Genomic DNA, 53,645 nt, shown 5'->3' on the forward strand with positions numbered 1-53,645 from the left:
CCGCAGGAACGCGCCGCCCTGTGCGCAGATCACCCGCGCATGGGCGGTCATATGGCCGGTAAAGATCACCCGGGCATCGCGGCCGAGCCGCCCGGCCTCGTGCCAGTCCTGCACGAGCTTGCGCGCCATGCCGCCGTCGGCATTGGGCGTGTCGCAGACGAGGAGCGGCGCGGCCGGGTCGAAGGGCCGGTCGAGCGGCGGCGCGAGGCGGCGGGCGGCCGGGCCGAGGCTTTCGCCCTCCAGCGCGGCGGCAATGGCGGCGCGGCAACTGTCATCGAGCGACACCTCGCCGTGGCCCATCAGGTGCAGCGCCAGCTCTCCCGCCCGGCCCGACGGCGGCACCGGAAAGAGCATCTGCCGTCCTTCGGCCTGCGCCACCTCCCGGTCGAGCGCGGCGCGCCGCTCGGCCTGAGGCACGTCGTCGAGATGGTAGGAGCAGTCGATGAAGGCGGTCTCGGCGGGCGGCGGCCTGTCGAAGGCGAACCACCGGCTCTCCTCCGACCAGTCGCCCGAAAAGAACAGCCCGCCGCCAAGATCGAAGTGGAACCAGACGCCGCCCAGCGCATGGCCGTTGCGCCCGGTGGTGAGGGGGATGCCGTCGATCAGGCTGCGCCCGCGTTCCGGCAGAAGGTGCACCTCCGCCCCCGGTGGCAGGGCCCGGGCGGTCTGGGCGGTGCAGTGGATCGGCAGGCCCGCGGCAACGGCATGGGCCGCGCCGCCGATGTGGTCGATGTGGTCATGGCTGATGAACACCCGCTCCGCGCCCTCGAGCCAGGCCGGGTCAAAGGGCGAGCTGGCCTCGGGGCCGAGGCCCACGTCGAGGATCCACAGCGCATGGCCGGTCCAGAGCCGGATGCAGGCCGGGCCCTTCTCGCCCAGGCCCGAGAGCACCTCGGCCCATGCGGTGCCGATGCCCGCCACGCAGGCTGCCGCGTCACGCATCGGTGAGCGCCGGGGCCTGCACGGGCTGGGCCCCGGCATCGCGAAACGCCCAGAGGTCGCGCAGCTCGATCCCGAGGGTCTCGCCCGGCGCGGCGCGCTGTGCGGAAAAGGCCACGAGGCTCTCGCCCGCCGCATCCAGCGCAAGGCGATACCGCCCGCCGAGGTAGGTGCAGCTGCTCACGCGGGCCCGCAGCGGGGCCTCGTCGCGCAGAGTGATCGCCTCGGGGCGGATGCTCACATGGGTCGGCGCCTTTGTCGCGCTGCGCGACAGCACCTCCTGGCCCAGCACGTCGAGCCAGAGGCCATCGCGCTCCGCCCGCCCGGTGAGCCGGGCCGAGACCACCGCCCCGTCGCCCACGAAGCCCGCCACGAAACTGTCTGCCGGCTCGCGGTAGAGCACCTCGGGCGCGGCGAACTGGCGGATCCGGCCGGCCTCCATCACCGCCACCCGGTCGGCGAGGGCCAAGGCCTCGCCCTGGTCGTGGGTGACATAGAGCATGGTGGCGCTGGTGCGGCGGTGAAACATCGAGAACACCTCCTGCATCGAGGCGCGCAGGGCGAGGTCGAGGTTGGCGAGCGGCTCGTCGAGCAGCACGGCGCGGGGCTCGAACACCAGGCAGCGGGCCAGCGCCACCCTCTGCCGCTGCCCGCCCGAAAGCTGCGCGGGCATGCGGGCTGCAAAATCGGTGAGCCCGGTCAGCGCCAGCGCCTCGGCCACCCGGGCCTCGCGCTCTGCGCGGGGCACCCGCCGCACCTCCAGCGGGTAGGAAACATTGCCCGCCACGCTCTTGTGCGGCCAGAGCGCGTAGGACTGAAACACGATGCCTACCTCGCGCGCTTCGGGCGGCACGAACCGCCCCGGCCCGGCCACCAGGTCGCCACCGATCCGCACCTCGCCCGCGCTCGGCTGGTCGAAGCCGGCGGTGAGCCGCAGCAGCGTGGTCTTGCCGCAGCCCGAAGGACCGAGCAGCGCCACGAACTCGCCCGCCTCGATCTCGGCGCTGATGGCATCGAGCGCCACGGCGCCGTCAAACCGCTTTGTCAGGTTGCAAAAGCTCAGCTCTGCCACGGGATCACCCCTTTCGGAAAGCGCCGCGCCCCGGCCTGCACGCAGGCCATCAGCGCGATGATGAGAAGCACGATCGACATGGCGACAGCCGAGGCCATCACGGTTTCGCCGCTGTCTTCGAGGTTGTAGATGACCACGCCCAGCGTTTCGGTGCCCGACGACCAGAGCAGGGCCGAGACGGTCAACTCGTTGACCGCGGTGAGAAACACCAGGATCGCCCCCGCCGCCGCCGAGGGGGCGGCGAGCGGCAGCACGATATCTCGCAGCCGCCGGCCCAGCCCCGCGCCGGCCATCGCCGCCGCTTCCTCCATCGCCGGGTCGAGCTGACCGATGCTCGACTGGATCGGGCGCAGCATGATCACGAGGAACCGGGCGAGATAGGCCAGCAGGATGATCCAGATCGTGCCGTAGAGGGTGAGGTCGGTGAAGGGCAGGTTGATGAAGGCCAGGATGCAGGCGATCGACAGCACCACGCCCGGCAGCGCGTAGGGCAGTTCGACCAGCGCATCCAGCGCCCGGCTCACCCGGCTGGGGCGGCGCTCGATGAGCCAGGCCAGCGGGATGCAGAGCGCGAGCAGGATCGCCGCCGCCGCCCCGGCCAGGAAGAGCGAGTTCGCATAGGCCCGCCGCGTGACAGGCTGGCGGAAGAGCGCCTCGCCCCAGGCCTCGAAGGTCGCGGTCTGAAGGGTCAGCGGCACGCCGTAGGCCGGGATCAGCGAGGTGGCGGTGAGCGCGATCAGCGGCAGCGCGAGGATGGTGAAGATGAAGGCCCAGAGCAGTCCTTCCACCGGCCCGCGCGCCCGCCCGAGCGAGAGCGCCAGCGGCTTGCCCGACAGGCCCACGAGCCCGAAGCTGCGCCGCGCCAGCACCAGCCGTGCGAGCAGGACGCCCAGGATGGCGACGCCGCCGATCAGCAGCGCCAGCACCGCCACCTCGGGCAGCACCGAGGGCCCCATGCCCACGAGGCGCTGGTAGATCAGGGTGGGCAGCGTGTCGTAGCGGGCGGGGATGCCCAGCATCGCAGGGATGCCGAAGTTGCCCAGCGCGGTGACAAAGGCCATGGCGGCCCCGGCGATGAGCGCGGGCATGGAGAGCGGCAGCACCGTTTGCGCCCAGACCCGCACCGGCCCGGCGCCCGACATGCGCGCCGCCTCGACCAGCTCCGCCGGGATCATCCGCAGCCCGGCGCGCAGGGTAAGAAACACCAGCGAGGCGTGCTGGATGCCCAGCAGCAGGATGATGCCGCCCGGCGAGTGCAGCGGCTGCGGGCTGCCTAGCGGCGGGGCGAGGCCAAGGAGCTTGAGCAGGGTCGAGGACGGCCCGGCAAGCTGCATCCAGGCCAGCGCGGTGATCTGCGGCGGGATCATCATCGGGACCATCAGGCAGAACACCAGCGCGCCCTTGCCACGAATGTTGGTAAGCGCGACCAGAAAGGCGAAGCCCGCGCCGATCAGAACCGAAAGCACCGTTCCGCCCGCCGCCGTGACCAGCGAATGTAGGAGCGCGGTGCCGGTGGAAGGGCGGGTCAGCACGGTTGTCAGGTGCTCGGTGGTCAGCCCCTCGCCAAAGCCCACGCCCTCGAGCAGCAGCCGCGTGACCGGCCCCAGCGCGATGAGGGCGACCGGCAGCAGCAGAAGCGGCAACAGCCGGTCGAGAGACCGGCTGCCACCCGTATTTGCGCGCAGAGTGCTCACTCGGCGCCGAAGACTTCGGAGAACTTCTCTTTGTTGGCCTCGCTGTCGGCGAGCGCCTTGACCGGATCGAAGGCCATCAGCTTGATCTCGTCGCGCGCCGGAAAGCCCTCGGGGCTGGCCACGCCGTTGCGGGCGGGGATGTAGCCCATGTCGACCACCAGCTGCTGGCCGGCTTCGCTCAGCACGAAGTCGACGAAGGCCTTGGCGGCATCCTTGTCGGCGGCGCCCTGCAGGATCGCCACCGGCTCGGTCACATAGGAGACACCCTCCTCCGGAAAGACGAACTCGACCGGCGATCCTTCGGCCTTGGCGCGCAGCGCCATGAAGTCGACCAGCACGCCATAGGGCTTCTCGCCCGCGGCGACGGCCTTGAAGGTGCCGCCGTTGCCGCCCTCTGCACGCGTGTTGTTGCCGGCCAGGGCTTCGTAATACTCCCAGCCGAGGCCGTCGGTGTTGGTCAGCGTGGCCAGGTGGATCAGCGCGGCACCGGAATAGAGCGGCGAGGGCATGGCCACGAGGCCGGCCATCTCGGGCTTGGCAAGGTCGGCCCAGGAGGTCGGCACGGTCTCGGCCCCGGTGTTGTAGACGATCCCGGTGGTGATGAGCTTGGTGGAGTAGTAGTAGCCCTCGGCGCTGTAGAGCGCCGGGTCGTAGGCCTCGGCCTCGGGAGAGGCGTAGGCGGCAAGCTGACCGGCCTGCGCCATGCCCTCGAGGGTCACGGTATCGGCGATCAGCAGCACGTCGGCCTGGGGTGCGCCGGCCTCGATCTCGGCGGCGAGGCGGGTCATCAGCTGGGTCGTGCCGTCACGCACCCACTCCACCTCCACATCGGGGTGGGCGGCCATGAAGGCGTCAACCGTCTTCTGGGCGTCTTCGTTGGGCTGCGAGGTGTAGAGCGTCAGGGTTTCGGCGCTGGCGAGCGTGGGGAGGGCCAGCCCGAGCGTGGCGGCCAGAAGGAAGCGGGACATCGGGATCTCCGGTAAGTTCGTTTTCGTTCGAAAGCCGCGCTTGCTGAGTCGGCCTCCGCACCCGCTACCTAGGCGCTTCATGTGACAGTTCGGTTACGTCCCGCAAAATAACTTTCTTGCCGGAAAACCGGTGCCGTGCAATCTCTTTGCCCGCAGGCGCCCCGTGCGCAGTGGGGAGGTTCGAACGAAAATGAAGGCAAGCGAGGCCGCCCGGCGCCGCGACCGCATCGTCAACCTGCTCTCCAGCTATGGCGAGCTGTCCGCCAACGCCCTGTCCGACATGCTCGGGGTCTCGGTGCAGACCCTGCGCGCCGATCTTCGCGCGCTCGACGAGGCCCGGATCGTGCGCCGCCGCCACGGCGGGGCGAGCCTGGCCACCTCCAGCGAGAACATCGACTACCAGCCGCGGCAGGAAACGTCACGCGACGAAAAGGCGAGGATCGGCGCTGCCGTGGCCGGGATCGTGCCCAACGGCGCGACCCTCGCGCTGGGCACCGGCACCACCGTAGAGGCGGTGGCCCGCGCCCTGGTGGGCCACGAGGGGCTGACCGTGGCCACCAACAACATCCACGTCGTGCTGGCGCTGCGCATGGCGCGGCGGATCAGCGTGCTTCTGGCCGGCGGCAAGGTGCGGCTGCGCGACCTCGACTTCATCGGCGCCGAGAGCGCGGAGTTCTTTGCCGGGCTGCGCTTCGATTTCGCGGTGTTCTCTGTGGGCGGGCTGTCCGGCGATGGCCGACTGCTCGACTTCAACCTCGAAGAGGTGCGCGCCCGCAAGGCGATCACGGCGGCGGGGCGCAGGCGGGTCCTGGTCGTCGATCAGACCAAGCTCGATCGCGATATCCCCTTCGCCTGCGGCGCGCTCACCGATCTCGACACGATCGTCTGCGGCGGCCAGCTGCCCGCCGCCCTGCGCCAGAAGGTGCAAGCCGCCGGCTGCGAGCTGCTGGAGGTATGACCGGCCAGCGCGCCGACCCGGTCGCGCTGCCCTAGCGGCGCTCCTCTGCCCGGCCCATCTCCGCCGGAGTGCCGGTGATCGCCTCGCGCAGGATGGCGCGGTATTCCTCCTCGCTGAACGGGCGAGCGTTGCTGGCGTGGGAATGATCGAGCAGCGCGGCGGCGGCGATCTGCTCCACCACATCGGTGCCAAGGCCCATCTCGCCCAGGGTCGCGGGCAGGCCCAGGCGGCGGTTCAGGTCGGTCACATAGGCGGGGAGCGAGGCATCGGCGGCCAGGCCCAAAACCTCCCGCAGCACCGCGTATTTTGCGGGCGCGGCCCCCTCGCAGAAGCGCAGCACGATCGGCAGCAGCACCGCGTTCAGCGTGCCGTGGTGCAGGCTGATGGTCTTCAGCCCGCCCAGGGGGTGCGACAGGGCATGAACGGCGCCCAGGCCCTTCTGAAAGGTCAGCCCGCCGTGCAGCGCGGCGATCATCATGTCTTCCCGCGCAGCGCGGTCCGATCCGTCACGGGTCGCCCGCTCGATGCTCCGCGCGGCGCGGCGCAGCCCGTCGAGGGCAATGGCCTCGGCGGTCGGGTTGATCCTCGGGCTCAGGTAGGTCTCGATGCAGTGGGTCAGCGCGTCCATGCCCGTCGCGGCGGTCTGAAGCGGCGGCAGGCCGAGCGTCAGATCGGGGTCGCAGATCGCCACCGTCGGGATCAGCCGGGGCGAGATCAGCCCCAGCTTGCGCCCGTCGGCGAAGGAGATGATCGCCGCGCGCCCGACCTCGCTTCCGGTACCCGCCGTGGTCGGGACCGCGATGAGCGGGGGCAGCGGGTTGACGATGCGGGCCAGCCCGCCCTCGATCACGGCGTAACGGTCCAGCGGCTCGTGATGGTTGACCCGGATCGCAACGGCCTTGGCCAGGTCGATGGGAGAGCCGCCGCCCACCGCGACGAGACCGTCGCAGCCGTTGACCCGGTAGACCTCGAGCGCTTCGGCAGAGGCGGTCTCTGTCGGGTTGGCGGGGGTGCCGTCGTAGAGCGCCGGCGCCGCGATGCCCGAGGCCGCAACAGCCTTGTCGAGCAGCCCCGCCGCCACGATCCCCTTGTCGGTCACGAAGAGCGGGCGGGTCACGCCGTGGGCCTTCAGCGTCTCGCCAAGCTCGGCCAGCGCCCCCGCGCCGAACTGGATCTGGGTGAGGTAGGTGATGGTATGGGCCATGGCGGTCGTCCCCTTGTCTCGCGTGTCGCGGCGCACCCTGCCGGGGCGCGCGGGTCTCTGCAATGGCCTGCAACTCCCAGATCCATCTCATCAGCCGTGCCAAAGGCCTCCGGGCTGACCGATCCGGCACGCCGCGGCGGGCCCGCGAGGGCCACCGCCCATCGGGCGAAGATCGCCCCGAAGTTTGCGCTCCAGCAAAGTCCGGCCCGGCCGGTTCTCCTAGACTCGGGACCAACAGCTATCCGTTGCAGAAGGAGAACCGAGATGCTGACGAGACGTGCCGCACTTATGGGAGCCGCCGTGCTGGCCTCTCTCCCGATCCTGACCAAGCGGGCGCAGGCCGAGGAAATCATGGACACCTCCATGGCCGCCCCGGTCGATCTGTCGAACCTGCAGCGCATCAAGCGCAAGCTGGTCCGCCCGCCCTACGTGCATGACCACGAGCAGGAGGCCCCCGGCGAGCCGCGCATCGTCGAGTTCGAGATGCAGATCGTCGAGAAGGAGGTCGAGGTCGACAGTGGCGCCTACCTCCAGGCCATGACCTTCCACGGCTCCATCCCCGGCCCGCTGATGGTGGTGCACGAAGGCGATTACGTGGAGCTGACGCTCTACAACTCGCCCGAGAACCTGATGCAGCACAACATCGACTTCCACTCGGCCACGGGCGCCCTGGGCGGCGGTTCGCTGACCCTGATCAACCCCGGCGAAAAGACCGTGCTGCGCTGGAAGGCCACGCGCCCCGGCACCTTCGTCTACCACTGCGCCCCGGGCGGCCCGATGATCCCCTGGCACGTGGTCAGCGGCATGTCGGGCGCGATCATGGTGCTGCCGCGCGACGGGCTGAAGGATCACGAGGGCAAGCCGGTCCGCTACGACCGCGTGTTCTACATCGGCGAGAACGACTTCTACATCCCGAAGGACGAGAACGGCGACTACATGCGCTTTGCCGACGTGGGCGAGAGCTATCCCGACACGCTCGAGGTGATGAACGGGCTGATCCCGACCCATGTGGTGTTCAATGGCAAGGTCGGCGCGCTGACCGGCGACAATGCGCTGCACGCCGCGCAGGGCGAAAAGGTGCTCTTCGTCCACAGCCAGGCCAACCGCGACAGCCGCCCGCACCTGATCGGCGGCCACGGCGACCTGGTCTGGGAGACCGGCAAGTTCAACAACCCGCCGGAACGCGACCTTGAAACCTGGTTCATCCGCGGCGGCTCTGCCGGAGCGGCGCTCTACGAGTTCCTCCAGCCCGGCGTCTACGCCTACGTGAACCACAACCTGATCGAGGCCGTGAACCTCGGCGCCACGGCGCATGTGGTGGTGGATGGCGACTGGAACAACGACCTGATGGAGCAGGTCCAGGCCCCGGTCGAATACAACGCCGCCTACGAAGGCAAGACCGCGCTTCCGTAAGGCGGCCAGCCCACCAGGGAGGTGGCGGGGTGGCCGGGCAATCCGGCCACCCCCTTGGCATCGAGGATACCGATCATGCGCAAGAGCTTCATCCTCGCAGGCTGTGCCCTGGCAACCGGCGTCGCGGTGCTGGCGGCCCTGGCAATGCGCCCGCAAACCCAATCCGGCGTGGCCCTGCCCGAGACCGTGATGGTCGCGCCCGGCCAGATCGCCTTTCGCCCGCTCGGCAACTTCAGCCGCGAGGGCAAGGCCAGCACGCCGGGGGCCCTGCCGGTCGAGGTCGCCGGCTTCGAGATCATGAAATACCAGGTCTCGCGGGCCGAGTATCTTGCCTGCGTGGCCGATGGCGCCTGCGAAGACGTGGGCACCGGCGAGGGCGGCTATGCCCAGACCATGGTGAACTGGGCCGATGCCACCGCCTATGCTGCCTGGTTCTCGCGCCAGACTGGCGAGACCTGGCGGCTGCCCAGCGAGCCCGAATGGCAGCGCGCCGCCGCGGAGCGGCAGGGTGATGCCGCGCCCGACGAGGGCGAGCTGGACCCGGGCACGCGGATGCTCTCGCAATACGAGCGCGGCGTGCTGCTGCGCGGCAGTTCCAGCCCCGCACTCCGGCCACTCGGCGGCTTTGGCGAAAACAGCCTCGGCCTGGCCGACCTCGGCGGCAACGTCTGGGAATGGACCGATGGCTGCATGGCCACGGGCCGCCTGGCGGCGGACGGCAGCATAGAGGCCTCCGAGCCCTATTGCGGCGTCCGCATCGCCGGGGGGCGGCACCGCGCGGCGGTGATCGACTTCGTCCGCGATGCCAGCGTCGGCGGCTGCGCCGTCGGCCTGCCGCCGGATCACCTCGGCTTTCGCCTGGTGCGCGAAGGCTGACGCCCCGCACCGCTCCACGACCCCTATTGGAAAGTCAGCCCCATGACACCCGAGCACAAGACCGTCGCACGGCGATCGCTTCTGCTGAAAGACTGCCCGCCCGCGATTGCCGAAGAGGTCATGGCCCGCGGCACCGTCCGCCATGTCGCACGCGGTGCCACGATCCTCACCCCCGAAAGCAGGGCCGACGACGTGTTCGTCGTCCTGTCGGGCTGGGCCAAGCTCTTCCGCATAACCGCCCGCGGGGGCGAGGCGGTGATCGACGTGCTCGGCCCTTCCCGCAGCCTCGGCGAGGTGGCGGCGCTGCGGGGCGAGCGCTATCTCGTCCATGCCGAGGCGGTCACCGACTGCGCCCTCCTCAAGATCCCGGCCACGGCCTTCAACGGGCTGCTCGGCAGCTGCACCGAGATTCGCGCCGCCCTGCTGGCGAGTACGCTGCATCATCTCGAGGCGCTGGTCGGCCAGGTCGAGGCGCTCAAGGTCTGTTCCGGGGCGCAGCGGGCTGCGCAGTTCATCCTCTCGCTGGTGCCCGACACCTGTGGCCGGGCCTGCACGGTTCGGCTGCCCTACGACAAGGCCCTGATCGCCGGCCAGGTCGGGCTGTCGCCGGAGAGCCTGTCGCGCGCCTTCCGCCGGTTGCGGGCCGAAGGCGTGCGGGTGCACCGGCGCGAGGTGCGGGTTGACGATGTGCCCGCGCTTGCCGCCTATGCGGAGTTCAGAGAGGCCGCGTGGGCCTGACCGGCACCGCGCGCAGCACGAGGGCGACGAGATGACACTGGGCTACATCCTGGCGGAAACCCGCGGCGAGGCCGACCGGCTGCTCGCCGAGCTTGCAGCGCGGCTCCAGGGCGAGGGCCGCGTCGTGGCTGGCGTGGTGCAGTCCCGTGCGCCCTCGCCGGGGGCGCACCCCTGCGACATGGAGCTTGCCGTTCTGCCCGAGGGACCGGAGATCGGGATCTCCCAGCGGCTGGGTGGCGGGGCGCGCGGCTGCCGGCTGGATCCGGCCTCGCTCGAAGATGCGGCGGTTGCGGTCTCGGCCCGGCTCTCGGCCGGGGCCGAGGTGCTGATCCTCAACAAGTTCGGCGCGCACGAGGGCTCCGGCCGGGGGTTCTGCCCGGTGCTGGCCCTGGCGCTCGAGCAGGGCATCCCGGCCCTGACGGCGGTGAACCCCCGCAACCTCGAGAGCTTCCTTGCCTTCACGGGCGGGCTGGAAACGCGGCTCGAGGCCGACGCCCACGCGCTTCACGCCTGGGTCGAGGCCGCCCTAGCGCGCTGATTCGGGGTCTGCCCGGTCAGACCGTGGCGCCCTTGTGCCGGATCGCGCATCCCACCAGCCCGGCAATCACCCCCACGATGATGGACACCGCGTATTCGGTCATGGTGATCGGCACATGAGTGGAGTGCGAGCCGCCAAGGATCAACGGCGAAAGCACCCCGATGAGCCCGCCCAGCCCGGCGGCGACGAGCCAGTTGCGGGTCATCATCCCGAGCGCCGTGCCGAGGATACCGGGCAGGCCGAGGATGCTGCCGCCGATGGTGCCGAGAAGGTCGAGAATGTTGAGCATGATGTATCTCCTTTTCGGCGCTCAGTCGGCAGCCTTGCCGAGCCAGCTGCGGATCGCCGCCACATCCTGCCCGCTGGCGGTGCCGTGGCGGACCTCTCCGGCAAGCTCCTGCACCACGTGCTCGTATTCCTCCAGGTAGCCCGGTGGCAGGTCATGGGCGATGCCCTGGTGGCAGTCGATGCAGGTCATGTTCTCGTCGATCGCGCGCTGGTGGCTGTCGGCGGCGCGGGTCTCCTGGATGGTAAAATCCATGTATTCGAAGGCGTGGCAGTTGCGGCATTCGCGGCTGTCACTGGCCTTCATCTTCTTCCAGACGGCGGCGGCCATCTCCAGCCGGCGCTCCTCGTATTTCTCCGGCGTCGAGATCGTGCCGAGCACCTCGTGATACACGTCCTTCACGGCCATGATCTTGGCCTTCATCTTGTACTGCCACTCGTGCGGCACGTGGCAATCCGAGCAGATCGCCCGCACGCCGGAGTGGTTGTTGTAGTGGATCGTCTCCCGGTACTCGCCGAGGTTGGTCTCCATCGTGTGGCAGGAGGTGCAGAACTCCTCGGTATTGGTCAGCTCCAGCGACCAGTGAAAGCCGCCCCAGAACAGGATGCCGCCGATGAAGCCCGCGATCAGCAGGAAGCCGGTGCTGAGCACGCCGGAGGGGCTCCAGAACCCGGCCCAGAGGCGCCGCAGAAAGCCCCGGCGCGGGGTGGTCTCGTTGTCGGACATGTCGTGCCTCCCCTTCCCGCTCACTGCGACGCGCTGCCAAAGGTGTTGCCGATCAGCGCCGGCGCATCGGCCTGCGGCACGTGGCACTGGTTGCAGAACCACCGCGTGCCGGCCACCGTATCGAGCTGGTTGCCCTCGCGGTCGAGGTAGTGGGTCATCGACAGCGTCGGTGCCCCGCGATCCCCGGCGTTAGTCCAGTCGTGGCAGGTCAGGCACTGGTTGGTGCGCAGGTCGATCTGGTATTGATCCATCGAATGCGGAATCACCGGCGGCTGCTGGCGATAGTTGCGCACCTCGCGCCCCTCCTGCTGCTGGTAAAGCTCGGGCGCTGGTCGCTCGGCTTCCACCTCGGTGCCGCGCAGGGATTTGACCGGGCCGCTGGACTGGGCAAGCACCAGTCCCGACACCAGCATCGTCGTCGCCAGCGTGGCGATGCCCGCGAAAGCCGTCAGTTTCATGTTCACTCTCCCTTGTGGCGGATCAGGCGGCCCGTTCGACGGGCTCGTCCGGCTGTGGTTGTTTCGGCGCATCGACCGCATGGTCGAAGCGATGGGTAAAGGCGAAGACATCGACAGAGCACACGTCGATGCAGCGCCCGCAGTTGGTGCAATCCGGTGACAGGATCAGCGGCGTGTCCTCGCCCTTGCCGCGCAGGGCGGGCGAGATCACCTGGTTCTCCGGGCAGACGGCAAAGCAATCCATGCAGTCGTCGCAAGCCGTGCGTTTGCGGGCGGTGACCCGCAGCAGGCTCTTGTGGCCGACGAGGCCGTAGAAGGCGCCCACCGGGCAGAGGTGGCCGCACCAACCGCGCCGGGAGACCAGCAGGTCGAACAGGAACACCAGCGCCACCAGCGCCCAGGCAAAGCCCATCCCGAAGACGAGACCGCGATGCAGCATGGTGATCGGGTTCACCAGCTCCCAGGCGATGGTGCCGGTGAGGGCGGAGGCGGCGAGCACGGTGCCCAGCAGCCACAGCCGCGTGTGGCGCTTGGGCTGCCAGCCCTTCGGCAGGTCGAGCCGGGCGTGCAGCCAATGCGCCGCGTCCGTCACCGGGTTGATCGGGCAGACCCAGGCGCAATAGCTGCGGCCGCCGACCAGCGCATAGGCCACCAGCACGATCAGCGCACCGGCAAGTGCGGTCAGCTCGGGCCAGTGCCCGGCAACGATCCCCTGCGCCGCGACCAGCGGATCGGTCAGCGGCAGCACGCCCAGGGTGCGCGAGCCTGCCAACGTGCCGGAGACCCACCAGATCCCGAACCAGGGGCCGATCAGAAAGAGCGCGAGGAAAAACGCCTGCGACAGCCGCCGCAGGATGAGAAAGCGATGCGCCCGCCACCACCCCTTGAGGCGGATGGCCTCCTCGCCGACCGGGAGAGCGGTTGTCGCCTTCATTGCCCGGCGCCTTCCGGCAGCTTGAAGGCAGGCTCGAACCCGCCGGGCGCGGCGAGGTTGTCGGTGCCGGGGCCGGGCAGGCGGTCGGGCAGGTCGATCACCCCATCGACCAGCGGCGCGCCCTTCTGCTCCATCTCCTCCCAGCCCTTGCGATAGTGCTCGGCGGGGGCGGCACGGGCCAGCCGCACAGGCAGCACCTTGATCGCGGCCTCCTGCAGCACGCAGCTCTTTTCGCAGACCCCGCAGCCGGTGCAGTGATCGGCATGGACCGTGGGCGCGAAGATCGCGTGGTGGCCGGATCGGTCGTTGTGCGACAGCTCCAGCGTGATCGCCTCGTCGATCACCGGGCAGACCCGGTAGCACACGTCGCAGCGCAGCCCGAGGAAGTTGAGGCAGTTCTCCTGGTCCACCAGAACGGCAGTGCCCATGCGCGCCTCGTCGATGTCGGTCAGGCCCGGATCGAGCGCGCCGGTCGGGCAGGCAGCGACGCAGGGGATGTCCTCGCACATCTCGCAGGGCACCTCGCGGGCGGTGAAGAAGGGCGTGCCGGTGGCCGCCCCGTCCTCGCCCAGTTCGGCCAGCGCGAGCGTGTCATAGGGGCAGTCGCGCACGCAAAGGCCGCAGCGGATGCAGGCGGCGAGAAACTCACGCTCCGGCAGGGCGCCGGGCGGGCGCAGCGCCTCGGCCGGCAGGGCGCGGGCGTCGCGCGCCAGCCAGGCCAGCCCGCTGCCCGCCAGGGCACAGCCCGCCGCCATGCGCGCCGTGTCGGTCAGAAACCGGCGGCGCTGGGGGGACATGGGGGCTTTGGCGGCAGACATACCGTGCTTTCTTGGGGGTGAAGGGCGGCGCGCGCGGCTCGGCCGCACGCGCCCGCGCGCTGCCTCAGGCGCGTTCGACCTTGCAGGCGCATTTCTTGAAGTCCGTCTCCTTGGAGAGCGGACAGGTGGCATCGAGCGTCAGCTTGTTGATCAGCTGCCCCTCGTCGAACCACGGCACGAAGACGAGCCCCCGCGGCGGCTTGTTGCGGCCTCGCGTCTCGACCCGGCTCAGCATCTTGCCGCGCCGCGTGGAGATCTCGATCTCCTGTCCGCGGCGGAGGCCGCGCGCCTCGGCATCCTCGGGGTGCATGAAGACCACCGCGTTGGGGAAGGCGCGGTGCAGCTCGGGCACCCGCCGCGTCATCGAGCCCGAATGCCAGTGCTCCAGCACCCGGCCGGTGGAGAGCCAGAGATCGTATTCCTCGTCCGGCTCCTCGGCGGCAGGCTCGAAGGGCGAGAAGATGATCTTCGCCTTGCCGTCCTTGTGCCCGTAGAAAGACACCTCCGAGCCCTCCGGCACATAGGAGTCGTAGCCCTCGCGGAAGCGGTAGAGCGTTTCCTGCCCGTCGACCACGGGCCAGCGCAGCCCGCGCGCCTGGTGGTAGACATCGAAATCGGCGAGGTCGTGGCCATGGCCGCGCCCGAAGACGGCATATTCCTCGAACAGCCCCTTCTGGACGTAGTAGCCGAAGTGCTCGGACTCCACGTTGTCGAAGCCCTCCGCGGTTTGCTCCAGCGGGAACTTGTTCACCTCGCCGTTCTCGAACAGCACCTCGTAGAGCGTCTTGCCGGCGAGCTCGGGCTTCTTGGCCACCAGCTCCTCGCCCCAGGCCTCCTCCACGGTGAAGCGCTTGGCAAACTCCATGAGCTGCCACAGGTCGCTCTTGGCCTCGCCCGGCGCCATCACCTGCTGGCGCCAGAACTGGGTGCGGCGCTCGGCGTTTCCATAGGCGCCCTCCTTCTCCACCCACATGGCGGTGGGCAGGATCAGGTCGGCGCTCATCGCGGTGACCGTCGGATAGGGGTCGGAGACGGTGATGAAGTTCTCGGGGTTGCGGTAGCCAGGAAGGCCCTCTTCGTTGATGTTGGCCGCCGCCTGCATGTTGTTGTTGCACTGCACCCAGTAGGCGTTGAGCGTGCCGTCCTTCAGCGCCCGGTTCTGCGCCACGGCGTGCAGGCCGGGCGTGGGCGGGATGGTGCCCTCGGGCAGCTTCCAGACCTTCTCGGCATAGGCGCGGTGCTCGTCGTTTGTCACCACCATGTCGGCCGGAAGCCGATGGGCAAAGGTGCCCACCTCGCGCGCGGTGCCGCAGGCCGAGGGCTGGCCGGTGAGCGAGAAGGGCGAGTTGCCCGGCTCCGAGATCTTTCCGGTCAGCAGGTGGATGTTGTAGACCGAGCCATTGGCCCAGCTGCCCCGCGTGTGCTGGTTGAAGCCCATGGTCCAGAGGCTCATCACCTTGCGGTTCGGGTCGGCATATTGCTGGGCGAGCTTCTCGAGCTGGTGCACCGGCACGCCGGACAGCTCCGAGACATATTCGGCCGTGTAGGGCTCCACCGCCTTGGCGTATTCGTCAAAGTCGATCGGCGTCAGCTCGCCCGAGTTGGGGTTGGCCGCCGCCTCCTGGCGCGGGTGGCTGTCGCGCAGCCCGTAGCCGATGTCGGTCGCCGTCCTGGTGATGTTCACGTGCTTCTCGAGGAAGTCCCAGTTCACCGCATCGTTCTGGATGATGTAATTGGCGATGTAGTTCAGGATCGCCAGGTCGGTCTGCGGGGCAAAGACCATGCCGTTGTCGGCCAGCTCGAAGGAGCGGTGCTCGAAGGTCGAGAGCACATGCACCTCGGCGCCGGGCTTGGTCAGGCGCGTGTCGGTGAGGCGCGACCAGAGGATCGGGTGCATCTCGGCCATGTTGGAGCCCCAGAGCACGAAGGTATCGGCATGCTCGAAGTCGTCATAGCAGCCCATCGGCTCGTCGATGCCGAAGGCCCGCATGAAGCCCACCACGGCGGAGGCCATGCAGTGCCGGGCGTTGGGGTCGATGTTGTTGGAGCGCAGGCCCGCCTTCATCAGCTTGGCGGCGGCATAGCCCTCCCAGACGGTCCACTGGCCGGAGCCGAACATGCCCACCGAGGTCGGCCCCTTCTTGGCCAGCGCCTCCTTCCACTTCTGCGCCATCACGTCGAAGGCCTCGTCCCAGCTCACCGGCTCGAACTCGCCGTTCTTGTCGTAGACCCCGTTCGACTTGCGCAGCAGCGGCGTGGTCAGACGGTCGGCGCCATACATGATCTTGGAGAGGAAATAGCCCTTGATGCAGTTCAGCCCGCGGTTCACCGGGGCTTCGGGGTCGCCCTGGGTGGCCACCACGCGGCCCTCCTTGGTGCCCACCAGCACCGAGCAGCCGGTGCCGCAGAAGCGGCAGGGCGCCTTGTCCCAGCGGATATCGGCACTGCCCGGTGCCTGGGCCAGCGCCTCTCCCGGCAGGCTGAGCCCGGCGGCGGCCGCGGTGCTGGCCGCGGCGGTGGCCTTGAGGAAGGTGCGGCGGGATTCCGAGATGGTCATGCGTCAGGTCTCCGGCTGGGTGGCGGCGAGCGCGGCTCGCGGCGAGGTGTCTTCGAAGTGGTGATAGTTGAGCGTCAGCGAGATCACGCCCGGGACCTGGTGCAGCCCCATGATGGTGTCGGAGGCAAAGGCCTCGTCGGTATCCTCGACAACCACGACAAGGCGGCCATCGTCGGTCTGGGCATGAACCTCCACCCCCGGCGTGGCCTCCATCGCCGCGCGGGCGTCGGGCACGGCGTCACGGGCAACGTGAACCAGGCATCCACAGATATTCATGCGCGTATCTCCTCCACTGCGGGTTTGGGCACCTCGAAAGAGATCGCACCCGCCGGGCAAGTGGATGCGCATTCGCCGCAGCCGGTGCATTGATCCTGGTCAAGGACAGGCACCGATCTGCCGCCGGTCATCAGCCTGAAGCGGATGGCGCGGGCCTCGCAGGCATCTTCGCAGCTTCGGCAGAACACGCCGTTCAGCGAAAAGCAGCTCGCGTCGATGGTGGCGCGCCAGGGCCAGTCCGCGGGCTCGGCGGGTTTCAGGGCACCGGCCTCGCAGGCCTGCGCGCAGGCGTTGCAGAAGGTGCAGGCCCCGCGGGCAAAATCGACGACCGGCTCGCCGGACTCGTGACGGATGATGATCGCTTCGGGGCAGGCGCGTGCGCAATCGCCGCAATGGGTGCAGAGCCTCGCAAAGCCCGGCTGCGCGCCCGGCGGCCTCATCCGCACCGGCTCCGGCTGCGAAAGCCGCCCGCGCAAAAAGTTGCGTCTGCTGTGCTCGGTCGTCATGGACTACCTGGCCTTGATCGCCTGTCGACAGAGTCCGGACAGGCGAGTTGTGTCGGGACAATTCTGCTTCAAGGTGAAGATTCGGTAAATGTTGTGCCTGTTCGCAGGCTCACCTTAGGGGAGAGCCGGCGGCATGGCCTTGACTTAGGTCAAGGCGCGGCGCCTCACGATGGGTAGGGCACGACCCCGATGAGCGCTTCGTGCAGCAGGAGCGCCGCAAGCCAGAGCGCGAGGCCGAGAGCGGCGCGCAGGGCCAGTCTGCGCCCGTTCCGGCGCCGCCATTCCGGGCGGGCCAGAGGCGCGAGCGAGAGGATCGCCGTGTGCGAGAAAAAGCCTGCCGCCCGCGCGCCGAGCACGCGGCGGGCCCTTGCGTCGAAGGCCGGGATGGCGGCGAGCGCCATGAGCGAGAAACTGCCGAAGATCAGCACCATCGCCAGGTCGCCGTTCGGAAAGAGATGCGCCCCGGCCCAGAGCGCGAGGGCCAGAAAGAGCGGGTGGCGCGAGATCGCGGCAAGGCCGGGGTCCGACGGGTCGAAGGCCGCGCCCTTCCGCCCGCCGAGGGTGAAGGGCTGGCGTATCCCGAGGCCGCAGGCGACGAGAACCAGCGCCACCGGCATCGCCAGGTTCGGCACCCAGCGCGCCCAGGGCGCCTGGGCCCAGAGCTCGACGTAGGGCGCCCGGATCGCCGCCGAAACGAGCCACACAAGCAGCAGAGTCGAGAGCAGCCCGTAAAGGCCGAAATAGCCACGCCGCCCCAGGGCCGCGATCAGCCGCTCCCGCAGCCCGCCGAGGCGGGGCAGAAAGTGGCTGGCCACGAAGAGCGCCAGCGCCAGCGCGTATTCGGCCCAACCCGTCACTTGCCCTCGGCCTGCTTCATCAGCCGCAGGATATGGCAGGCAAAGGCCCATGTCGCGGGCACGCCGATCACCAGCCCGCCGGCGGCGGCGGCCCAGGGCGTGAGCGCCGGCCAGCCCAGCCAGGTGCCGATCAGCGAGGCGAAGAACAGGTTCACCCCCATCGCCCCCGCGGCAAAGGGGTAGAGCCCCGCCAGCAGCTTCCAGCCTGGCCTCATCGCCGGCTCACCAGCCATTGCACCGCCACCAGCGAGAGCACCAGCGCGACCGAGCCGATGAAGAACCAGAACTCCGCCGCATCGGTCTGCGGCTGCGGGATCGGACGCTCGAAAGCGGCGGCCATGAGCGGGGCCGGAAAGAGGGCGGCGAGGGTGAGGATGCGTTTCATGTCAGCTCTCCATGGTGAGGGTCTGGTAGATGTCGGGAAGGGCGCGGGGCAGGCGGGAGGGCTGGGGCAGGAGGGTAAAGCCGCCACGCCCGAAGATGCGGGCAAACCAGTCCTGCCCGTCCTCGTCGACGATCACCCCATGCACCGATTGCCCGAGCGCATGCGCCTCGCGCACCGCCATGCGGCTGTCTTCGATGCCGTGCTGGCCCTCGTAATGGTCGAGGTCGTTGGGCTTGCCGTCGGTCAGCACCAGCAGCAGGCGCCGCGCGGCGCCCTCCTCGGCAAGCTGGGCCGAAACATGGCGGATGGCGGCGCCCAGCCGCGTGTAATGGCCCGGCCTCAGCCCGCCGATCCGCGCCGTCACCTCGCCCGAAACCGGCTCGTCGAACCGCTTGCAGCGATGCAGGAACACCCGGTCGCGCCGCAGCGAGGAAAAGCCCCAGATGCCCAGCCGGTCGCCGGCGGTGTCGATGCCCCCGGCCAACGCCGAGAGGGCCTCGCGCGCCACCTCGATCACCGAGGTCTCGCCGATGGCGGCCTCGGTGGAGCGCGAGCAATCCATGAGGATCGCCACCGAAAGATCGCGCGCCATGGGCCGGTTGGCCTGCCACACCCGGTCGCTGCCCTCCTGGCCGCAGGCGAGATCGGTGCGCGAGGTCACCACCGCGTCGAGGTCGAGGTCGTCGCCGTCGAGCTGGCGGGGGAGCACCACGCGGCGCGGATGGAGCGGCGCGAACTGGCGCTTCACGCGGGCCACGAGCTTTGCATCGGGCGCGTAGCTTTGCGAGGGCTTTGCCTCGGCCTCCAGCACGCGGGTGTGGTCGGGCATGTAGGCGCCGTTCCGACGGTTCCATTCGGGGTAGGTGAAGGCCCCCGCCAGCCGCTCGTGGTCGGCGTCCTGCGGCGAAAGGTCGAGCGAGAGGCGCAGCCGGGTGGCGGCGCGCTTGAGGTTCTGGCTCAGCGTCAGGTGGTCCTGGTCCTCGGCGGCCTTGGCGGCATTGTCCTGGTCGTCATCGTCGACCATGCGGTTGAGATTGAGGCTCTCGGCCCAGGACATGATCGTTTCGAAGCGATGGATGATGAAACTGTCGTTCCGGTTGGCCTGGTCCCGGTCCTCGCGGCGGGCGTCCTTGCGGGTGGCCAGGGCCATCGCCGGGGCCGCCTGCTCCTGCGCCTCGGCGGGGGCTCTCCCGCCCGAGCCGCCGGCACGGAGCCTGAGCCATATCGGCACCGGCGCATAGCTGCAGTAGCCGCGCGGGGCCGGGCAGGCGAGGCACTCCTCGGCCTCGGATTGCCCGGCGAGCTGATCCAGCACCAGCTGCTCCACCCCGGCCTCGCAGCGCGGAAGGCCGCTGCGCCGGCGGGTTTCGATCAGGTGGCGACAGAGGCTCTCGTAGCTGCCCCGCAGCCCGGGACAGGCCGCATAGGCGCGATCCGAGGCGGCGGCGAGCGCGGCGATCTCGGCCCGGTCCGCGGCCAGCGGGTCGTCGGCGGGCGCGGGGATCTCCACGCAGGAGGCGAGCGCGGCGAGCCAGAGGTAGCAGGCGCGGTTCAGCGCGCGCGTCGAGAAGGCGTCGATCACCGGGGGCAGGCGCAGCCGGTCGCCGTCGAAATCGGCCACATGCGCCTGTTCGCGCGGGGTGCCGATGCGGCGCAGCCGACCCGTCCGATGGCCCGAGGTGGTGAGCGGGGCGGGCACGATCTCGACCCCCGCCCCGCCGCCCAGCGCCCGATAAAGCGTGGCCACCGAGGCGCGCATCTGCTCCAGCGTCACCGCCTCCCCGGCATCGCCGCCCGCATGGCCCCATCGCGCGGCCATGTCGTGCCAGAGGTTGCCGACGGTCTCCTCGGGCTCCATCAGGTCGAGCAGATGCATCATGGCGCTCACCCGTAGATCACGGCCGCGAGGTCGCGCAGCGCCTGTTGCGTGTCGGGCTCGTCGCTGAGCGGCGCGATGATCGCCGCCTCCAGGGCCCGGTCCACCGCCATGCCGCCGGCGATCATCGTGGCGGCATAGATCAGCAGCCGGGTCGAGACGCCCTCCTCCAGGTCCATGCCCGAAAGCGTGCGGATCTTGCCGCCGAGCCGCACCAGCGCGGTCGCCCGCGCCTCGTCGAGCCCGCTCTCGCGCATCACCACCGGCACCTCCACCTCGGGCGACGGAAAGTCGAACCCGATCGAGATGAAGCGCTGCCGCGTCGAGGGCTTCAGCTTCTTCAGCACGTTCTGGTAGCCGGGGTTGTAGCTGGCCACGAGCATGAAGCTCTTTGGCGCGGCCAGCTCCTCGCCGGTGCGGTCGATCACCAGGCGGCGGCGGTCGTCGGTGAGCGGGTGCAGCACCACCGTCACATCCTTGCGGGCCTCCACCACCTCGTCGAGGTAGCAGATGCCGCCCTCGCGCACCGCCCGCGTCAGCGGCCCGTCGACCCAGACGGTCTCGCCGCCCTTCAGCAGGTAGCGCCCGATCAGGTCGGCGGCGGAGAGGTCGTCGTGGCAGGCCACGGTGTGCAGCGGCAGGCCGAGCCGGGCGGCCATGTGCTCCACGAAGCGGGTCTTGCCGCAGCCGGTCGGCCCCTTCAGAAGAAGGGGCAAACCGTTGGTGTGGGCCGTCTCGAACACCGCGCACTCATCGGCGGCGGGCTGGTAGAACGGCAGGTCGGGGGTGGTCAGGTCACGCATGGCTCACTCTCCCGGAACGGCCACGGGGCCGGGCTTGATGATCTCGCGGCGCACCACGAGCATCGAGTAGATGAAGAGCAGAGCGCCCAGCACCACTGCCACGCCCGAGCCGAAGCGCATCATGTAGAACAGGCCAAGCTGGTCCTGCACGTCCATGTAGTAGTCGCCGACGATCCGCTGCATGTGGGTCTGGATGGTGCCGGCAAAGGTGAGCGTGAAGGTCATGAAGCACATGCCGCCCGTCATCAGCCAGAACGAGGCCATGTTGAGCACCTGGTTGTAGGGCTCGCGCCCTTTCAGGATCGGCATGGCATAGGTGAACATGGCCAGGTTGAGCGCCACATAGGCGCCGTAGAACGACAGGTGCCCGTGCGCGGCGGTGATCTGGGTGCCGTGGGTATAGAAGTTGACCCCGTGCAGCGTGTGCAGAAAGCCCCAGACGCCGGCCCCGAAGAAGGCCACGGTGGAGGCGCCCAGCGACCACAGCAGCGCCGCCTTGTTCGGGTGGTTCTTGCGCCCCTTCCAGACCATGATGAAGGCAAAGCTCATCATGGCGAAGAACGGCACCACCTCGAAGGTCGAGAAGATCGAGCCGACCCACTGCCAGTAGCCCGGCGTGCCGATCCAGTAGAAATGGTGGCCGGTGCCGAGGATGCCCGAGAAGAGCGCTGTGGCGACGATCACGTAGAGCCATTTCTCGATCACCTCGCGGTCCACCCCGGTGAGCTTGAGCATCAGGAAGCCGAGGATCGCGGCCATGACCAGCTCCCAGGTCGCCTCGACCCAGAGGTGCACGACGAACCACCAGTACATCTTGTCGAGGCTGAGGTTGTCGGGGTTGATGAAGGCGAAGACCCAGAGCAGGCACAGCAGCCAGAGGCCCATCATCAGGATGTTGGTGATCGCCGTCTTGCGCCCCGCAAGGAAGGTGAGCGAGACGTTGACGAGAAAGATGACGGCGGCCACCAGGATGCCGAACTTCACCCAGAGCGGTTGCTCCAGAAACTCCCGCCCGCCGTGGATGCCCACGAGGTAGGAGCCGACGGCACCCAGCGTGCCGACCAGCAGGATGGCGAGCTGGATGTAGGCCAGCTTGACCGAGAAGATCTCGCGCTCGCTCTCCTCCGGCACGAGGTAATAGGCCGCGCCGAAGAAGCCCAGCAGCAGCCAGACGATCAGCGCGTTGGTGTGGATCATGCGGATCACGTTGAAGGGCAGGATCTCGCTGAGCGTGTTGGGCGCAACATAGACCCACCCGGCCAGCAGCCCGCCGAGCACCTGGATGCCGAACAGTGCCATGGCGGCGACGAAATAGGCGTAAGCCACCTTTTGCGATTGGTATTTCATGGGGGTTCTCCTCTCAGAACATCAACCGGCGTCGTTCGGCGGCCAGTTCTGGGTGTCGGTCTGATCGGCCCAGCGGAGGAACTCGGCAAGCGCGCGCATCTCCTCCTCGGTGATCTCGAAGTAGGGCATCTGGCGGCGGCCCTCGATGCCCGAAGGCTGGGCCTTCATCCAGCCGTCGAGGATCTCGTAGGCCAGCTCGGCGTCGTCCAGCGCGCCCCAGCGGGTCATCACGTTGCCGAGCTCGGGGGCAAAGTAGGCGCCCTCGCCATGCAGCGTGTGACAGTTGATGCAGGAGTGACGCTCCCACACGTGCTTGCCCTGGCGCACCGCGTCGCTCAGCTCCATGCCGGCGGTCGAGGTCTGCACGATGTGGCGGTGGCTCTGCACCGTCATGGCCACGAACACGACCACGAAGAATATGGATCCCCCGTAGAACACGTTCCTGGCGCGCGATTTGGTAAGTATTTCTGACATGTCGCGTTCCGGAAGTTTTGTTTCGGATGCGAGTTTTCTAGAGGCGCGCGCCGGGCCGGATGTTGCGCAAGCGCAAAGAAGCGGGCGAAAGCCGGGTGCAGGCTGAAGGCGGAAAGGAACCGCCATGCGCCGCCCGGATTTCGACGACCCCGATCTGCCGCTCTCCGAGCTCTTCGCGGCCTGGCCCGAGATGGTGGCGGCCTTCCTCGAGCGCAAGATGCTCTGCCCCGGCTGCCCGATCGCGCCGTTTCACGCCATCACCGACGCCTGCCTGGAGTATGATCTGGACGAAGATGACTTTCGCGCCGAACTGGAGCAGCGCGCCTGCGGCCGCCTCAGGGATGCGCCTCGCTGAGCACCACAAGCGCGTGCGGATCGGTGACGGTGATGTGCTTGCGCGTCGATTCCACGATCCCGTCCTTCTGCCAGGCCGAGAGCAGCCGGCTCACCGTGTGCAGGGTCGTGCCCGTCATGTCCGAAATGTTTTGCCGGGTGATCGGAAAGGCGATCTCGATTCCCTCCGGCACCTTCCGCCCGCTCTGGGTGACCATCCGCAGCAATGCACAGGCCACCCGCTTCTCCACCGCCTGGGTCGCCATCTCCGTCAGCGTCTCCTGGATCTGGCCGAGCCGCTGGCCGAGGGTCTTGTAGGTCTCCGAGGCAAAGCCGGGGTAGCGCGCCGTGAAATCCGCCCACAGCCGCACCGGCCACGACAACGCAATACTCTCGGCCGCCGCGATGGCGGTGGCCGGGTAGGTGTCGCGATGCAGTGCGGGGGCGATGCCGAAGAGTTGGCCCGGCGAGATGTGCAGCACGATGATCTGCTCGCCCCCCGGAGTGGTCCGCACCACCCGCAGGTAGCCGTCGAGCAGCAGGTAGAAGCGGTCGGCAGCATCGCTCTCGCGGAAGATCTCGGTCCCTTCCTCGTAGCGGCGGGACACGGCGGCATCGAGGATCTCGCGAATCTGGTCACGGTCCAGTTGCGAGAACGGGGGCAGGCCGGTCAGCAGGCTTTCGTCGAGCTTGGGCACTTTCAGTCCGGGAGTTTGTTTCAGAGCAATGTTCGAGCCGCGATCCTAGTGCAGAACCGGGGCAACCGAAACAAGCGGATACGCATGAAAGGAAAGTCCGATGTTTGCCAAGATGATGCTCGCCGGTGCCCTCGCCCTCGCCGCAGGTGCAGGCTGGGCCGAAACCCACGAGGTCAAGATGCTCAACAAGGGCGAGGCCGGGGCGATGGTCTTCGAGCCGGCCTACGTGAAGGCCGCACCGGGTGACGTGGTCAAGTTCCTGCCCACCGACAAGGGCCACAACGTGGAGAGCATCGAAGGGATGCTTCCCGAGGGCGTGGAAGGCTTCAAGACCAAGAACAACGAAGAATTCGAGCTGACCGTCGAGGCCGAAGGGCTCTACGGCATCAAGTGTACCCCGCACTATGCCATGGGCATGGTCGCCTTGGTGCAGGTCGGCGAGGCCGTCAACCTCGAGGCGGCCTCGGCCGTCCAACAGAAAGGCAAGGCGAAAGGCCGGATGGCCGATCTCTTCGCCCAGGTCGAGTAATCCCAGTTTCCTTCAACTCGACCGCCGGGCGGCGCCTTGGGGTGCCGCCCGTCCCTGATTCGATCCCGGAGCGCCGTTCATGTCTCCCAGCTTCACATTTCGCGGCCCCGCGCTCTTTTCCTACGGTTTCCGGCCGTTCTTCCTGGCCGCCACGCTCTTCGCGCTCGGGGTGATCCCGCTGTGGTGGCTGGTCTGGACAGGCCGCGTCGCGCTTGCCTCGCCCCTGCACCCCACCGACTGGCACATCCACGAGATGATCTACGGCTACGGCGCGGCGGTGGTGGCGGGCTTCCTCTTTACTGCCGTCCCCAACTGGACCGGTCGCCTGCCCACCCGCGGCTGGCCGCTGGCGGGTCTGCTGGCGCTCTGGCTCGCCGGGCGGCTTGCGGTGGCCGGTGTCTTCGGCCTCGGCGCGCTGGCCACGGCCCTTGTCGACCAGGCCTTCCTGCTCGCCGTCGCCGCCATGATCGCCCGCGAGATCGTGGCCGGAAAGAACTGGCGCAACCTCAAGGTGCTGGTGCCGGTCAGCCTGCTCTGGCTCGCCAACATCGCCTATCACGCCGAGGCCGCCCTGGCCGGCACTGCCTGGCACGGTCACCGCGCCGGGATCGCCCTGCTGATCTTCCTGATCCTGCTGATCGGCGGGCGCATCGTGCCCAGCTTCACCCGCAACTGGCTGGTGCAGCGCGGTGCCACCGCCCTGCCGGTGCCCTTCTCCCGGTTCGACGGCCTCTCCCTCGCCGGCGGCGCGCTCGCCCTGGTCAGCTGGGTCGCCGCCCCCGAAAGCCTGGCCACGGCAGTCCTCTGCGGCCTGGCGGCGCTGCTGCACCTGGGGCGCCTGGCCCGCTGGCGCGGCCATGCGACCTGGCGCTCGCCGCTGCTGCTGATGCTGCACTTGGCCTATCTCTTCGTGCCCCTCGGGCTTGCCGCGGCCTCGGCTGCCGCCCTGGCGCTGACCACCGAGGCCACCGCGACTCACCTCCTCGGCATCGGCGCCATCGGCGGCATGACGGTGGCGGTGATGATGCGCGCCACCATGGGCCACACCGGGCGCCCGCTCGTCGCCGGCCCGCTCCTGACCGCGGCCTTCGGCCTGACGCTGCTCGCCAGCCTGCTGCGTGCGGCCTCCGACCTGATGCCCGGCGGCCCCGCGCTTTCGGCCCTGCTCTGGACGGCAGCCTTCGCGCTGCTGGCTCTCCGGCTCGGCCCGGCGCTGTCCCTCCCCAAGACCGCCCGTCGCCACCCCTCGTCACTGGCACCGAAAGGCTGATCCGGGCGTCACGCCCGCCGCAACAGACGCCGCACCGCAGGCAGCTTTCCGTTGTCCGAGGTCATGTGATCGCCGACGATCTCCCGGACCTCTTGCTGCAGCCCTTAGAGTTCGAGTGGCAGCAGAAACTGGGAAAGAAGGGCAGAGCCGGGGCAACATGAGCGGCGTCGTTGTTATAGACATGGATCGCCAGCAATCCCGCTTTTCGCAGGCAGGCGCTCAGGGCCGCGTCACCACGAACTGAAACTGTCTGGTTCATTGCAGGTCAGTCCGAAGGCCATATGATCGTGCCCGGCTCCATCGGGCCAGGCTCGGTCCCGGGGGGGTGATCTGACCTCATCAGGCCTGAGATGCCACCCGCCGATGTCTTCCGGAAACGGCTTGCGCAATTGCTCGGCCAGAGGCTCAGGCGCAGCGACGTTCGAATGATCCAGGATTGCCTGTGCCACCGCGCGCAAACGCCAGACGGTGTTCATCGAGTCGGGGCCGGGCCCTTCGAAGCGGTCGATTGCGGCGGTGAGATCGTTCAGGATTGGTGCCAGTTGCTCCGGTTTCGCGTCTTGGATGTGCCCCTCTACAGCAATCCGAAAGGCGATTTCTGAACCTATGATGCCAGCCGAGCCCCAGAAGGCGTCGTCGAAGAAGGGCTTATATGCAAATCCATCCCTGACTGCCGGCCTCCACCCATCCGCGCCCTTCTCCAGCAGGTAGAGAAGCCCTTCGAGATTATCCAGGCCCGCAGCGCGCTGAAGCAGCGTTTGGCTTGTTCCCGGTCTCTGGGCGTGCAGGTCGCCGCCGTTTTCGACATAGAGCCGCAGCCATGGCATTCCCTTGCTGAAATCGGGGAATGGCACCATCCGGGAGCCACTCAACTCGGCCAATGCGTTGTAGGCCATGAGGTGATCGGCGACATTCACATCGGCCCCCGCCTCGACAACGGCCTTGCCCGCCTCCTGCCGGTCAAAGGCGAAGGCGTCCAGGAGCAGGTTGCGCCGAACCTGCATGCCGGCGGGAGCATCCTTCGTGGCCAGCTCTTTCGGCACCGTGGTGTCGTAGAAGGCAGATAGCTCCTCCGGCGTAACCCGGCTCAGCGCATCGGCCGGAAGCGGGGTGCCGTTGAAAACCGCGACAGCCAGCGCGCGCATGTCTTCGGAGGCCTCAGCATAGCCGGACATCGCAAGCTCGGTGCGGTCGGTTTCAGCCACGGGCGAAGCCTCCTCCCGCTGCGGCTGCGTTTCGGTCGACGGCGCTGGCGCCGGGGGTTCCTGCTGAACGCGCCATAGAAAGCCAAGACCGGCGGCCACGACAATCGAGGTGAGCAAGATTACCCAGGTCCAACGCATGTTCTGGCCGCTCCCTCAATTGATCCTGCAAAAGGGAAACGCTGCAACTGAAAGATGATCGGGTGCCGCTGGCCGCTCGGCTGCGCCTCCTGGTCGCCCGAACCGCTCTCGCCCGTGTCCCGCCCGGCCCAGCGCAGACCGCCGGCCCGGAACCTCGCGGGATGGGGGCATGACGTGCCCGGAGCCGCGACCATGTAGATCAGAGGCAGATTTGCGTCACCAATAGTTGGTGGCGCCGAGACGCACAGGGATCGAGATTCTTTGGGTTTCCTAGGACTTCCTCGGGATCCGCCGATCAGCGGCACTCCAGCCTTTCCTCCTCGGCAGGCGCACTTGTTCATGATCGACCGTTACGTCGCAACTCGAACTCGTGCACCCGACTGCTGCCCCGTAGCATCACCTCACTCCTGCGCGCTCCTGAGCACCGCGTCACAGGCCCGGCGCAGGCACTGTCGCAACCACCGATGCCCCAGGTCTCCGTTCATCCGCGGATGCCAGAGCATCGAGACGGTGAAGCCGGGGAGCGGGAACGGTAGCTCGAAGCTCGTCATGTCCCGGCGCAGTCCGAGCGTGTGGCGCGCCGGGACCGTGGCGACGAGGTCGGTGGCGCGGGCCAGCGCCAGGGCCGTCGCGAAGCCGCCGGCCACCGCACGCACACGCCGGACGATCCCGGCCTCGCTCGCGGCACCATCGATCTCATCGCTGTGGAGCCCCCGACGCTCGACCTGGATGTGCGCCGCCGCAGCGTAGATCTTGGTCGGATCACCAACTTGCGCCAAGGGGTGACCCGCGCGCACCACGCCAATCCAGCGGTCGTCGAAGAGCGGGAAGGCGCGCAACTCGGGGGCCGTTCCGGCATCGATCACTCCGGTCTCGAGGTCAACGGTGCCGTCGCGCAGCGGCGCGCTGTCCTTGTCCTCCTTCAGGGTGAAGGCCAGCGTCACCCCCGGCGCCTCCGCGCCGATGATCTCCAGCAGCGCCGGCCCGAAGCTCTCGGCAAAGCCCTCGGAGCAGCGCAGGGTGAAGCGCCGCGTCAACCGGGAGAGATCGAGCCTGGCCGCCGGTCGCAACACCTCCTGGGCGCCATCGACCAGCTCGCCCACCCTCTCGCGCAGCTCCATCGCGCGCGGGGTCGCCACAAGGCCCCGGCCGGCGCGCACCAGCAGCGGGTCTCCGGTGACCTCCCGCAGCCGCGCCAGCGCGCGGCTCATCGCGGAGGGGCTCAGACCGAGGCGCCGCGCAGCGCCGGCCACGCTGCCTTCCGCCAGCAGTGCATCGAGCGTGATCAGCAGGTTCAGGTCCGGCATCGCATCCTCCCCCGGAGACATGGCGTCTGACGCAACGATAGAGTGCAAATGCTGCGCCTTCCGAATTCCACCTGCAAGCGCCAGATAGCGGCCTGGTCACACAACTGGAGTTCCTTCCATGCCTGCCCGTTTCGCCCCGGCCCTCTTCGGGCTGATCCTCTCCGGAATGATGTCGCTCATCGTCTCCGGCATCGCCACCCTCCGGGCCGCGCCCCTCGACGGCATCCTCTCGGCCTGGCTCGGGGCCTGGCTCATCTCCTGGGCCATCGCCTTCCCGGTGGTCCTTGTCGTTGCGCCCCTCCCGCGCCGCCTGGACGGCCTGCTCGTCGCCGCCCCTGCGACGCAGCGCTGAGGAGAGCGCGATGCAGCTGATCGTGAGGCATCCCCTTGTCGCGCTGTCCCTCGCCACGCTGCTACCAGCGCTGGGGACCAGCATTGCCAACGTGGCGCTCCCCGACATGGCGCGCGCCTTCGCCGCGCCGCTGGTCGAGGTGCAGTGGGTCGTCGTCGGCTACCTTGTCGCCGTGACGAGCCTGGTCGTCACCGCCGGTCGGCTGGGCGATCTCTACGGCCGCAGGCGCGTGCTGCTCGCCGGCACCGCGCTCTTCGGCCTCGCCTCGGCAGGCGGCATGCTGGCCACCGGGCTGTGGAGCCTCGTGGCCCTGCGCACGCTGCAGGGTGTAGGAGCGGCCGCGATGATGGCCCTGACGCTCGCCATGGCCGGTGATCTCATCCCGAAGGCGCGCAGCGGCCGGGCCTTCGGCCTCCTGGCCACGGTCTCGGCGGTCGGAACGGCCCTTGGCCCATCCCTGGGCGGTGTCCTGGTGGAGGCCTGGGGCTGGCGGGCGGTCTTTGCCGCCATGGCGCTGGCGGCCGGCTTCGCCTTCGCGGTCCTGATGGCTGTGCTGCCGGGAGATCGCACCGGGAGCGTATCCCGGCCGCGGCTCGATCTGCCCGGTATCGTGCTGCTCTCTTCAGGCCTTGCCCTCGCAGCCTTTGCCGCCTCGCGCCTTGGCCACGGCAACCAGGCGGTCGTGGGCGGGCTCGGCCTTCCGGCCTTTGCCCTGCTCCTGGCCTTCGTCCGTGCCGAGCAGCGCGTCACAGCGCCCCTGGTCGACCTGAGCCTGCTGACCAGCGCCAGGCTCTGGCCCGGCCTCCTTCAGATGATGCTTGTCTCCATGATCGTCATGACCACGCTCGTCGTTGGCCCGTTCTACCTGAGCCGCGGCCTTGGTCTTGATCCGGTCGCCACCGGCCTCCTGATGAGCGTGGGGCCCGGTGTGGTGGTCCTGATCGGCGTGCCCGCCGGACGGCTCGTGGATCGTTTCGGGACAGAACGTCTCGTCCTCTGGGGCCTGGTCGCCGCGACCATCGGATCGCTCGGCATGGCCGTCCTGCCGAATGCCCTCGGTGCCTCGGGCTACGCGATGAGCCTCGCCACCCTGACCGCCGGCTACGGCATCTTCCAGACGGCCAACGGCAAGGCCCTGCTCGCGGGCGCTCCGGCCGACCGGCGCGGCACGACCTCGGGCTTGCTGGCGCTGGCCCGGAACATCGGTCTGATCACCGGCGCAGCCGCGATGGGACCGGTCTATGCGCTGGGGAGCCGGGGGCTGCCCGGGATCGCCCTGGCACCGGGCGCAGGCAGCGGCCTCATGCTCGTTTTCTGCGTCGCCGCTGCGGCCGGCTTTGTGGCGCTGGCACTCTCTTTGATCGTCCGTCGGCACTCTGCCGTGACAGGTTGACCCGGAAGAACGAATCCTTGGGCTCGCCACTCACCAGTGGGTGGCGAGCGGACAGGGGCCATTTCATTCGCCCCCGTCCAGCGGCCGAGCCAGCGATGCTCGACGCATCTTGCGGTTGGGGCTGACCCCCGCATTGGTCCACCAGAGCTATCGGGGGAGACGCCAAGAAAAGCCCTGGGCGATCAAGCTGACGACGGAGTCCATGGTGGGAGAGATCTGCCGGCGGGCAGGCGGATCCCCGCACATTGATCTTGTTAAGGGGCGAGACCAAGTAGAGAATGCGAACTGCGCGCAGTAAGAGTTCTCTTTTGTCATTCCTGTAGCACCCCGCGGGTGCCCTTGCCGCTAGTGTTGAGCCACGCGCGCAATGGTTTCGGACTGGGAATGAAGGAATACCGAAGTGAACCCCTCCCGACGATTGACTTCGACAGCCAGCTCAGTGTCTTCGCCCACGATCAAAGCTCGCGGTGGCTTGCACTCGGCGAAGTGGTTGACCGGGTTCGGCATGCCCAGCGGCGCCTCACTTCTTGCCGTTTATATGGGCTACTTGCTGGCGGCCGCCTTCGGGCGCTGGATGATGGTGATCCCGGATATCCCGATCACCATCTGGCCGCCGAACGGGGTGATCCTGGCGATGTTGCTGACGCGACCTTACCACACTTGGGTCTGGTGGATTACGGTGGCGGTCGCGGGCGAACTGACCGCAAACCTTATCTGGTTCCAGAATCCGTTGCACTGGGCGCTCGGCTACGTGGTCGCGAATGTGGCCTCAATCCTGACGGCAGCAATGCCTCTGGCATTTCTGTTTCGCGGCCCCCTACGGCGCTTTGAACAGCTGCCTCAGGTCCTCGCCTTCCTGGTTATCGGTGTTCTGGCAGCCCCGATGATCAGCGCCACGCTCGGCAGCGCTATCGACGTGTTGGTCGGAAAAAACCCCTTCCTGAAGACCTGGCCGGTATGGTGGCTGGGCGATGCAACCGGCATCCTGATCGCCGCGCCTTTGGTGATGACCGCCATCAATGCTTGGCAGGAAACAGCGCGCCCCCGCCTTGTGGACGTGGTGGAAGGCGGGGTCATCGCACTGGTCCTGCTAGGGCTAACTGCCTGGGAGCTGTCCTCTGGCGCCGCATTTGCCTTCCTTCTGCCCTTGCCGGTGCTTTGGGCAGCGCTCCGCTTCGAATTCCGAGGGGTCTGCCTGGCCGTGCTTGGCTTTGCCCTGGCCATCGGAGCCCACGCGCAAACTTTCCAAGTCGCGGAAGTCTCCGAAGCCGTCGCGGCGCTCATGCACACTCGCATGCAGACGCTGCTCCTCGTCGCCGCAAGCACGGGGTTGATCGTCGCCGCGATCATCCGACAACAGCGTCGAGCCACAAGCGACCTGGCGCGCGCCAACAGCGATCTCGAGGCGAGGGTGCTGGAGCGGACCCTCGCCATTGCAGCCGCCGAGCGCCGGTTCAAGGCCACCTTCGAGAACGCAGGTGTGGGAATCACGATCTTTGGTGGCGATGGCCGCCTCATGGAGGCAAATGACATGCTTGCCCGCATGCTCGGCTACGATCCTGAGGAGATGGAAGGGCGCTCGATCAACGACATCACCCATCCGGAAGACCGCTACCTTGTTGACGAAGCGTGGAACAGGTTGGAGACCGGAGCAGCCGATGAATACGATTTGGAGAAACGCTACATCCGCAAGGATGGCAGCGTGGTCTGGGGGCACACGACAGTAAGTTGCGTCCGCGACACTGACGGCAAGATAGATTATCTCATCAAGATCATCCAGGACATCACCCTGCGCAAGCAATCCGAAGAGGCGCGCAGGATACTTGCCCGCGAAGTCCATCATCGCAGCAAGAACTTGCTGACGATCGTCCAGATCATCGCTCGGCAAATGGCAGTTCGGTCATCGCCGCAGGAATTCGTCAAGAGCTTCGGAGACCGTCTGCAAGCCTTGGCCGCGAACCAGGATCTCCTGATCAAGAGTGCCTGGCAGCCGGCTGACTTGGCCGATCTGGTCAAGAGTCAGGTGCATCATTTCGGCGAAGTCGGTAACCGGGTCCTGCTTACTGGCCCAAGGGTTTCGGTTCCGCCATCTGCGGCCCAACCCATCGGCATGGCGCTGCACGAACTCGCTACGAATGCGACCAAATACGGCGCTCTCAGCAATGATGCCGGCCTCGTGGAAATCAGCTGGGGCTTCGATGAAGACACCTTCCGCATGTCTTGGCGCGAGAAAGGCGGCCCGGCTGTAACGCAGCCTGAGTCGTTCGGATTTGGCACCACGGTGCTCGACAGGATGGCTGCCTCATCGCTATCGGGCGAGGTCTCCATCGAATACCCTCCCACTGGAGTGACTTGGCACCTTACCTGCCCGATCTCGGCTCTGAGGGTCGACGATGGTGACGACGCTTCGAATTGATTGTGCTGGAGTTGGCGATGAGTTTCCTGCCCGGCATGGGTCTGCAGATGGAGGTCTTCTCCGGCGGCCAGCCGACCGCGGGAAACGGCCCGCGCGTCGGGTCGGTCAGGCACGATCACGGCAACGCGGCCGACGTGTTCTTCCGGCAAAACGGCCAACGCCTCGATTGGGCCAACCCGCAGCACGTCCCGATCTTCCAAGACGTCGTGCGGCAGGCGAAGGCGGCAGGCCTGACCGGCTTCGGGGCCGGGCCGGGCTACATGCAGCCGGGCTCCATGCACATCGGCTACGGGACGCCCGCCGTCTGGGGCGCGGGCGGCAGAGGGGCCAATGCACCCGATTGGCTGCGGGAGGCCTACGGCATGGCGCCGACGGGCCCGGGGCTCTCCTTCGGCCCGAACGTGCCATCGCCCGCCACGGGGCTCGGATCTCCGCTGGCCGACATGTTCAGCCCGGAGATGATGAGCATGGGCGTTCCGGTCGTGATGGCCGAGGCGCGCGAGACGCCCGGAGAGCGGCTCCGGAAGCAGGCCGAGACGAGGGCCGAGGAAGATCGCAAGCGGCGTGAGGCCCTCTTCGGCGGCGGGCTGTTCGGCTAACGGCCGGCCCGGTTCCGGATCACGGCCACGAGGGCGAAGATCGCCGCGCCGCCTGCTGCACCGCCAACCAGTTGCCCGGCGAAGTTTGCCCCGGCCTCCGGGTCGGCCTGCAGACCAGCCACCACAGGCCCGATCGCGGCGCCGATCAGCGCCAGGTTCGTCACGTTCCAATCAGCCATTGTCGTCCTCCAGGTGAGTCGGCCCGAGCGTAGCGCAAGCCGGGCTGCGCGCAATGAGTGCGCAAAATAGTGCCCAAAATCCTGTATGTCGCCCGATCCGGGGTTTGTCCGGAGAGGCGTTTTGGCTATGTTTTACTGGGGTTTTATCTGGTCGGAGTGAGAGGATTCGAACCTCCGACCCCTGCCTCCCGAAGACAGTGCTCTACCAGGCTGAGCTACACTCCGACCGTGGCGGGGGCTCTAGCGCGCCGCGCCTGCCATTGCAAGCCCCTCAGTGCTCTCCACCGGGTTTGCGGCTCAGGCGGGCCAGGAGCGACACGCGCGGCGTGGTGCCGGTCTCGGCCCGCGAGCGGTTCTGAAGCACCGGGTGCACCAGCGACCGGCCCCCGAAGCTCTCGCGCAGCACGATGTAGATGCCGCTGGCAATGATGATCCCGGCGCCGATCCAGGTCACCTGGTCCACGTGCTCGCCAAAGAAGAAGCTGCCGTAGACGGCCGCCCAGATCATCTGGCTGTATTGCATCGGCGCCACGATGGCCGCATCGCCCGCCTTGTAGGCCAGGATCGAGCAGAGCCCGCCGCCGAAGGCCAGCAGCGCCATCAGCCCGACAAGACCAAGCTCCTCCAGTTCCAGCGGCACGTAGACGAAGGGCAGGGCGCAGGCCATCACCGCGAAGTTGGCCATCATCGGGTAGAGCAGCAGCACCGCCGAGCGCTCGTCCTGACCGATCTTGCGCACGATGATCGACACCAGCGAGCCGGTGCAGGCCCCCACCAGCGCCGCGAGATGGCCGAACTCCAGGTCCGACTGGCCGGGCCGCAGCACCACGATCACGCCCACCAGCCCCACGACCACCGCGCCCCAGCGGTGCATCCCCACCGTCTCGCCCAGGATCGGGATCGAGAGCACGGTGATGATGAGCGGCATGGCGAAGATGATCGCATAGACCTGTGCCATCGGCAGCGACGCGAAGGCGTAGAAGATGCACAGCCCGGTCACCACCGCCGAGCCGGTGCGCAGCGCCGTCCACCACGGGTGCCTGGGAATCAGGTTGCCGCGCGTGGTGTCGCGCATCAGCATCAGCATGACGAGCGGAAAGCTCAGCAGCACCGAGAAGAAGATGATCTGGAAGGTGGTGAAACTCGCGCCAAGCGTCTTTACCACCACGTCATGCGCCGAGAACAGTGCGAAGGCGAGGAGCGCCAGAAGGGCGCCCTTGATGTTGTTGGATCTCTGCATGGGTCTCGTGACGCGCCGGGGCTTGGGTCCTTGCTACCACGCTGCGCCGCAACGTCAATCCGGGCAGGTGTCGTGGGCCGCGCGGCTGTCTGCGGGGGCCTGCGCGCGCTCGGTCATGCCGTAGTCGCGCAGCACCTCGGCCACCCGGAGCCGGTAGTCGGCAAAGACCCCGCCCCGCCCGGCCGCCTGCTGTGCCCGGTGGCCGGGCCGGTTGCGCCAGGCCTGCACCGCCGCCTCGTCCTCGAAGAACGACAGCGAGAGCATCTTGCCCGGCGTCGTCAGGCTCTCGAACCGTTCGACCGAGATGAACCCCGGATGCCCCTCCAGGCTCTCCCGCAGCTTGGCCGCGCGGGCCAGGTATTCGTCCCGCCGGCCCTCGGCGGGCTCCACCTCGAAAATGACAGCGATCATGCGTCCCTCCCTGATGCCAGCCTGAAGAATGCCCGATCTTCCCGCCGGATAAACCGCCTTTCCTGCGCGAAGGCGTAGTTTTCGCGGCCCAGCGGGTCTTCGGCGAGCCGGGCGCGATAGGCCTCGTAGGCCGCCAGCGAGGGCATGGAGTAAACCCCGTAGGCCAGCGTGGCCGAGCCCTCGTGCGGCGCGAAATAGCCGATCAGCTCGGCCCCGCAGCGCGGGATGCAGGCACCCCAGGTGCGGGCGTAGTGCTCAAAGTCCGCGCGCTGGGTCGGCTCGATCTCGTAACGGATGAAACAGGTGATCATGTCAGGGCTCCTTTCGGACCCCTGCCTAACCTTCCGCGCGGCGGCGATGCTTCGGCCCGCGCCAAAGCGTCGCCGCTTGACCGGCCCCCGCGCCGGGCCCACCCTGCCGGCATGAAGGAAGGCCCCGACATCACCCGCATCGCCGCCCTCATCGGCGACCCGGCGCGCGCCAACATGCTCACGGCCCTGCTGTCCGGCAAGGCGCTGACGGCCAGCGAACTCGCGGGCGAGGCGGGCATCACCGCGCCCACCGCCTCGGGCCACCTGGCCAGGCTGGAGGAAGCCGGGCTGCTCTGGCGGCGCAGGCAGGGGCGGCACCACTACTTCACCCTCGCCGGCGCGGAGGTGGCCGAGGCGCTGGAGGCGCTGGCCGGTCTCGCCGCGGCACGCGGCCACCTGCGCACCCGCACCGGCCCGCGCGACGACGCGCTGCGCGAGGCACGGGTCTGCTACGACCACCTCGCCGGCCAGGCCGGGATCCGCATCTTCGACAGCCTCGCAGGCCGGGGCGCACTCACGGTCGACCGCGAGGCGATCACCCTCACCGGGGCAGGTGCGGCGCATGTCGAGGCTCTGGGCATCGACCTCGCCCCGCTCCGGGCCGGGCGCCGCCCGCTCTGCCGCGCCTGCCTCGACTGGTCCGAGCGGCGCAGCCACCTCGCAGGAAGCCTCGGCGCGGCGATCCTGACCCACAGCCTCGCGCAGGGCTGGGCCACGCGCGCGCCCGGCAGCCGCGTGGTGCGCTTCACTCCGCGCGGAGCGGCGGCCTTCGCCCAGGCCTTCCCCCTCTGACGCGACCCGCCGCCGCGGAACCATCCGAGCCCCTGCGCGGTTATCCCGGTAACACGAACGTAACCCCCAAGGAGGGAACAATGGGACTGGGCCTCATCCTCTCGATCATCGTCGGCGGCCTCGCCGGCTGGATCGCCAGCATGATCATGAAGGCCGATACCGGCCTCGTGACCAACATCGTGCTCGGCATCGTCGGCGCCCTGGTGCTGAACCTGCTGCTGCAACTGCTCGGCATCTACGCCGCCGAACGGGTCGTGCCGCAGCTCATCGTCGGCATCGCCGGGGCCTGCCTGCTGATCTTCGGCTTCCGCGCCATCGCCCGCAAGAGCTGAGCGCCATACGGAATGGGCTCAACCGGGCTTCTTCGGGCGTTCCGCGATCGGTGCGCCCGCGGCCTTCCAGCCCGAGAAGCCGTCGCTGATATGGCTCACGCCCTCCAGCCCCATCTCCATGGCTACCTGCGCCGAAAGCGCCGAGCGCCAGCCCGAGGCGCAGTAGAAGACAAAGCGCCCCCCGGTCTGGAACTGCGGCTTGGCATAGGGGCTCTCCGGGTCGATCCAGAATTCCAGCATCCCGCGCGGACAGTGGAAGGCGCCGGGGATCATCCCCTCGCGGTCCAGCTCGCGCGGGTCGCGCAGGTCCACGAAGGTCACCCCCTCCTGCCCGTGCAGCGCCTGCATCTCGGCCGCGGGCGCGTGTTCCACCCGCGCGTTGGCCTCCGCCACCATGTCCTTCACCCGCTTCATCGCCTGCCCTCCTCCTTGACTTCGCCGCCGTGCCGGAACACCTAGCCTTGTCAGGAGGATATGCCATGCCCGGGCCCAAGGAAAAGAAGCCGCAGTCGGTGTATACGCTGCTCGTGGAAGTGGGCCGCAAGGCCGGGGATGGCCTGCCCGACGGGGCCAGGGGCGCGGCGCTGATGTGCTATGCCGCCGGCGTCGACGAGGCCGAGGCGGTGCGCGAGACCGTGGCGATCCTCAAGCAGGCCGACCTCGCCCCCCTCGATGTCACGGGCTACGGCACGCTGGAGGAGCGCGAGGAGCAGGGCCACGAGATCGAGGAGGAGGAGCGCGTGCTGATGGCGCGCGCGCTCGCCGAGAACGCCGTGATCGTCGCCCAGATGACCCCCTTCTTCGAGGAACCCTCCCACGAGGGGGGGCGGGCCTGATGGCCGACAGGCTGATCCAGGTGATCGGCACGGTTGAGCAGATCGACACCGTTGCAGGCTGTCTCGAGGATCTCCCCCCCGACCAGTGGTGGCGGCTGCCCTATGACGAGGACGAGGGCCGGCAGACCCTCTATGTCGCGCTCTTCAAGGCCGACGCGCAGGAGGTGATGGATGCCATCAGCGAGGGGCTCGAAGGGCAGGAGGGCTGGCGGCTGTTCTCCCTGCCCACCGAGGCCAGCCTGCCCGAACTCGACGACGAGGAAGAGGAGAACCGCCGCGCCCAGAAGGAGACCGTGAACGCGCGGGAGGAGATCTACCGCGAGGTCCGGCAGGGCACGGCGCTGACACCGGACTACCTGGTGATGACCGGGCTGGCCGCGCTGGTGGCGGCCATCGGGCTGAGCCAGGGCCAGGTGGCGGTGGTGATCGGGGCGATGGTGATCGCGCCCCTGCTCGGGCCGATCATGGCCTTCGCCTTCGGCACCGCGCTGGGCAATTTCTCGCTGCTCGGCGTGGCCACACGGGCGCTGGGCGCCGGGCTGGGCGTGGCCGTGGTGGTCGGCGTGGCGCTCGGGCTGGTGATGCCCGGCTCCTATCCGGATACCTCTATGATGGATTTCTCCGGCGCGCTCTCGCTGCGCACCGTGGCGCTGCCCCTGGCGGGGGGCGCGGCGGCGGCGCTGATGCTCTCGGGCGGGCAGACCACCGGCCTGGTGGGCGTCATGGTCGCCGCCGCGCTGCTGCCGCCGCTCGCCGCCTTCGGGCTGCTGCTGGGCGCGGGCGACATTCCCAACGCGCTGAAGGCGCTGGCCACCGTGGTCACCAACATCGTCGCCATCAACCTCGCCGCGCAGGTGGTGTTTCTGGCCAAGGGCATCCGCCCGCGCCGCTGGGAAGGCTCCGATCACCGCACTTCGGTGCGGGTCGCCCTCGGCGCCTCCGCCGGCCTCGTCGCGCTGATGGCGCTGGCGCTCTGGCTCGCCGGCCACGGCTACGTGCCCGGGCTCTGAACGCCCCGCCTTCGCGCTTGAAATCGCAGCATTACCCCAGGCTCGCCCCATTTGTGCCCCGCTTTCGCTTCTAGATTGAACGCGATTGAAGTGAGGGCCTGTGCACCGATGAAAGAGTCGATTGCCGCGATAAGATGGGTGGTCAACGCGCTGCTGGTGGTTGCCATGCTGGGCGCCGGCTGGCTCAGCTACAAGTTCTTCACCGAGCCCGGCTACCTGGCCGAACTGGCGTTGGGCGAGGGGGCAGGCACATCCTTCACCCCGCGCAGCCCCGGCCTCGAGCCCGCCCCGACGGACGCGGTCGTGACCTCGCGGCTGCCGCAGGCCAGCGGCCTGCCCCAGGCGGGCGGCACCTCCGACACGCAGACCCGTCTGTCGAACGGCACCCCCGCCGGCGCCACGACCAGCGCCGACAGCTATACCCCGCGCACCACGGCCACCGGCAACGTGCGCACGGTGACCCGCGAGAAAAAGGAGGCGCCCCCGGCCTATCAGCCGCCGCTGGCGCAAAGAAAGGTGATCCGGGTCGGCGATTGAGCCGCGACCGGGCCGGAACGAGAGAGAGCAAAGGGAAGGCCGCGGCATGGTGCCCGGCCCGACACGAGGATGAGCAGGCGGGCAATGGCCCGGTTGAACGGAAAGGCAGGCAACAGATGGCAGCTGTTCGGATAATCCTGATCGTGATCGTTCTCGCCGTGATGGGCGGGATCGGCTTCATGCAGTACGGCGCGATGAGCTCCTTCAACGGGTCGGCCGACCCGGCGGGCGAGAACTACGCATCGAACGACACATACGAGCCCGAGGCCTCGCGCTCCAGCGCGTCGAGCGGCTACACCGCCGGCAACCTCATCAAGTCCACCAAGACCACCAGCCGCGTGGGGGGCGACAAGACCATCACCATCCAGCGCAAGAAGCCCGGCCTCTGGACGCGGATCCGCATGTGGTTCGGCTACGTGCCCGAAGATGCCCACCGCCGCGACTTCGCCCGGCTGAAGGCCCAGCGCGAGCGCGAGGCCGCCTACAGCTCCGGCATCAACCAGGCGACGGGCCGCAAGGAAAGTACCGCCAGCGTGCGCGAAAGCTCCTCCGGCGCCAGCAAGAAGGCCGCGCCCAACAAGTCGGTCGCCAGCGCGCTCAGCGGCGACTGAGCCGCCCGCCCGCACAAGACCAAGAGGGGCGTCCCGCCGGGGCGCCCTTTTCGCAGGGCGTCACCGGCCAAGGGAAGGAAAGGCCGCCAGCACCCGGCTCCGCGCCGCCTCGCAGGCCTCGCGCGCGTGCCCTTCGGCCAGCACGAACTCGGCACCGTCGGGCAGCAGCAGCACCGCGCGAAAACAGGCATCGCCATCGTTGTCGGTCCCTTCCTGCACCTCGGGCAGGGTCAGCTCGGTGGCCTCGTACGCCTGCCGCCTGCGCCGATGCGGGTAGCGCCAGGTGAGCCGCAGGCGGCCGTCCGCCGTGACGGCGGCAAAAAAGCAGGGCGCGTTGGCCGAATAGGCCACCATGCAAAGCCCCGCGAGCCAGAACAGGCCCAGCAGGGCGCGAAACAGCTCCGGCGGGTAGCCCTCGGGCGATCCGTCGCGGACCGTCACCCATGTCGCCATGCACAGCATGCCGACCCAGACCGCCAAAAAGACCCAGAGAACCGCCGGCGTGCGATTGGCCACGAGCGGTGTGGCCCGCGGCACCCCCGGCCCGCCGGTCACGCCGCCCGCAGCGCCTCGGCCGCCCAGAGCCGCGCCTCGTAGCCCGAGAGCATCCGCCGCGCCGCCGGCCCGTAGCCCGCGCCGGTCTCCGGATCGAGCTCGGGGAAGAGCGTGCAGATCTCCTCCACGATCTCCGCCTCGAAACTGTGCTGCATCTGCCCGCCGGGCAGAAAGCTCTCGGTTGGCAGCCCCTCCGACCAGATCACCTGGTGCCGGTCGAACAGCAGGTGCACGTATTCCACCGCGCCGCCCTCCAGCCGCGTCACCGAGCTGCCGTTGACCAGCTCCTTGGCGGCCACCAGCACCTCGCCGTCCCCGAACATCAGTTCGGCCAGCGGGTCGCGGATCATCAGCCGATGCAGCGGCGAGATGGTCAGCGCCCGGTGCGGCCCGAAGGTCCCGGCCCGAATGTGGATCGGCGCCATCACGCCCTGCGCGGGCACCTCGCGGCGGCCGATCCAGCGCAGCGGCTGGGGGCCCTCGTCCACCGTCAGCACCATGTCGCCCGGCTGCAGGCGCTCCACCGGCACCTCGCCCTCCGGCGTGGCGATCATCGTGCCCGCCACGAAGCAGGGCACCTGGTCGAGCTTGATGAAGCCGGTGTCGGTGTGGCCCTGCCCGTCGCTGATCTTGTAGGTGAAGTTCACCTCTTCGTCGTCGCCATCGGTCTGCACCGTCAGCGTGCCGTCGGCATTGAGCGTGATGATCTGCCCGGTCTTCAGGGTCACGCTCTGGCCCGCCGTCACCGCCACCCCGTTGATATGGGTCACGGTCATCGTGGCGCCGCTCGACGAGATGTCATTGTCGAGCACGTCGATCGTCTTGGTGAAGTTCGTGCCCATGGTGACGCTATCGGTCATCGCCACCAGGTCGGTCTGAATCGAGTCCCCCGCGATCAGCACGTTGGAATCGTAGTTGCTGTCCGAGGTGTCGGCGATCCCGATGCGGATGGTGTTCTGCACCCCGGCATTCACCGGCATGGTCAGGGTCATCGTGATCGTGAACCCGTCCATCTCGGTGTTGTAGTCGTCATCGGTGTTGTCGACGTAGAGGTTGGAGTTGTCGGCGTCGTTGACGTTGGTCACCGCCGTGTTGCCGGTGCCCACCTCCAGCTCCACGTACTGCCCGTTCACCCAGACGGCAAAGACGTCGTTGTAGATCGAGTTGGCGTATTCGGGGTACTCGTCGGAGGCAAAGACGAACTGCATGGTCATCACGTCCCCGTCGGGAACGAAGGTGATGTCCATGTAGCTGGCATCGTAGGTGGAGTTGCCCGCCACCGCGTTGAACTGCGCGTTGTTGTTGGCCCCGCCGGTGTTGGTCGAGGTGTTGGTGCTCTGGTTCGCCTGGCCCGAGGAGTTGGTGAAGTCGCTCGCCCGCCCGGTCGAGAGGATCACGCCGCTGTCGCCCGGCACCACGCCCGGCGAGGTGCTGTCGCCGCCCGAGTAGATCCCCGAGGAGTAGCTCGACCCCGAGTAGCTGGCGGTGACCACCTGCACGCTGTCGCCGAAGATGGCGTTGGCCATCTGGATGGCCGAGGCGTTGGTGTTGATCGAGAGTTCTGATGCCGCAACCATGCTCTGTCCTCGACAGACCCTCGGCATGGCAAGACGGCACGGCACGGGGCCGGTCCGTCGGGGGTGGCGGGTGCGAGGTTTTCCTCGTCTGTCCTGCCGCTGCTCTTCGCCCTGCCTCGGGTCGATTTTTCGTTTTGCCGAAAAATGCCATCCTTTCGGCGGGTTGTCAGCACATTTGCGACCGGCGCCCCCGGGCTGTGGGGGCGGTGCAACAGGGCGGCGGCTGGTGCGCGCGCGGCAGAGCGGGTAATCCGGGGCAAAAGGAGTGCCCGCCATGACAGATCCCGTCGAGCTCACCCGCGCCCTCGTGCGCTGCCCCTCCGTCACCCCGGAGGAGGGCGGCGCGCTGGTCCTGCTGGAAGAGCGGCTGTCTGCGGCGGGCTTTGCCTGCACCCGGGTGGACCGGGGCGGCATCTCCAATCTCTTCGCCCGCTGGGGCCGGGCGGGCAACGGCCCCGCCTTCGGCTTCAACGGCCATACCGACGTGGTGCCGGTGGGCGACGAGGCCGCCTGGACCCATCCGCCCTTCGGCGCCGAGGAGGAGGACGGCTGGCTCTACGGGCGCGGCGCCACCGACATGAAATCGGGCGTCGCCGCCTTTGTCGCCGCCGCCATCGACTTCGTGACCGAAACGCCTCCCGAGGGCTCCGTGGTGCTCGCCATCACCGGCGACGAGGAGGCCGACGCGCTCGACGGCACCACCGCCCTGCTCGACTGGATGGCGGAGAACGGCGAGCGCATGGATGTCTGCATCGTCGGCGAGCCAACCTCGCTCGAGCAGATGGGCGACATGATGAAGATCGGGCGGCGCGGCTCGATGACCGCCCATTTCACCCTGCGCGGCAAGCAGGGCCACTCGGCCTATCCGCACCGCGCCATCAACCCGGTGTCTGCCATCGCCCGCCTCTGCGACCGGCTGGCCTCCCGCCAGCTCGACCTCGGCACCGAGCATTTCGACGCCTCCACCCTGGCGCTCACCACCATCGACGTGGGCAACGCCGCCACCAACGTGATCCCGGCGCTGGCCCGCTGCACCGCCAACATCCGCTTCAACGACGAGCACAGCGGCGAGAGCCTCACCGAATGGCTGAAGGCCGAGGGCGACAAGGTGGCCGAGGAGTTCGGCGTCGAGGTGGGCCTGACCGTCAAGGTGAGCGGCGAGGCCTTCCTCACGCCCCCCGGCCCGCTCTCCGAGCTGATCAGCGGCGCGGTGCAGGCGGTCACGGGCCGCACGCCCGAACCCTCCACCACCGGCGGCACCTCCGACGCCCGCTTCGTGAAGTCGCATTGCCCGGTCGTCGAGTTCGGCCTCGTCGGCCACCGCATGCACCAGGTCGACGAGCGTGTCCGGGTCGAGCAGATCGGCGAGTTGAAGGCGATCTACACCCGAATGCTGGAGGAGTACTTCGCCAGGGCGTGACCCACATTCCCACAAATGTTGTTTTGTGGGCCCGCCCAGGCTACACTCGCGCCATGCCCAGACTCTCGATCGACATCACCGCCGAAGAGCACCGCAAGCTGAAGGCCATCGCCGCGCTGAACGGCCAGACCATCAAGGATTACGTGATGAGCCGAACACTTGGAGACGCACAGGATGTCGCCGGCAAGAGCGACAAGGAGGCGCTGGATGCGCTGCGGGACGTGCTGATGCCGCGGATTGAAGAGGCCCGGCGCGGTGAGTTCTCGGAACTCACGATGGAGGAGATCGCCGCCAAGGCGAAGGCTGGTCTGGAAGGCTGATGGCCGCCTATCACCTGACGGTTTCGGCGGAGGCGGATGTTGTCGGCATCTGGCAATACACCGCAGGAACCTGGAGCGAGGCGCAGGCCCAGATCTATCATGCCGAGCTGCAGACGTGCTTTTCGCGCCTCGCCGCTGGCCCGTTCCGCAGCTTTGAAGATGTCGCTCCCGGTCTGCGATCCTGTCGCGTCGGGCGGCATGTTGTCTTCTGGCTTGCTGCGGCGGGAGAGGTGCCGCAAGTCATCGCTGTCCTGCACGAGCGGATGGATATCTTCTCGCGGCTGGCTGATCGACTGAAAGCAACGAAATGACCCTCACCGTCACCCCCACCCGCGACCTCGACGCCTGCTTTGCCCTGCGCCGCGAGGTGTTCATGCGCGAGCAGGGGTTTTCCGAGGCCGAGGAGTTCGACGGCAAGGACCAGCGGGCGATCCATCTTCTCGCCAGCGAGCGCGGCGAGCCGGTGGGCACGGCGCGGGTCTTCGTGGAGGAGGGCCGGATCGGGCGCATCTGCGTGCTGCAACGCGCGCGCGGCACAGGGCTGGGCGCCGCCATCGTCCGCGCCGGCATGGACCTGCTCCGCGAGCGCGGCGCCACCCGCGCGGTGCTCGACGCGCAGGTGCGGGCAATGGGGTTCTACGAGACGCTGGGCTTCACCGCCGAGGGGCCGGAGTTCGATGACGGCGGGGTGCCGCATCGGCGGATGACATGCCCGCTGTAACGCCCGCCGGGCTGACGATCGCCGTCACCGACGATTTCGCCGCCTGCATGTCGGTGCGCATCGCGGTCTTCGTCAACGAGCAGGGCGTGCCCGCCGAGCTGGAGAACGACGAGCACGACGCGGAGGCCCTGCACCTTCTGGCCACCCGGGGCACCCGCCCTGTGGGCACGGCGCGGGTGATGCGCGAGGGCGCCACCGGCAAGATCGGGCGGGTCTGCGTGCTGCCCGAGCTTCGCGGCACCGGCCTCGGCCTCGCCCTGATGGAGGCGGCCCTCTCCGAGCTGCGAAACATGGAGGGAATCGAGCGGGTGATCCTCGGGGCGCAAACCTCGGCGCTCCCCTTCTACGCCCGGCTGGGCTTTGCCCCCTATGGCGCGCCCTTCGACTCCGTGGGCATCCCCCACGTCATGATGGCCCGCCTCCTCTGAAATCGCTGTTGCCTTCGGCTGCGCCCTGCTACCTCTTTCTCCATGGCCGAGCTCCCTACGAAATCAGACATCCTCGACTGGATCGCCGCCCACCCCGAGGCAGCCTCCAAGCGTGACATCGCCAAGGCGTTCCACATCAAGGGCGCCGCGCGGATCGACCTCAAGCGGCTGCTCCGCGAGCTGGAGGACGAGGGCCACCTCGCCAAGCGCAAGCGCAGCTACCGCGACCCCGAGAAGCTGCCGCCCGTGGGCGTGCTCACCGTGGTGGGCCCCGACAAGGACGGCGACCTGATGGCCCGTCCGATGGAGTGGCAGGGCGAGGGGCCCGAGCCCAAGGTGCTGATGATCCTGCGCTCCGCCGACGGGGCGCTGGGCGCGGGCGACCGGATCCTTGCCAAGCTGCGCGAGGTCAAGGGCGAGGAGCACCACTACGAGGGCCGACTGATCCGCAAGATCGGCACCAACCCCAAGCGCATCCTCGGGGTCTACCGCAAGAGCGCCGAGGGCGGCCGCATCCTGCCCGTCGACAAGGGCGCAGACCGCGAATGGCTGGTGATGAAGGATGCCACCGCCGGCGCAAGGGACGGCGAGCTGGTCGAGGCCGAGCAGGCCGGGCCCAAGGGCCGCATGGGCCTGCCCAAGGCCCGCGTGGTGCAGCGCCTGGGCGACCCCACCGCGCCGCGCGCCGTGTCGCTCATCGCCATCCACCAGCACGGCATCCCCGACAGCTTCGAGGATGCCACCATCGCCGAGGCCGATGCCCAGAAGCCCGCCGGACTCAAGGGCCGCGAAGACCTGCGCGAGCTGCCGCTCATCACCATCGACCCCTCCGATGCCCGCGACCACGACGACGCCTGCTTTGCCGCCCCCGACGATGACCCGCGCAACGAGGGTGGCCACGTCATCTGGGTCGCCATCGCCGATGTCGCCCATTACGTCACCCCCGGCTCCGCGCTCGACCGCGAGGCGCGCGAGCGCGGCAACTCCACCTATTTCCCCGACCGGGTCGTGCCCATGCTGCCCGACAGGCTCTCGGGCGACCTCTGCTCCCTGCACGAGGGCGTCCCCCGCGCCTGCATCGCCGTCCGGATGCGCGTCGACGCCCACGGCGAGCTGCTCGACTGGTCGTTCCACCGCGGCCTGATGAAGTCGCTGGCCTCGCTGAACTATGACGAGGTCCAGCAGGCCATGGACGGCGCGCCCAACGAGAAGGTCGCGCCGCTGATGGAGGAGGTCATCCGGCCCCTCTACGCCGCCTATGCCGCGCTGGTCAGCGCCCGCAACCGCCGCCAGCCGCTCGATCTCGACCTGCCCGAGCGCCAGATCGTCCTGGCCGAGGATGGCACCGTGCAATCGGTCCAGTTCAAGGACCGGCTCGATGCCCACCGGCTGATCGAGGAGTTCATGGTGCTGGCCAATGTCTGCGCCGGCAAGGAGCTGGTGAAGCGCACCAAGCCGCTGCTCTTCCGGGTCCACGAGGAGCCCTCGCCCGAAAAGCTCGATGCCCTGCGCGAAACCGCCCAGGCCTCCGGCCTCAGCCTCGCCAAGGGCCAGGTGCTCAAGACCGAGCACCTCAACCGCCTGCTCGCCCAGGCCGCCGGCACCGACCAGGCCGAGCTGATCAACCTCTCCACCCTGCGCTCGATGACCCAGGCCTATTACTCGCCGCAGCACATCGGCCACTTCGGGCTGGCGCTGGGCACCTATGCCCACTTCACCTCGCCGATCCGCCGCTACTCCGACCTGATCGTGCACCGCGGCCTGATCTCGGCCCACGGCTGGGGCGATGACGGGCTGACCGAGGCCGATATCGACTCGCTCGAAAACACCGCCGTCCACATCTCCGAAACCGAGCGCCGCTCGATGAACGCCGAGCGCGACACCACCGACCGCTACCTCGCCGCCTACCTCTCCGACCGGGTGGGCAACGAGTTCACCGGGCGGATTTCCGGCATCGCCCGCTTCGGGGCCTTCGTGCGGCTCGATGAAACCGGCGCCGACGGGCTGATCCCGATCCGGTCGCTGGGGCAGGAGTATTTCCACTTCGACCGCGACGCGCAGGAGCTGATGGGCGCCGATACCGGCCGGGTCATCGGCATCGGCCAGCGGGTCACGGTGCGGCTGGCCGAGGCGGTGCCCGTCACCGGCGGCCTGTTGCTCGACCTGCTCGAGCTCGAGGGCGCGGCGGTCAAGCCCGGCGCCTCGGCCAAGCGCGGCCGCCCGGTGCGGCGCGGCGAAGGCAAGGGCAAGGCCAAGGCCACCAAGGCCCGCAAGGTCGCCCGCCGCCGGCGCGGCTGATCTCCGCCCGCCGGAGCCCCTCCGGGCTTTGGAACCGCCCCCGAATCCGCTATGCTCGCCAAAACGATCTGGCAACGGCAGACGAAGAGCAGGCGGTATCATGAAACGAGTTCTGGCGGGCGCGGCCTTCGCGCTCATGGCAGGCGCGGCCCAGGCGGGCCCCGTGGCGGTTGAAATGGCGGTGCGCCCCCTCGCACGGCCCGCAGGCGGAGGGCTTCCGGTGGCCGAAGTATCTGGCGAGGGCTTTTCCGACTGGATCCGGGGCTTCAAGCAGCGCGCCGCCGCCAGGGGCATCGCGCCCGACCTGCTCGACCGCGCCTTCGAGGGCGTGGCCTTCGACGAGAAGGTCATCACCCGCGACCGCAACCAGAACGAATTCACCAAGACGATCTGGGAGTATCTCGACACCGCCGCCTCCGACCTGCGCGTGAGCAACGGAAAGGCAGCTCTGGAGCGCGAGCGCAGCGCGCTGGAGGCCATCGAAGCCCGCTATGGCGTACCCAAGGAGATCGTCACCGCGATCTGGGGGCTGGAGAGCGCCTACGGCACCTTCAAGGGCGACAACGACATCATCGGATCGCTCGCCACCCTCGCCCACGACAGCCGCCGCGGCGCCTTCTTCGAGGGCCAGCTCATGGCCGCCTTCGAGATCCTTCAGGCCGGAGATGTCGCCCCGCGCGACATGAAGGGCAGCTGGGCGGGCGCGATGGGCCACACCCAGTTCATGCCGTCGAGCTACCTCGCCCACGCGGTCGATTTCACCGGCGACGGCAAGCGCGACATCTGGGGCGACGACCCGAAGGATGCGCTGGCCTCCGCCGCCGCCTACCTCGCCGATGCGGGCTGGGTCAAAGGCATGCCTTGGGGCATGGAGGTGGTGCTGCCCGAGGGCTTCGACTACGAGATCGCGGGCGAGCACGAGACCCGCACCGCCGCCGAGTGGAACGCGATGGGCGTGCGCGACATCGAGGGCCGCGAGGTGCCCGACCACGGCCCCGCCTCCATCCGCCTGCCCGGAGGGGCCAGGGGCGCTGCCTTCATGACCTTCGGCAACTTCATGGTGATCGAGCGCTACAACACCGCCGATGCCTATGTCATCGCCGTGGGCCACCTGGGCGACCTCATCGCCGGCGGCAAGCGCATCCAGTCCGGCTGGCCGCGCGAGGATCGCGCCCTGACCCTGCCCGAGCGCGAAGAGCTGCAAACCCGGCTCGAGGCGGCGGGCTTCGACCCGGGCGGGGTGGATGGCAAGATCGGCCCCAAGACCCTCGCCGCCGTCCGTGGCTTCCAGAAAAGCATCGGCGTGGTGCCAGATGGCTATGCCTCCCTGGCGATCCTGCAAAAGCTGCGCTGACCCTTTCACGCAACTGACATGAAGCCGTTACGCGCCCGTCACCCGGCGGGCGCATGTGTCCCCGCACAACAGGAACCAAGGGGACACCCATGCACCGCACGCTTCTGACCTCGGCGCTCGCGCTGGCAGCCGCCACCGGCGCCGCCCAGGCCGAGATGGTCTTCAACCGCATCGCCTCCTTCCCGGTCGCCTCCAACATGGACGAGGGCGAGGACCGCACCCGCGAAACCTCCTCCGAGATCATCGACGTCACCGCCGACGGCATGACGCTGGTCTACACCGACAGCCCCCTCGGCGTGCTGGGCCGCATCGACATCACCGACCCGGCGAGCCCGCAGCCGCTGGGCAACATCGCCCTCGACGGCGAGCCCACCTCGGTGGCCATCGTCGGAAACGTGGCCTTCACCGGCATCAACACCTCCGAGAGCTACACCGCCCCCTCCGGTCGCCTCGCCGCGATCGACGTGACCTCGGGCGAAGAGCTGGCCTCCTGCGACCTCGGCGGCCAGCCCGATTCCGTGGCCAAGGCCCCCGACGGCGCTTTCATCGCCGTGGCAATCGAAAACGAGCGCGACGAAGACCTCAACGATGGCGCGATCCCGCAAATGCCCGCCGGCTTCCTGGTCAAGATCGCGCTGACCGACGGCGCGCTCGACTGCGACAGCCTCCAGAAGATCGAGCTGACCGGCCTCGCCGAAGTGGCCGGTGACGACCCCGAGCCCGAGTTCGTCGACATCAACGCACTTGGCGAAATCGTCGTGACGATGCAGGAGAACAACCACATCGCCGTCATCGACGCCGATGGCACCGTTTCCGCCCATTTCTCCGCCGGCGCGGTGGACCTCGAGGGCATCGACACCACCGACGAGCGCGGCGCGCTGCTCTTCACCGAGAGCCAGAGCGGCGTGAAGCGCGAGCCCGATGCGGTCAAATGGATCGACGATCAGCACTTCGCCACCGCCAACGAGGGCGACTACGAGGGCGGCTCCCGCGGCTGGACGATCTTCTCCAAGACCGGCGAGGTCGTCTACGAAAGCGGCACCAGCTTCGAGCAGGCCCTCATCCAGATCGGCCACTACCCCGACAAGCGGTCGGACGCGAAAGGCGTCGAGCCGGAATCGGTGACTTTCGGCCAGTTCGGCGGCACCCCGATGATCTTCATCGGCTCCGAGCGCGGCTCCGTCGTGGGGGTCTATGACGCCACCGACCCGGCCAACCCGCGGCTCACCCAGCTCCTGCCCTCCGGCGTCGGCCCCGAGGGCTACGTCACCATCCCCGAGCGCAGCCTGCTGGTCTCGGCCAACGAGACCGACCTCGGCGCAGACGGCGGCGCACGGGCCCATGTGATGCTCTTTCAATACGCCGAGGGCGAGGCGATGTATCCGCAGCTCACCTCCGAAGGCATGGATGAGCTCACCGGCTGGGGCGCGATCTCCGGCATGGCCGCCGAGGACGAAAGCACGGTCTGGGCCGTGTCCGACAGCTTCTACGGCTACCAGCCCCGCATCTTCCGGATCGACGTGAGCACCAAACCGGCCCGCATCACCCAGGCCATCGACATCACCCGCGCCGGCCACATCGCCCAAAAGCTCGACCTCGAGGGCATCGCGCTCGACGGGCAGGGCGGCTTCTGGCTCGCCTCCGAGGGCCGCACCGACCAGCTGATCCCCCACGCGCTCTACCACGTGAACGCCGAGGGCGAGATCAAGGAAGAGGTGAGCCTCCCCGCCGAACTCGTGGCGGTCGAAAAGCGCTTCGGCTTCGAGGGCATCACCCTGGTAAACGGCACCCTCTGGATGGCCGTCCAGCGCGAGTGGGGCGACGACGAGAAGGGCCAGGTCAAGCTCCTCTCCTATACCCCCGAGAGCGGTGAGTGGGGCGCGGTGCGCTACCCGCTCGATGCCCCCACCACCGGCTGGGTGGGCCTCTCGGAGATCACCGCGCATGGCGACCACGTCTATATCGTCGAGCGTGACAACCTGCTCGGCGAGGCTGCCGCGACCAAGAAGATCTATCGCGTCGCGCTGACCGAGATGCAGCCCGCCGCGCTGGGCGGCGATCTGCCGCTGGTGAGCAAGGAAGAGGTCCGCGACCTCCTGCCCGACCTCAAGGCCAACGGCGGCTACGTGCTCGACAAGGTCGAAGGTCTCGCCATCTTCGGCGACGGCACCGCCTGGGTCTCCACCGACAACGACGGCGTGGATGACCACTCCGGCGAGACGATGTTCTTCACCATCGGCCAGGTCGGCACCGGCTACTGAGTTTCAACCAAGCCCTTTTGAAAAAATCCCCCCCGGAACGGTCCGCCGTTCCGGGGTTTTTCTCTGGCGATCCGTGCGGGCAACCGCCGCAGGGTGGGTAATCCGCCCCCGCGCCTCACAGGATCGCCGCATCCTCCGAAACCCCGGCCCCCGCCGCGCCCGGCCCGCCGCCGAGCCCCGGCAGCAATCCGTTCTCGGCCACGACGTCGCCGCGCAGCGCGCGCAGCAACTCCCGGTGCCCCGCCGCCGCCTGAACCTGCGCGCCGATCCCGGCCCGCGCCCGCTTCAGGTAGGCCGCCCACTTCGCCCCGTCCAGCGTCCGCCCGGAGCAGAACTTGCCCTTGCCGAAGCCGCTTTCATAAACCTGTTTACCAAGCAGCACCGCCTGGTAGGTCGCGGGTGAAAACAGCGAGACGAAGCGGATGTCATTCACCGCCGGCAGCCCGTATTGCCAGAGCTCGAGGTTCTCCGCGAGCGTATCCGGCACCTCCAGGCTCTCCCGCGCGTCGATCCAGTACTGGTCATCCGTCCGGTTGCCCAAGGCATAATGCAGGCAGATGAAATCCCGCACCTCGTTGTAGAGCTCGTCCACCAGGTGGTTGAACCTCCTGCGCAGCGGATCGGCAAAGTCGCGGTCGGGAAAATACTGCACCAGCCAGCGCACCGCGGTGTCGATCATGTGAATCGCCGTGCTTTCCAGCGGCTCGATGAACCCGCCCGAGAGCCCCACCGCCACGCAGTTCTTCACCCAGGCGTTCCGGTTGCGCCCCACCCGCATCGGGATCACCCTCGGTTCGGCGCCTTCGCCATCCGGCCCCAGATGCGCCAGAAACTCCGCCCGCGCCTCCTCGTCGGTCCGATGCGCGGAAGAAAACACGTAGCCCGTCCCGATCCGGTTGAAGAGCGGCACCCGCCAGGCCCAGCCTGCACCCAGCGCGGTGCTCTTGGTGACCGAGTCGAGCCGCACCGGGTCGCGGTGCGGCACCTGCACCGCCATCGCCCGGTCATTCGCCAGGTATTTCCCGTAGCTCTCGAAAGGCTCGCCGAGCGCCTGGTTGATGATGAGCCCGCGAAAGCCGGTGCAGTCGATCACCAGCTCCACCCCGTGCCGCCCGCCCCGCTCCAGCATCAGCGCGGCCACATAACCGCGCTCGTCCAGCTCCACCTCCACGAGGTCGTCGAGCACATGCCGCACCCCGCGCGCCACGCAATGCTCCTTCAGCAGCCCGGCAAACTTGCCCGCGTCGAGGTGATAGGCAAACCCCACCGGCGGCCCCGGCATCTCGCCTCGCCCGCGTGGCCCCTTGGCCTGCGCCGCAAGGTCGACCGCGGGCGAGAAGCACTGCACGAAGTCGAGCCCCCCGGTGCCGAACTGCAGCGCATATTCCGCCGCCGACACCCCGTCGATCGCGGGCGGATGGGCGAAGGGGTTGATGTAATCCACCCGCTTGCCCTCGGCATCCACGTTCCAATGGCCAAAGACCACGCCCAGCTTGAAGCTCGCGTTGCAGGTCTTGAAGAACGTGCGCTCGTCGATCCCGCCCTGTTTCAGCGTGCGCGGCATGCCCGGCACCGTCGCCTCGCCCACGCCCACCGTGGGGATGTTCGGGCTCTCGATCAGCGTGATCCGCACGCCGCCCTCCGGCCCGCCCTTCAGCATCGACTGCAAGAGCAGCGCCGTCATCCAGCCGGCAGTGCCCCCGCCGACGATCGTGACCTCGCGGATCGGCTCGCCCATGTCCGCCCCCTTGTTGCTGCCGGCTCAAGGCTAACCCGACCCGGCGCACTGGCTCAACCTCGGCGCTACTTGATCACCTTGGTCTGGCTCGGTGGCGGCTTGTGCGGCGTCTGCCGCTGCTGGATCGCATGGGCCATCTCGTGCCCCATCAGTGCGGGCTTGCCCTCGGCCTTCACGTCCATGCCAAAGGCCAGCGGGTTGCCGGTGGCAAAGGCCCGCGCACCGATCAGGCCTTTGGCCGATCCCGCCTCGCTCCCCACGCTATGCACCTGAACGCCCCTGAACCCGGCATCCCTCAGCGTCTCGGCGATCTTCACCTTCTTGCCGCCCTTGGGCGGAATAGTCCCGATGTTGGGGTAGGGGATCGGCACAGGCGAGGGCGCCGCGGGTGTCTTGCACACGTCGGGAAAGGCGATCAGCAGCTTGCCCTGCCAGCCGGGCTTGATCCCGGCCTGGCTCAGCACGCCCGCGATGTTCCGCTCGCTCACGGGCCGCCCGCCCTGCTTTCCGTGGGTGACGAGAATGGTGTCTGTCCGGCCCTTGGCCGCATCTTCGAGATTTGCAGGGCTGACCTGCATGTCGTCGTCCGGCATCGAAATCACTCCATTCAAATAATGGAGAACTATGCCACCGAATCGGCCCGTTAACACGCTGCGCCGCAGCAATCCCGCTGCAGGTGCGATATGCATGGGTTGTGCATGGGTTGTGTATCGGTTGTGCATGTGGTGCCCGGATACCTCCGGGCCCCGTTAACCGCCCCGGACGGTGTCGATCATCAGCTGCACGTTGGCCGGGTCGGCGTCGGGGGTGATGCCATGCCCGAGGTTGAAGATATGGGGCCCATGCGAGAAGGCCTCGACGATCCGCCGGGTCTCGTCGATCAGCGTCTGCCCGCCCGTAACCATATGGGAAGACTTGAGATTTCCCTGCACGCAACCGTCGGGCTGCACGTGTTCGGCGGCCCATTCCGGGCTCACGCCATCGTCGAGCGCCACGCAATCCGCACCGGTCGCCGCGTGAAAGCCCCGGTAACGCTCACCGGCCCCGCGCGGAAAGGCGATGACCGGCGTATCGGGGTGTTCGGCCTTCACCCCTGCAATGATTTTCCTAATCGGATCAACGCAGTAATTGTCAAAATCCTCGGCGCTCAGGCTGCCCGCCCAGCTGTCGAAGATCTTCACCACCTCCGCCCCGGCCTCGATCTGGCGGTTCAGATACTCGATCGTGGCCCAGGTCACCCGGTCGATGATGGCCTTGAACAGCGCCACATCCTTGGTTTTCAAGTCATGCGCCGGCCCCTGGTCGGGCGTGCCACGGCCCGCGATCATGTAGGTGGCCACCGTCCAGGGCGCGCCTGCAAAGCCGATTAACGTCGTCTCTTCAGGCAGTTGAGTGCTGAGGTTGCCCACTGTCCGGTAGATCGGCGCGAGGTGGTCATGCACCTCGTCCCCGTTCTTCAGGGCTTCGTAATCCTTTCGCAGTCCAATGGGCTCCAGCCGGGGGCCTTCCCCGGTGACGAACCACAGCTTCTGCCCCAGCGCCTCGGGGATCAGCAGGATGTCGGCAAAAAGGATCGCCGCATCGAACCCGTAGCGCCGGATCGGTTGCAGCGTCACCTCGGTGGCCAGCTCGGAATTGTAGCACAGGCTCAAGAAGTCCCCCGCCTGCGCGCGGGTTTCGCGGTACTCGGGCAGGTAGCGGCCCGCCTGCCGCATCATCCAGATCGGCGGCGGGGCAACTGTCTCTCCTGCCAACACCTTGAGAATGCTCT

General features: G+C 68.4%; 59 protein-coding genes and 1 tRNA gene (2 of these 60 only partly in view). 26 read left to right on the plus strand and 34 right to left on the minus strand.

All coding sequences use genetic code 11. The features are described from left to right. The 4 genes in view from BUR94_RS18430 to BUR94_RS18445 are tightly spaced (each overlapping or abutting the next) and all read right to left on the minus strand, a layout consistent with a single transcriptional unit that may run on beyond the window. Positions 1 to 942, minus strand: partial view of an MBL fold metallo-hydrolase gene (locus BUR94_RS18430; RefSeq protein ID WP_245794632.1) — the 5' portion only. Its footprint begins 156 nt before the window's first position; the window shows 942 of its 1,098 coding nt (coding positions 1-942); it begins with the start codon at positions 940 to 942; its stop codon lies off the left edge, out of view. Beyond that, positions 935 to 2,011: an ABC transporter ATP-binding protein gene (locus BUR94_RS18435; RefSeq protein ID WP_074257900.1), complete on the minus strand. Its 1,077-nt coding sequence runs from the start codon at positions 2,009 to 2,011 to the stop codon at positions 935 to 937. The genes BUR94_RS18430 and BUR94_RS18435 overlap by 8 nt, the downstream gene beginning before the upstream one ends. Then, positions 1,999 to 3,705, minus strand: a complete 1,707-nt coding sequence (locus BUR94_RS18440; RefSeq protein ID WP_074257901.1) for an ABC transporter permease — start codon at positions 3,703 to 3,705, stop codon at positions 1,999 to 2,001. Before BUR94_RS18440 ends, BUR94_RS18435 begins: the two co-directional genes overlap by 13 nt. Then, entirely contained in the window at positions 3,702 to 4,673 is a 972-nt protein-coding gene (locus BUR94_RS18445; protein ID WP_074257902.1) for an ABC transporter substrate-binding protein, read from the minus strand. Before BUR94_RS18445 ends, BUR94_RS18440 begins: the two co-directional genes overlap by 4 nt. Before the next feature lie 190 nt (positions 4,674 to 4,863). Here BUR94_RS18445 and BUR94_RS18450 point away from each other — a divergent pair, with 190 nt between their 5' ends. After that, positions 4,864 to 5,631 carry a DeoR/GlpR family DNA-binding transcription regulator gene (locus tag BUR94_RS18450; protein WP_074257903.1) on the plus strand — a complete coding sequence of 256 codons (768 nt, stop codon included), beginning with the start codon at positions 4,864 to 4,866 and terminating at the stop codon, positions 5,629 to 5,631. Between the two features lie 31 nt (positions 5,632 to 5,662). On the opposite strand, the gene BUR94_RS18455 is transcribed toward BUR94_RS18450, so the two are convergent. After that, entirely contained in the window at positions 5,663 to 6,835 is a 1,173-nt protein-coding gene (locus tag BUR94_RS18455; protein ID WP_074257904.1) for an iron-containing alcohol dehydrogenase, read from the minus strand. A 264-nt stretch (positions 6,836 to 7,099) separates the two neighbouring features. On the opposite strand from BUR94_RS18455, the gene nirK reads away from it, so the two are divergent. The 4 genes from nirK (at position 7,100) to BUR94_RS18475 (ending at position 10,400) form a co-directional block, all read left to right on the plus strand. Beyond that, positions 7,100 to 8,248, plus strand: coding sequence for a copper-containing nitrite reductase (gene nirK / locus BUR94_RS18460; RefSeq protein ID WP_074257905.1), 1,149 nt, complete (start codon positions 7,100 to 7,102; stop codon positions 8,246 to 8,248). 75 nt (positions 8,249 to 8,323) lie between these two features. Beyond that, entirely contained in the window at positions 8,324 to 9,124 is an 801-nt protein-coding gene (locus tag BUR94_RS18465; RefSeq protein WP_074257906.1) for a formylglycine-generating enzyme family protein, read from the plus strand. A 42-nt stretch (positions 9,125 to 9,166) separates the two neighbouring features. After that, complete coding sequence (locus tag BUR94_RS18470; RefSeq protein WP_074257907.1) at positions 9,167 to 9,862, plus strand: Crp/Fnr family transcriptional regulator; 696 nt, start codon at positions 9,167 to 9,169, stop codon at positions 9,860 to 9,862. Positions 9,863 to 9,893: 31 nt separating this feature from the next. Then, positions 9,894 to 10,400, plus strand: coding sequence for a DUF2478 domain-containing protein (locus BUR94_RS18475; protein WP_074257908.1), 507 nt, complete (start codon positions 9,894 to 9,896; stop codon positions 10,398 to 10,400). 16 nt (positions 10,401 to 10,416) lie between these two features. Here the strand turns inward: BUR94_RS18475 and BUR94_RS18480 are convergent, their stop codons facing one another. From BUR94_RS18480 to BUR94_RS18545, 15 genes are all read right to left on the minus strand, one after another. Next, the gene (locus BUR94_RS18480) at positions 10,417 to 10,689 is read right to left on the minus strand and encodes a hypothetical protein (RefSeq protein ID WP_245794634.1); all 273 of its coding nucleotides are present in this window, start codon (positions 10,687 to 10,689) and stop codon (positions 10,417 to 10,419) included. A 21-nt stretch (positions 10,690 to 10,710) separates the two neighbouring features. Beyond that, positions 10,711 to 11,412 (minus strand): NapC/NirT family cytochrome c, encoded by a 702-nt coding sequence (locus BUR94_RS18485; RefSeq protein WP_074257909.1) that lies wholly within the window; start codon positions 11,410 to 11,412, stop codon positions 10,711 to 10,713. Between the two features lie 20 nt (positions 11,413 to 11,432). Continuing rightward, positions 11,433 to 11,870, minus strand: a complete 438-nt coding sequence (locus tag BUR94_RS18490; protein WP_084193194.1) for a nitrate reductase cytochrome c-type subunit — start codon at positions 11,868 to 11,870, stop codon at positions 11,433 to 11,435. A 22-nt stretch (positions 11,871 to 11,892) separates the two neighbouring features. Further along, complete coding sequence (napH, locus tag BUR94_RS18495) at positions 11,893 to 12,804, minus strand: quinol dehydrogenase ferredoxin subunit NapH (RefSeq protein ID WP_074257910.1); 912 nt, start codon at positions 12,802 to 12,804, stop codon at positions 11,893 to 11,895. Beyond that, entirely contained in the window at positions 12,801 to 13,601 is an 801-nt protein-coding gene (gene napG, locus BUR94_RS18500; protein ID WP_245794636.1) for a ferredoxin-type protein NapG, read from the minus strand. The genes napH and napG overlap by 4 nt, the downstream gene beginning before the upstream one ends. An 85-nt stretch (positions 13,602 to 13,686) precedes the next feature. Further along, the gene (gene napA / locus BUR94_RS18505) at positions 13,687 to 16,179 is read right to left on the minus strand and encodes a nitrate reductase catalytic subunit NapA (RefSeq protein WP_074257912.1); all 2,493 of its coding nucleotides are present in this window, start codon (positions 16,177 to 16,179) and stop codon (positions 13,687 to 13,689) included. 3 nt (positions 16,180 to 16,182) lie between these two features. Then, positions 16,183 to 16,455: a chaperone NapD gene (locus tag BUR94_RS18510; RefSeq protein ID WP_074257913.1), complete on the minus strand. Its 273-nt coding sequence runs from the start codon at positions 16,453 to 16,455 to the stop codon at positions 16,183 to 16,185. Continuing rightward, entirely contained in the window at positions 16,452 to 16,961 is a 510-nt protein-coding gene (napF, locus tag BUR94_RS18515) for a ferredoxin-type protein NapF (RefSeq protein ID WP_074257914.1), read from the minus strand. Before napF ends, BUR94_RS18510 begins: the two co-directional genes overlap by 4 nt. A gap of 164 nt (positions 16,962 to 17,125) precedes the next feature. Further along, complete coding sequence (locus tag BUR94_RS18520; protein WP_074257915.1) at positions 17,126 to 17,818, minus strand: NnrU family protein; 693 nt, start codon at positions 17,816 to 17,818, stop codon at positions 17,126 to 17,128. Next, the gene (locus tag BUR94_RS18525) at positions 17,815 to 18,033 is read right to left on the minus strand and encodes an NnrT protein (RefSeq protein ID WP_074257916.1); all 219 of its coding nucleotides are present in this window, start codon (positions 18,031 to 18,033) and stop codon (positions 17,815 to 17,817) included. The genes BUR94_RS18520 and BUR94_RS18525 overlap by 4 nt, the downstream gene beginning before the upstream one ends. Further along, positions 18,030 to 18,203 carry a hypothetical protein gene (locus BUR94_RS20795; protein WP_175570502.1) on the minus strand — a complete coding sequence of 58 codons (174 nt, stop codon included), beginning with the start codon at positions 18,201 to 18,203 and terminating at the stop codon, positions 18,030 to 18,032. The genes BUR94_RS18525 and BUR94_RS20795 overlap by 4 nt, the downstream gene beginning before the upstream one ends. Before the next feature lies 1 nt (position 18,204). Continuing rightward, positions 18,205 to 20,082 carry a nitric oxide reductase activation protein NorD gene (locus tag BUR94_RS18530; RefSeq protein ID WP_074257917.1) on the minus strand — a complete coding sequence of 626 codons (1,878 nt, stop codon included), beginning with the start codon at positions 20,080 to 20,082 and terminating at the stop codon, positions 18,205 to 18,207. A gap of 5 nt (positions 20,083 to 20,087) precedes the next feature. Then, the gene (locus tag BUR94_RS18535) at positions 20,088 to 20,882 is read right to left on the minus strand and encodes a CbbQ/NirQ/NorQ/GpvN family protein (protein WP_074257918.1); all 795 of its coding nucleotides are present in this window, start codon (positions 20,880 to 20,882) and stop codon (positions 20,088 to 20,090) included. Between the two features lie 3 nt (positions 20,883 to 20,885). Then, entirely contained in the window at positions 20,886 to 22,229 is a 1,344-nt protein-coding gene (locus BUR94_RS18540; protein ID WP_074257919.1) for a cbb3-type cytochrome c oxidase subunit I, read from the minus strand. Positions 22,230 to 22,250: 21 nt separating this feature from the next. Next, a complete protein-coding gene (locus BUR94_RS18545) occupies positions 22,251 to 22,703 on the minus strand; it encodes a c-type cytochrome (protein ID WP_074257920.1) in 453 nt (150 codons plus the stop codon). 124 nt (positions 22,704 to 22,827) lie between these two features. On the opposite strand from BUR94_RS18545, the gene BUR94_RS18550 reads away from it, so the two are divergent. Next, positions 22,828 to 23,058: a DUF1858 domain-containing protein gene (locus BUR94_RS18550; RefSeq protein WP_074257921.1), complete on the plus strand. Its 231-nt coding sequence runs from the start codon at positions 22,828 to 22,830 to the stop codon at positions 23,056 to 23,058. Here the strand turns inward: BUR94_RS18550 and BUR94_RS18555 are convergent. Beyond that, positions 23,039 to 23,734 (minus strand): Crp/Fnr family transcriptional regulator, encoded by a 696-nt coding sequence (locus BUR94_RS18555; RefSeq protein WP_074257922.1) that lies wholly within the window; start codon positions 23,732 to 23,734, stop codon positions 23,039 to 23,041. The genes BUR94_RS18550 and BUR94_RS18555 overlap by 20 nt on opposite strands. A gap of 100 nt (positions 23,735 to 23,834) precedes the next feature. Here BUR94_RS18555 and BUR94_RS18560 point away from each other — a divergent pair, with 100 nt between their 5' ends. Then, positions 23,835 to 24,263: a pseudoazurin gene (locus tag BUR94_RS18560; RefSeq protein ID WP_074257923.1), complete on the plus strand. Its 429-nt coding sequence runs from the start codon at positions 23,835 to 23,837 to the stop codon at positions 24,261 to 24,263. A 79-nt stretch (positions 24,264 to 24,342) separates the two neighbouring features. Then, a complete protein-coding gene (locus BUR94_RS18565; RefSeq protein ID WP_074257924.1) occupies positions 24,343 to 25,533 on the plus strand; it encodes an NnrS family protein in 1,191 nt (396 codons plus the stop codon). A gap of 230 nt (positions 25,534 to 25,763) precedes the next feature. Here BUR94_RS18565 and BUR94_RS18570 read toward each other — a convergent pair whose 3' ends face one another. Both BUR94_RS18570 and BUR94_RS18575 read right to left on the minus strand, forming a co-directional pair. Further along, positions 25,764 to 26,876, minus strand: coding sequence for an ankyrin repeat domain-containing protein (locus BUR94_RS18570; protein WP_074257925.1), 1,113 nt, complete (start codon positions 26,874 to 26,876; stop codon positions 25,764 to 25,766). Between the two features lie 401 nt (positions 26,877 to 27,277). Further along, complete coding sequence (locus BUR94_RS18575; protein ID WP_245794640.1) at positions 27,278 to 28,183, minus strand: LysR family transcriptional regulator; 906 nt, start codon at positions 28,181 to 28,183, stop codon at positions 27,278 to 27,280. A gap of 118 nt (positions 28,184 to 28,301) precedes the next feature. Between BUR94_RS18575 and BUR94_RS18580 the strand changes: the two genes are divergently transcribed. The 4 genes from BUR94_RS18580 (at position 28,302) to BUR94_RS18595 (ending at position 32,943) form a co-directional block, all read left to right on the plus strand. Next, positions 28,302 to 28,535 (plus strand): DUF2798 domain-containing protein, encoded by a 234-nt coding sequence (locus tag BUR94_RS18580; protein WP_074257927.1) that lies wholly within the window; start codon positions 28,302 to 28,304, stop codon positions 28,533 to 28,535. Between the two features lie 10 nt (positions 28,536 to 28,545). Continuing rightward, positions 28,546 to 29,928 (plus strand): MFS transporter, encoded by a 1,383-nt coding sequence (locus BUR94_RS18585; protein WP_074257928.1) that lies wholly within the window; start codon positions 28,546 to 28,548, stop codon positions 29,926 to 29,928. Positions 29,929 to 30,418: 490 nt separating this feature from the next. Further along, positions 30,419 to 32,344: an MASE1 domain-containing protein gene (locus tag BUR94_RS18590; RefSeq protein WP_139301355.1), complete on the plus strand. Its 1,926-nt coding sequence runs from the start codon at positions 30,419 to 30,421 to the stop codon at positions 32,342 to 32,344. 17 nt (positions 32,345 to 32,361) lie between these two features. Then, positions 32,362 to 32,943: a hypothetical protein gene (locus BUR94_RS18595; RefSeq protein WP_139301356.1), complete on the plus strand. Its 582-nt coding sequence runs from the start codon at positions 32,362 to 32,364 to the stop codon at positions 32,941 to 32,943. Here the strand turns inward: BUR94_RS18595 and BUR94_RS18600 are convergent. The 5 genes from BUR94_RS18600 to BUR94_RS18620 all read right to left on the minus strand — a co-directional run bounded on the left by BUR94_RS18600 (position 32,940) and on the right by BUR94_RS18620 (position 35,084). Continuing rightward, positions 32,940 to 33,122, minus strand: coding sequence for a hypothetical protein (locus tag BUR94_RS18600; protein WP_074257931.1), 183 nt, complete (start codon positions 33,120 to 33,122; stop codon positions 32,940 to 32,942). The two genes, BUR94_RS18595 and BUR94_RS18600, sit on opposite strands and share 4 nt — an antisense overlap. 148 nt (positions 33,123 to 33,270) lie before the next feature. Further along, positions 33,271 to 33,347, minus strand: a tRNA-Pro gene (locus tag BUR94_RS18605). Between the two features lie 46 nt (positions 33,348 to 33,393). Next, positions 33,394 to 34,362, minus strand: a complete 969-nt coding sequence (locus BUR94_RS18610) for a DMT family transporter (RefSeq protein WP_074257932.1) — start codon at positions 34,360 to 34,362, stop codon at positions 33,394 to 33,396. Between the two features lie 54 nt (positions 34,363 to 34,416). Continuing rightward, on the minus strand, positions 34,417 to 34,773 hold the full coding sequence (locus BUR94_RS18615) for an antibiotic biosynthesis monooxygenase family protein (protein WP_074257933.1): 357 nt from the start codon (positions 34,771 to 34,773) through the stop codon (positions 34,417 to 34,419). Then, positions 34,770 to 35,084, minus strand: a complete 315-nt coding sequence (locus BUR94_RS18620) for an NIPSNAP family protein (protein ID WP_074257934.1) — start codon at positions 35,082 to 35,084, stop codon at positions 34,770 to 34,772. Before BUR94_RS18620 ends, BUR94_RS18615 begins: the two co-directional genes overlap by 4 nt. 111 nt (positions 35,085 to 35,195) lie before the next feature. Here BUR94_RS18620 and BUR94_RS18625 point away from each other — a divergent pair, with 111 nt between their 5' ends. Together BUR94_RS18625 and BUR94_RS18630 are read left to right on the plus strand one after the other, a co-directional pair. Further along, positions 35,196 to 35,876 (plus strand): ArsR/SmtB family transcription factor, encoded by a 681-nt coding sequence (locus BUR94_RS18625; protein WP_074257935.1) that lies wholly within the window; start codon positions 35,196 to 35,198, stop codon positions 35,874 to 35,876. Between the two features lie 80 nt (positions 35,877 to 35,956). Next, positions 35,957 to 36,208: a GlsB/YeaQ/YmgE family stress response membrane protein gene (locus BUR94_RS18630; RefSeq protein ID WP_074257936.1), complete on the plus strand. Its 252-nt coding sequence runs from the start codon at positions 35,957 to 35,959 to the stop codon at positions 36,206 to 36,208. 18 nt (positions 36,209 to 36,226) lie between these two features. Here the strand turns inward: BUR94_RS18630 and BUR94_RS18635 are convergent, their stop codons facing one another. After that, positions 36,227 to 36,622, minus strand: a complete 396-nt coding sequence (locus BUR94_RS18635; protein WP_074257937.1) for a rhodanese-like domain-containing protein — start codon at positions 36,620 to 36,622, stop codon at positions 36,227 to 36,229. Positions 36,623 to 36,687: 65 nt separating this feature from the next. Here BUR94_RS18635 and BUR94_RS18640 point away from each other — a divergent pair, with 65 nt between their 5' ends. The 4 genes from BUR94_RS18640 (at position 36,688) to BUR94_RS18655 (ending at position 39,202) form a co-directional block, all read left to right on the plus strand. After that, a complete protein-coding gene (locus BUR94_RS18640; RefSeq protein WP_074257938.1) occupies positions 36,688 to 37,044 on the plus strand; it encodes a hypothetical protein in 357 nt (118 codons plus the stop codon). Next, a complete protein-coding gene (locus BUR94_RS18645) occupies positions 37,044 to 38,054 on the plus strand; it encodes a TIGR00341 family protein (protein ID WP_074257939.1) in 1,011 nt (336 codons plus the stop codon). The genes BUR94_RS18640 and BUR94_RS18645 overlap by 1 nt, the downstream gene beginning before the upstream one ends. Before the next feature lie 108 nt (positions 38,055 to 38,162). Continuing rightward, positions 38,163 to 38,591, plus strand: coding sequence for a hypothetical protein (locus tag BUR94_RS18650; protein ID WP_074257940.1), 429 nt, complete (start codon positions 38,163 to 38,165; stop codon positions 38,589 to 38,591). A 116-nt stretch (positions 38,592 to 38,707) separates the two neighbouring features. Then, the gene (locus BUR94_RS18655) at positions 38,708 to 39,202 is read left to right on the plus strand and encodes a hypothetical protein (protein WP_074257941.1); all 495 of its coding nucleotides are present in this window, start codon (positions 38,708 to 38,710) and stop codon (positions 39,200 to 39,202) included. Positions 39,203 to 39,262: 60 nt separating this feature from the next. On the opposite strand, the gene BUR94_RS18660 is transcribed toward BUR94_RS18655, so the two are convergent. Continuing rightward, a complete protein-coding gene (locus tag BUR94_RS18660; RefSeq protein ID WP_074257942.1) occupies positions 39,263 to 39,757 on the minus strand; it encodes a hypothetical protein in 495 nt (164 codons plus the stop codon). Continuing rightward, positions 39,754 to 41,334 carry a Hint domain-containing protein gene (locus tag BUR94_RS18665; RefSeq protein ID WP_074257943.1) on the minus strand — a complete coding sequence of 527 codons (1,581 nt, stop codon included), beginning with the start codon at positions 41,332 to 41,334 and terminating at the stop codon, positions 39,754 to 39,756. The genes BUR94_RS18660 and BUR94_RS18665 overlap by 4 nt, the downstream gene beginning before the upstream one ends. Positions 41,335 to 41,608: 274 nt before the next feature. Between BUR94_RS18665 and dapE the strand changes: the two genes are divergently transcribed. The 8 genes from dapE to BUR94_RS18705 all read left to right on the plus strand — a co-directional run bounded on the left by dapE (position 41,609) and on the right by BUR94_RS18705 (position 50,136). After that, positions 41,609 to 42,754: a succinyl-diaminopimelate desuccinylase gene (dapE, locus tag BUR94_RS18670; protein WP_074257944.1), complete on the plus strand. Its 1,146-nt coding sequence runs from the start codon at positions 41,609 to 41,611 to the stop codon at positions 42,752 to 42,754. A gap of 53 nt (positions 42,755 to 42,807) precedes the next feature. Beyond that, positions 42,808 to 43,074, plus strand: a complete 267-nt coding sequence (locus BUR94_RS18675) for a hypothetical protein (RefSeq protein WP_074257945.1) — start codon at positions 42,808 to 42,810, stop codon at positions 43,072 to 43,074. Further along, the gene (locus BUR94_RS18680; RefSeq protein ID WP_074257946.1) at positions 43,074 to 43,385 is read left to right on the plus strand and encodes a type II toxin-antitoxin system RelE/ParE family toxin; all 312 of its coding nucleotides are present in this window, start codon (positions 43,074 to 43,076) and stop codon (positions 43,383 to 43,385) included. The genes BUR94_RS18675 and BUR94_RS18680 overlap by 1 nt, the downstream gene beginning before the upstream one ends. Next, on the plus strand, positions 43,382 to 43,795 hold the full coding sequence (locus BUR94_RS18685; protein ID WP_074257947.1) for a GNAT family N-acetyltransferase: 414 nt from the start codon (positions 43,382 to 43,384) through the stop codon (positions 43,793 to 43,795). Before BUR94_RS18680 ends, BUR94_RS18685 begins: the two co-directional genes overlap by 4 nt. Beyond that, a complete protein-coding gene (locus tag BUR94_RS18690; RefSeq protein ID WP_139301357.1) occupies positions 43,783 to 44,223 on the plus strand; it encodes a GNAT family N-acetyltransferase in 441 nt (146 codons plus the stop codon). The genes BUR94_RS18685 and BUR94_RS18690 overlap by 13 nt, the downstream gene beginning before the upstream one ends. A gap of 42 nt (positions 44,224 to 44,265) precedes the next feature. Continuing rightward, positions 44,266 to 46,521 (plus strand): ribonuclease R, encoded by a 2,256-nt coding sequence (rnr, locus tag BUR94_RS18695; protein WP_074257948.1) that lies wholly within the window; start codon positions 44,266 to 44,268, stop codon positions 46,519 to 46,521. A gap of 100 nt (positions 46,522 to 46,621) precedes the next feature. Further along, positions 46,622 to 47,875 (plus strand): lytic murein transglycosylase, encoded by a 1,254-nt coding sequence (locus BUR94_RS18700; protein ID WP_074257949.1) that lies wholly within the window; start codon positions 46,622 to 46,624, stop codon positions 47,873 to 47,875. 89 nt (positions 47,876 to 47,964) lie between these two features. After that, positions 47,965 to 50,136 (plus strand): esterase-like activity of phytase family protein, encoded by a 2,172-nt coding sequence (locus BUR94_RS18705; protein ID WP_074257950.1) that lies wholly within the window; start codon positions 47,965 to 47,967, stop codon positions 50,134 to 50,136. Between the two features lie 115 nt (positions 50,137 to 50,251). Here BUR94_RS18705 and BUR94_RS18710 read toward each other — a convergent pair whose 3' ends face one another. From BUR94_RS18710 to hemE, 3 genes are all read right to left on the minus strand, one after another. Continuing rightward, complete coding sequence (locus tag BUR94_RS18710; RefSeq protein WP_074257951.1) at positions 50,252 to 51,874, minus strand: tryptophan halogenase family protein; 1,623 nt, start codon at positions 51,872 to 51,874, stop codon at positions 50,252 to 50,254. A 65-nt stretch (positions 51,875 to 51,939) separates the two neighbouring features. Beyond that, complete coding sequence (locus tag BUR94_RS18715) at positions 51,940 to 52,467, minus strand: PAAR-like domain-containing protein (RefSeq protein ID WP_074257952.1); 528 nt, start codon at positions 52,465 to 52,467, stop codon at positions 51,940 to 51,942. A gap of 156 nt (positions 52,468 to 52,623) precedes the next feature. Beyond that, positions 52,624 to 53,645, minus strand: the 3' portion of a protein-coding gene (gene hemE / locus BUR94_RS18720) for a uroporphyrinogen decarboxylase (protein ID WP_074257953.1). It continues 13 nt past the right edge of the window; the window shows 1,022 of its 1,035 coding nt (coding positions 14-1,035); its start codon lies beyond the right edge, outside the window — the gene reads right to left on this strand; it ends in the stop codon at positions 52,624 to 52,626.

Origin of the sequence: Vannielia litorea (assembly GCF_900142295.1) — a bacterium.
Taxonomy (GTDB): domain Bacteria; phylum Pseudomonadota; class Alphaproteobacteria; order Rhodobacterales; family Rhodobacteraceae; genus Vannielia; species Vannielia litorea.

Bases quoted from the DNA above. Each gene is read 5' to 3' on its own strand.
- BUR94_RS18445 (WP_074257902.1), bottom strand. From the start codon at position 4,673: ATGTCCCGCTTCCTTCTGGCCGCCACGCTCGGGCTGGCCCTCCCCACG.
- BUR94_RS18450 (WP_074257903.1), top strand. From the start codon at position 4,864: ATGAAGGCAAGCGAGGCCGCCCGGCGCCGCGACCGCATCGTCAACCTG.
- BUR94_RS18455 (WP_074257904.1), bottom strand. From the start codon at position 6,835: ATGGCCCATACCATCACCTACCTCACCCAGATCCAGTTCGGCGCGGGG.
- nirK (WP_074257905.1), top strand. From the start codon at position 7,100: ATGCTGACGAGACGTGCCGCACTTATGGGAGCCGCCGTGCTGGCCTCT.
- BUR94_RS18465 (WP_074257906.1), top strand. From the start codon at position 8,324: ATGCGCAAGAGCTTCATCCTCGCAGGCTGTGCCCTGGCAACCGGCGTC.
- BUR94_RS18470 (WP_074257907.1), top strand. From the start codon at position 9,167: ATGACACCCGAGCACAAGACCGTCGCACGGCGATCGCTTCTGCTGAAA.
- BUR94_RS18475 (WP_074257908.1), top strand. From the start codon at position 9,894: ATGACACTGGGCTACATCCTGGCGGAAACCCGCGGCGAGGCCGACCGG.
- BUR94_RS18480 (WP_245794634.1), bottom strand. From the start codon at position 10,689: ATGCTCAACATTCTCGACCTTCTCGGCACCATCGGCGGCAGCATCCTC.
- BUR94_RS18485 (WP_074257909.1), bottom strand. From the start codon at position 11,412: ATGTCCGACAACGAGACCACCCCGCGCCGGGGCTTTCTGCGGCGCCTC.
- BUR94_RS18490 (WP_084193194.1), bottom strand. From the start codon at position 11,870: ATGAAACTGACGGCTTTCGCGGGCATCGCCACGCTGGCGACGACGATG.
- napH (WP_074257910.1), bottom strand. From the start codon at position 12,804: ATGAAGGCGACAACCGCTCTCCCGGTCGGCGAGGAGGCCATCCGCCTC.
- napG (WP_245794636.1), bottom strand. From the start codon at position 13,601: ATGTCCCCCCAGCGCCGCCGGTTTCTGACCGACACGGCGCGCATGGCG.
- napA (WP_074257912.1), bottom strand. From the start codon at position 16,179: ATGACCATCTCGGAATCCCGCCGCACCTTCCTCAAGGCCACCGCCGCG.
- BUR94_RS18510 (WP_074257913.1), bottom strand. From the start codon at position 16,455: ATGAATATCTGTGGATGCCTGGTTCACGTTGCCCGTGACGCCGTGCCC.
- napF (WP_074257914.1), bottom strand. From the start codon at position 16,961: ATGACGACCGAGCACAGCAGACGCAACTTTTTGCGCGGGCGGCTTTCG.
- BUR94_RS18525 (WP_074257916.1), bottom strand. From the start codon at position 18,033: ATGAGGCCAGGCTGGAAGCTGCTGGCGGGGCTCTACCCCTTTGCCGCG.
- BUR94_RS20795 (WP_175570502.1), bottom strand. From the start codon at position 18,203: ATGAAACGCATCCTCACCCTCGCCGCCCTCTTTCCGGCCCCGCTCATG.
- BUR94_RS18530 (WP_074257917.1), bottom strand. From the start codon at position 20,082: ATGATGCATCTGCTCGACCTGATGGAGCCCGAGGAGACCGTCGGCAAC.
- BUR94_RS18535 (WP_074257918.1), bottom strand. From the start codon at position 20,882: ATGCGTGACCTGACCACCCCCGACCTGCCGTTCTACCAGCCCGCCGCC.
- BUR94_RS18540 (WP_074257919.1), bottom strand. From the start codon at position 22,229: ATGAAATACCAATCGCAAAAGGTGGCTTACGCCTATTTCGTCGCCGCC.
- BUR94_RS18545 (WP_074257920.1), bottom strand. From the start codon at position 22,703: ATGTCAGAAATACTTACCAAATCGCGCGCCAGGAACGTGTTCTACGGG.
- BUR94_RS18550 (WP_074257921.1), top strand. From the start codon at position 22,828: ATGCGCCGCCCGGATTTCGACGACCCCGATCTGCCGCTCTCCGAGCTC.
- BUR94_RS18560 (WP_074257923.1), top strand. From the start codon at position 23,835: ATGTTTGCCAAGATGATGCTCGCCGGTGCCCTCGCCCTCGCCGCAGGT.
- BUR94_RS18565 (WP_074257924.1), top strand. From the start codon at position 24,343: ATGTCTCCCAGCTTCACATTTCGCGGCCCCGCGCTCTTTTCCTACGGT.
- BUR94_RS18570 (WP_074257925.1), bottom strand. From the start codon at position 26,876: ATGCGTTGGACCTGGGTAATCTTGCTCACCTCGATTGTCGTGGCCGCC.
- BUR94_RS18575 (WP_245794640.1), bottom strand. From the start codon at position 28,183: ATGCCGGACCTGAACCTGCTGATCACGCTCGATGCACTGCTGGCGGAA.
- BUR94_RS18580 (WP_074257927.1), top strand. From the start codon at position 28,302: ATGCCTGCCCGTTTCGCCCCGGCCCTCTTCGGGCTGATCCTCTCCGGA.
- BUR94_RS18585 (WP_074257928.1), top strand. From the start codon at position 28,546: ATGCAGCTGATCGTGAGGCATCCCCTTGTCGCGCTGTCCCTCGCCACG.
- BUR94_RS18595 (WP_139301356.1), top strand. From the start codon at position 32,362: ATGAGTTTCCTGCCCGGCATGGGTCTGCAGATGGAGGTCTTCTCCGGC.
- BUR94_RS18600 (WP_074257931.1), bottom strand. From the start codon at position 33,122: ATGGCTGATTGGAACGTGACGAACCTGGCGCTGATCGGCGCCGCGATC.
- BUR94_RS18610 (WP_074257932.1), bottom strand. From the start codon at position 34,362: ATGCAGAGATCCAACAACATCAAGGGCGCCCTTCTGGCGCTCCTCGCC.
- BUR94_RS18615 (WP_074257933.1), bottom strand. From the start codon at position 34,773: ATGATCGCTGTCATTTTCGAGGTGGAGCCCGCCGAGGGCCGGCGGGAC.
- BUR94_RS18620 (WP_074257934.1), bottom strand. From the start codon at position 35,084: ATGATCACCTGTTTCATCCGTTACGAGATCGAGCCGACCCAGCGCGCG.
- BUR94_RS18625 (WP_074257935.1), top strand. From the start codon at position 35,196: ATGAAGGAAGGCCCCGACATCACCCGCATCGCCGCCCTCATCGGCGAC.
- BUR94_RS18630 (WP_074257936.1), top strand. From the start codon at position 35,957: ATGGGACTGGGCCTCATCCTCTCGATCATCGTCGGCGGCCTCGCCGGC.
- BUR94_RS18635 (WP_074257937.1), bottom strand. From the start codon at position 36,622: ATGAAGCGGGTGAAGGACATGGTGGCGGAGGCCAACGCGCGGGTGGAA.
- BUR94_RS18640 (WP_074257938.1), top strand. From the start codon at position 36,688: ATGCCCGGGCCCAAGGAAAAGAAGCCGCAGTCGGTGTATACGCTGCTC.
- BUR94_RS18645 (WP_074257939.1), top strand. From the start codon at position 37,044: ATGGCCGACAGGCTGATCCAGGTGATCGGCACGGTTGAGCAGATCGAC.
- BUR94_RS18650 (WP_074257940.1), top strand. From the start codon at position 38,163: ATGAAAGAGTCGATTGCCGCGATAAGATGGGTGGTCAACGCGCTGCTG.
- BUR94_RS18655 (WP_074257941.1), top strand. From the start codon at position 38,708: ATGGCAGCTGTTCGGATAATCCTGATCGTGATCGTTCTCGCCGTGATG.
- BUR94_RS18665 (WP_074257943.1), bottom strand. From the start codon at position 41,334: ATGGTTGCGGCATCAGAACTCTCGATCAACACCAACGCCTCGGCCATC.
- dapE (WP_074257944.1), top strand. From the start codon at position 41,609: ATGACAGATCCCGTCGAGCTCACCCGCGCCCTCGTGCGCTGCCCCTCC.
- BUR94_RS18675 (WP_074257945.1), top strand. From the start codon at position 42,808: ATGCCCAGACTCTCGATCGACATCACCGCCGAAGAGCACCGCAAGCTG.
- BUR94_RS18680 (WP_074257946.1), top strand. From the start codon at position 43,074: ATGGCCGCCTATCACCTGACGGTTTCGGCGGAGGCGGATGTTGTCGGC.
- BUR94_RS18685 (WP_074257947.1), top strand. From the start codon at position 43,382: ATGACCCTCACCGTCACCCCCACCCGCGACCTCGACGCCTGCTTTGCC.
- BUR94_RS18690 (WP_139301357.1), top strand. From the start codon at position 43,783: ATGCCCGCTGTAACGCCCGCCGGGCTGACGATCGCCGTCACCGACGAT.
- rnr (WP_074257948.1), top strand. From the start codon at position 44,266: ATGGCCGAGCTCCCTACGAAATCAGACATCCTCGACTGGATCGCCGCC.
- BUR94_RS18700 (WP_074257949.1), top strand. From the start codon at position 46,622: ATGAAACGAGTTCTGGCGGGCGCGGCCTTCGCGCTCATGGCAGGCGCG.
- BUR94_RS18705 (WP_074257950.1), top strand. From the start codon at position 47,965: ATGCACCGCACGCTTCTGACCTCGGCGCTCGCGCTGGCAGCCGCCACC.
- BUR94_RS18710 (WP_074257951.1), bottom strand. From the start codon at position 51,874: ATGGGCGAGCCGATCCGCGAGGTCACGATCGTCGGCGGGGGCACTGCC.
- BUR94_RS18715 (WP_074257952.1), bottom strand. From the start codon at position 52,467: ATGCCGGACGACGACATGCAGGTCAGCCCTGCAAATCTCGAAGATGCG.